We start from the raw sequence: 55637 nt of genomic DNA on the forward strand, positions 1-55637 counted from the left end.
GGGACCGAGGGGAGCAGACCAATGAAGATCGCCACCGATATCGAAATCGCCAGCGGAACAGTTGATTTGAACGTTCTCGGCAGCCGCATACAGGCCCATATCGACGGAGTCCAGCGATTCGCCAGCGAGCGCGAATTCCACGCCGCCATGGACGAATACGCCGCCGTCGATCGCACGCTCCGGATCAGCCGCAGTGGGGTGATTTCGCGATGACCGATCCGCTGGAAAGCCGCGAGTTCTCGGTGATGACCTTGGGTCGAGAGCGGCTGCCGGATTCGCGCCGTGGTCGTGGATCCGGCAGACATGCAGCTCATCCTGTATGGCACCGTCGAGCGTGATGGCGTGCTGGTCGGCAGCTATTAATTACTGCGCCGACGGGATTCGCCAGAGCGACTGGCGCACTGTCACCGATCGCGGAGTCACGCACTTCACCGGCGAGTTCCCCGCCGTCTATTCCCTGACCCACCCCGATGAACAACCGGGGTCCGAGTAGTCGCGACCGTTCTGCTCAGCACCGGGCAGGAGCCAGAAATCAAAAGATCCGATTAGCTCGAAAGGGGCTGATTCCCAATGAATTCCACCATTACTGTTCCCAGCGGCCGATTTGCCACCATCCGTTCGGAACATGGACCGCTGAGTGACGAGCAGATCCGTTCAGTGGTACCGGCGATCTTCGCCACCGAGCGGCATCCGGATCGCACCAGCGATCGCTACACCTACCTGCCCACCTCGGAGATCATTGCGGCCTTGCACGAGGAGGGCTACGCGCCGTTCATGGCTGCGCAGTCTCGGGTCCGGGACGCCGAGCGGCGGGCGTTCACTCGCCACATCGTGGGGTTGCGCCACGCTACGGCCTCGCAGACCGGGCGCGGAGAGTTCAACGAGATCGCGGTCGACAGCAGCCACGACGGATCCCGCGCACTGACATTGCGTGCCGCCCGCTTCCGTCAGGTGTGCGGCAATGGCTTGGTCGTCGGAGGGCTGTGCGATGACATCCGGCTCGCACATAAGGGCGGCATCGTGATCCGGGACGTCATCCGCGCGGCGCATGCCATCACAGACAATTTCTCCCTCGTTGACGCTTCGCGTGATGCGATGGCCGCGCTCGAGCTCACCGAGGCCCAGCGGCTGGCCTTTGCGCAGTCCGCGCTTGAGCTCAAGTGGAAGCCCGGGGTGCAGCACGCGCCAGTCAGGGCTAGCGCGCTGCTGAAGCTGCAGAACTACGAGGAGCGGCCCAGCACGCTGTGGTCGACGTTCAACATCATTCAGCGAAACGTCGTCGGCGGCGGGGTCGAGGGCACCACCCGCAGCGGCCGGCGCACCACCACTCGCCCGATCCGGGCGATCGACTCCAACACCCGGCTCAACCGGGCTCTGTGGGAGCTGGCCGAGCAGACCCGCCAGTCGCTGAGCTGATTCAGCGTCTGGTCCATCGTGGGGGACCAATCATGCGGTCCCCCAATCGGATTGGAGGTGTCACGATGAGCAAAGAGCCTGTGATCGAGTTGGTCGTCTTCCGTGTCCCGGACGGCGGCAGCGAGGTTGACCTGTTCGTCGACGGGGTACTGTGCCAGGCCGTCGAGTATCACATCGACCCCGGCCGGGGTGCGGATTGCGCCAGCTGGCAGGAGCGCCTCGAGGCGAACCTGGCCGAGGCGACGCCCGCAGCCCGTCTCCGGTTGCAGCAGATCTACGACAGCATCGAGCCGATCTATCTGTGGGAGCGCGGATGAGCGCCCTACTCGCACATCGCGCCGAGGAGCTCGCTGCGGCTATCCAGACCTTCCGGAACACGGCAGACGGCCGCCTCACCGGCGACGCCGAGCATGAGGTCGCCGTCGATGTCGCCGATGCTGCCGAGGCGTTTATGGATTCCGTGCCGATCTGGCCACAGTCTGATGACGCGGCCACGGTGTTCGAGCGCGCGTGTGAGCTTCTCGATTTCGCCGAGGAGCGGGTGGCCACGCTGGCGCTGCAATGTATCGCCGCCCTCGTCCACCGGCACAGCCCGGAAATCCGCTATCTCGATCTGGATTGGGGCGAGGGTGGTCTGCACGTGTTCGGCTACCGAGACGAGCACGGAGAGCAGGTCACTGCGGCCGATGACGTGGAAGACAACATCCTGCAATGGACGTCACGAATCGCCGATCCTCAGCGCGCGGGACTGATCGGCAGGGCAGATGGCCCATTCGTGCTCAACCTGCGTTCTCTCGCCGCCGGAGCGGACGGTGAGAAGGCTTCCGCACCGCTGTGACCTGCGATGCCGCCACGTCCCCACGTTCGTCACCTAAATCCAACGCCGCGGGCAACGGCCCGCCGAGCGACCCAGGCTTTGGCTGCACATGGAGAACGACACCGCTTCGCTCACACACGACCCCGTCTGGAGGTGGCCGCCATGACCGAGCTCCCCCGCCCCACGAAAGGATGCCGAATCTACCTGCGCCGCTTCGCATCCGAGAATGTCTACATCTACCGCGATCCCACCAAACCCGGTAATGGCGTCTCCCGCCCTCACCTCGACAGGCTCTTGGACGACGAACTCGTCACCCTCGACGATCGCCAGCCTCCCCATGGGCGCCTCATCAGAGTCACCGAACTCGGCGAGCAGGTCATTCGCGCGCACCCGACGGACTGACCTCGAACTCTCAGTCGATACAACAGCTCCGGGGCGCGAGACATCCTCTGCAACGCGCGTATTCCGCCAGACTCCTTGTGTCACAAGCTTGCAAAAAAGACACGTGGCACGTCAGAAAGGACATGCTGGGTGTCTTTTTTGACGCAAATGGAAGAGCGGCCTTCCCTGTCACTTCACGATTAAGGACAGATCGAGCCAGTCCAGGGACATAACCGCGGATCGTAGTGTTGCCGGTCCAGGTGCTCCCGGATGAACGGCCCGTGGACCTTATCGCCGAGATCGAGCACACGGGACAGATTGAGCACCGATACCTGTTGCGCTCCAGCCTGTTTCAGGGATGCGGCTACCGATTGAGCATGCCCGCCAGAGACCCAGTTGTCATCGACGACCAGGACGTGCGCCCCCACGGTGACGGGTGAGGTGATCACGAAGTTCGCCGGCCGCAGCGCACGCGGCTGGGCGATCGGCGGATTGGCCGCGACAGCGACTTCGGGCACCTGTACCAGCGCGCTGGCGAGGATCTTTCGCAGTGGATGCTGGGAACCGATTTTGTCGGGCTTGAGCGAGGGAACGGTCGCCCACTGTGTGACATGCTGCCCGCCAAGCCTGGAGGCACAGCCGAGATGCTGGACGGCGAGGTGGGCCAGGACCGTGACCAGCGCCGGGTGGGTGGGTCCGGGATTAGACGATTTGTAACCGGACATCAAGTGATAGCTCTGCTGGCCCATCACCGCGTAGATCATCGACCCAACCCGGTCGGCGATCCCCCGCGTCCGGCGATGCCCATTGCAGGGGTAGCAGATGGTGTATGGCGCGAGGACCGGGCAAGCGCACACGTCGCAGGTCAACCCCCTCTGACGCACGGTGTTGCGCAGATAGCCACTGTGCTGGTTGAGGACCTCGTAGACGACCGACAGCGACTGCTCGTCGACCACCCCTGGCTACCGACCCTGCGCGAGCGCGAACAGTGCCTTCTCCATCAACGCCGGTTGCTGTCGGATCGAACCGATGATGTCGGCGACCTCCTGGGTTCCCGACGCGACCCACACCCCGGGACGCTGCGCCAACTCCCGCGCCCACGTCGTCGCCGCGACCACACGATCGGTCAGGATCACCGGGCGGCCATGTTCGACTGCCTTGCGAGCCTGAATCCGCGCTCCGGAGTGCTCTCCAGCCTCACAGACGATAGTCGCCAGCCCATAACCGCTCATCAATGCATTTCTCATGGGGAACGACGCCTTCGACGGACCGGCCGGCGGCCAGAACTGCGACAGCACCAACCCCTCGGTGGCGATCCTGCGCTGCAAGTCCCGATTCTGTGGGGGGTACTCCCGCAGCGAGCCTGTACCGATGAACGCCACTGTCCGCGCGCCAGCTGCCAGCGCCGCAGTGTGGGCGGCGGTGTCGATGCCCGCGGCCAACCCGGAAATCACCGTCAATCCCGCGTTGGCGAGATGGGTGGCGATGCTGGCGGCCATTTGCAGTCCCCGTGACGACGCCTCACGGGACCCTACTACCGACACTCCCTCATCGAGCGGGTCGAGGTGGCCTTGCGCGAACAAGAACGGTGGGGTCTCCACGACGTCGAGCAGTCGGCGTGGAAAGTCGGTGTCGAGCACGCACACGAACCGCAGGCCCGCCTGCCGCCAACTCTGCAGGTCCGCTTCCGCGTCGCGTAGTAGTTGCTCGTCATCGTGGACCGGGATCAACGGCGCGGGGAAATAGTGATCCCACACTCGGCGGGCGCTGCCGACCTCGAGGACCTGCTCGGTCAGCGCACGCCAGGACAGGTTCTCCGGTCGGGCGCGCAGCAGCGCCACCAGCGCGACATGCTCGTCAGTCATCCGGAAATCTCCCTCGCCACCGTGCACCGCACCCTCCTCAGGGCGCATATCCGATTGTGCACCCAGCCTACGACGAACTCCGGTCCACGCGGCCACAAGCCGGGCAACCATGGACCAGGGTGATCGGCGGCCCTGTGTCCGTTGCAACGTCGGCATCGCGGCTCCCGCCGTGGGAACTGAAAGGTTGGTGCTGCGCGCAGCACCAACCCGACCTAGCTAGTCGTCGCCCGGCTCGTTGCGGTCGGCCAGAGGGCCTGGAGCTGGTCGCCGACTACGCCCGCGAGCGCGCGCAGTTCAATTGCAAGATCGGCCGGATCCTCGCCCCTGACTGCGATATCGCAGGCACACCGCGTGTGCGAGTGCGCCCGGGGATCCCGGTCATCATCGGGCATGATGGCAACACCGCGGCCGGTCACACCGGCAGGTGAGAACCACATTTCGCGACCACACAAGGGGGACACGACACGATGACCGGGATCATGATCGGCACCTTGCTTCTCTTCGGAGGATTCGCCGCCTGGAGGGCATGGGAGATCTGGCGGCACGAAGGTAACCTCGCCGATCAGCTCACCGCGACATTCTGGGCCTGGGTTCCGGCGTCGGTCGCGCTGCTGGTCCTGTCCGGCCTGATCGCCGAGCTGGCGAACCGACCCCTGCCCTGGCTCGGCCTGATCGTGATCACGCTCGTGGTCGCGGGATACATCGGGTTCCCGATCGCGGCCACCATCATCGAGTTCCGCAGCCTGCGCCAGGACAACATCCGCCGCCGCGAGATGGGCCTCACGCCCCGACAGGTCCTGCTGACCACCCGAGGCGTGGGCCTGTGCTGGCTCGGCGCTTGCCTCGCTTGGCCGGCCCGTCGTCATCTTCGGTATCGGGCCCCTGCTCGACCGACTCACCCACACCCCCGAACAGGTCGACACCGCCGCCACCGCCCTGGCCGCGGTCACCCTCACCATCGAAGCTGTTCTCATCGTGGCCGGCCTGCTGCACTGGCGCGTCATCCACCCACGTCGCATCCGCGCCGACGAGCAACGCATCCGCGGCGACGACCACGACCAACTCCACCTCGCGCCCGTGCGGCCACGCCCAGCCGGTCCCGCCGAGCAGACCACCACCAGCGCCCGAACCTCCACAGCCACCGCCGGCACCAGCGATCGAACAACCAGCCGCCGCAACGACATCCTCATCGCCATCTCACCGCTAGCGGTCGGCGTGATGGCCTACGTTCTGGCCCCGTGGCTGGTACACACCCAACGCGGCGACACCGCCGAACCCAACCAACTCTGGCGCACCGCCGCACCCCTGCTCGGACTGCTCGCCACCACCCTGCTCTTCACTTACGGCTACCTCGACCACACCGGCCACAACAAGAAAACCACCCTCAACATCGGATTCCTCGCCACCCTCACCGCACTCGCGTCAGCCTTCTGCTACCCCCTGATGCTGCTGCTGTAACTCCATCTTTGGGCGCTGCCACAACTTCGTCGGCTGCGGTGCCGGCCGTTCAGCGTTCCGCTGCGACCTGTGCCCCAAGGCGGCATCCGCGTTACCTGCTCTGGAAGATCTGCGACCTGGACGTCCCACTCGCCTGAGCCGCAACGCTATCCGCTGGAAGAGTTCGTCAACTGTAAATTCGCGCCTGCGAGCGGACGTGCCCGACTCCAGTGACAGATGTGGCCACCGTGCCAAATGGGGCTGGCCAGCAGAAACAATGTCAGGGCTTACCGTCCACGACTAGATCATCGTGCAAAAATAGAACACATGTTCGACAGAGTGGAGCGTGAACACGAGACGGCGACCCGCCATCTCGATCCCACCGCACTCAGCAAACTGCCTCAGTCCCAACAGCTTTCCGAACTCAGAAACCGCATCGCCACCATCACCAGCAAAGTGGGCGGGACCGAATCGGCCGCGGCAACGGTTCCCTCGCACGACATCATCGCCATGCCAGGAGCCCTCGGCGAACTGCTGCCCGGCGGCGGACTCGCCCGCGGCTCGATCATCGCCTGCCCGCGCGGGTCACTCGTCTGCGCCACCCTCGCCGCTGCTACCACAGCGGGTCTGAACGCCGCAGTCGTCGGAGGACTGCGCCCCTCCCGAGTGGGCCTGCTGGCCGCATGGGAGATGGGCGCTCGGCTCTCCGCCATCGCGGCCGTGGACGCCAACGCCTCACAAGCCGCCGACGTCATACCCGTCCTGCTCGACGGGATCCCACTGGTAGTCCTCGACGTCGCGGGGATGCGCCTTCGGCCCACCGAGGAGGAAGCACTGCGCGCACGAGTCCGCAGCAAGAAGGGCATTCTGCTGGTCACCGGTGGGGCCTGGGTACGACAGCCGAACCTGAGCATCTCGGCCAGCCCCGTCGGCAACACCGGTATCGGCCACGGCCGCGGCCGGCTCCGCGAAATCGAACTCGACATGAGAGTCGAGGTCCACGGACAGCTGTTCCGCCGCGGCCGAGTCAAACTCGCCAGCGCAGGAAACGGCCGCACCCACTGGGTGAACCCCATCGCGGCCACACCTCAAATCGGCCTGGTACGCACCGGATGAGCTGCAACACCGATCCCGCCATGATGCGCTGGCGGGCCGTGCCCCAGCCCGTTCTCGTCGCCCCTAACGCCCTGATCGTGCTCCCACGGCACTGGCCACTACCGAACCAGCGCGCACTCGGCGTCACCGCCGGCGGCCTGGACCTACAACTCAGCGAAACCTGGATCCCCGCAACGCTGCACCGATGGCTCAGGCTCCAAATCGGCATCTGGATCGGCGAGGTAGAAGTCCCACTGACCAGCAGAAATGGACACATCCAAGTCCCCCTCCGCCAATGGGTAAGCGAACATGGGATCCGACAACTACCGCCGTCCCCGCCTACAGCGACTCGCTCGACAGCCTCCTGAACTGGGCAAACAGCATGTCCCTCCCCGGCACGGAGGGTTCCCGGCCTGTGCCATCCCTGCCGGTCGCAAGGCCCGAGCCACTGGTGATCCGCTGTGAGACAACAGGAACCGACCATGGGCTCCCCGGCTTGCTATGGTGAGCTCAGTGGCAGCGCGCCTGCCCGACTCCGAGCCGAACCGGGCCCCGCGTGCCCACCGGCGCCGAGGACAAGGTCCGCCCCCGGGAGGATCGCGCGAATTCCACCTTGTACCGAGCACGGCGGGGAACGCGGGACTCTGCCTGAATCGAGACGAGATGACCCGCAACGCGCGCAAGAAGACACGGATCCGCGCCCGCAAAGCCACCGAAGGCATCGCCTACTCCCGTGCCGCCCGCCACATCACCACCCCGCCAACTGTTCTCGTGTGCCCGCCCTGGTGCGTCGAACACCTCGACCCCGATCTGAGCGAACCCGGAGATCAGGGCACCCACCACGGACGCGAGCGATCAATCCCGATCACCACCGACGACACCTACAGCAGTAGCGCCGACGTCCTCGTCCAGCTCGCCGCGGGCGATCACGCCGGTGTGCGGCACAGCATTGATCAGCTTGAGGCTGCCCGCCCGCGGCAACGCCGAGCTGACCACCGAGCAAGCATGTGAGACCGCGCGACTGCTCAACACTGGAGCAGATCTGCGTGCGGCCGATGTCCCTCCTGCCGGAGTCTGTCCACCGTGGTGTGTAGAGCATGCCGAGGCTGACCCCGACGAGCCCGGCGACATGGGTACGCACTACAGCACCGAGATCACCACCCGGGCCAGCGGACCGCGACTCAAATCCTCCACCGTCAGCATCCAGATGATTGCCCACGACTTCGACAACACCCGCACTGTCCAACTGCTCCTGCGAGTACCCGACGACGACACCATCATCACCGACGTCGAAGCACACCAGATCGCCGCCGCACTCCTCGACGCCGCCCACGAACTCGACCCTTCGAACGCAGCACAGAACGCCGCCTTCGAAGTGATCGGCAAGCAGATCAATCTCGGTGATACCCGCCAGATGCAGGTAGTGCTCTACGACGAGCTCGGCTTCGACTCCCCCGACGGAACCTATCGCACCGACACCCACACCCTGACCGACCTCTACGCGCGCACCGCGCACCCGTTCCTCGCTCACGTAATCGCATACCGGAACGCACGGGCCACCAGGACGTGACCGACGCAATGAGCACTGCCCACGTAATCGCCACGGCCCCAGGCGAATCCGCGCGATATACGTTATTCGTGGCGGACTCCAACTACCGTGAAATGCCGAGTGGACGGCGCGCACTGCGGGCTTAGGGAGGCTGATCCGATGGACCGGCGAGTGTTCCTGTCCCTGCTGGGGATTACGACAAGCGCACCCGCCCTCCATTGGCCCACGCCCGAACCGATCCCCTACCCCACCCGCTTCGGGAAGTCCCCTCGAATCCGCCTCAGCACCGTCGACGAGCTCGACCGCATGAACGCGGACCTGCGCAGGCTCGACGACGGTGGCGGTGGTGACGCACTGCTGTTCACGGTCCGTACGCAGTTGCGCTTGGTCGTGCAACTGCTCGACCACAGCCGCTACACCGACGCCACCAGCCAACGTTTGCACAGCACCGCCGGCGAATTGATGCGGCTGGCCGGGTGGCTGGCGTTCGACAGTGGAAAGCACGCCCACGCCGAACGATATTGGCAGGCCGCGCTGCGGACCGCGCACACCGCCGGTGACCGCGCCCTGGCCGCCAACACCCTCGGCTTTATGTCCTGCCAGGCCAAAGACCTCGGGAACCCGCACCAGGCGGTCACCCTCGCCGAATCCGCTCACGCCGAATACCCGGGCGCCAGCCCCCGCGTGTCAGCGATCCTCGCGCTTCGTGCGGCAGAAGCCCACGCCACCAACGGATCCGCACTCGAATGCCGACGAGCCATCGAGGAAGCCTTCACAAAACTCGATTCCTCGATCACCACTGCACCGGACTGGAGCTACTGGCTCACCCCCGGGCACGCCCACGGCCAGGCCGGATTCTGTTACCTGCAGCTCGGTGACCATTCCAACGCCCGCCGACACTTCCGCCATGCATTACTGCTGCAAGACCCGGCCGCCGCTCGCGAAGGAACCCTGCGCCACACCCTGCTCGCCACAACCTACGTGCGCCAACAAGAGCCCGACCTCGACCAGGCCCTCGCCCTCGCCGCTCTCGCCGCCACCACCCTCATCGACGACGTCACCTCGACCCGATGCCTCGGACACCTGAACACCCTTGTGCGCGAACTCTCTCCCCACCACCGGCGGCCCGCCGTCCGCCAGTTTGCCGACCAAGTCCACACGGCAACCCAGCGACATCGCGCATTCTCTGCGGCAACGAGCGCCACACGTTCCTGAACTGGGCCGGCGGCACGTCCCCCACTCGTCGGAGGCAGCTGTCTCCTTTCGAGGTCGGTCGGTCATGGTCACCGGCGCATCGCCAGGCACCACCTCGCGAAACCCACACCATGGTGTCTCTAGACTCTCCGGTCATGGCCTCGGCAATCCTGGGATTCGATGAATTCGTTGCGCGGTACCAGTACCCCGGTCGTGGGATCGTGCTCGGGCGCGATTCCGCCGGAGAGGGTTTCGCGGCGTACTGGCTGACCGGGCGTAGTGAGGCGAGCCGAGCGCGGCGCATCGAGGTGGGCCCGGACGAACTCGAGATCGTCGATACGACATCGGGACCGACGGATCCGTTGCGGCACTATGTCGCGATCATGCGGACGGATGGCGGCCGGATCGTTGTCGGCAACGGCACTCAGGTGGCGGAGGTGGTGGCCGATCTGTCCGCCGGGGCGTCGGCGTTCGAGGCGCTGACCGCGTTGGAGTGCGAGCCGGACCCGCCGATCCTGACTCCGCGCATCACCGCGACCGCGGTGGTGGACGGTTCCGAGGTGCGGGAGGTGATCGTGTCCGGCGCGGTGGCGCACCCGCGCTGGCCGGAGGCGCCGTCCTCGCTGCACCACCTGGTGCATGTCCCGGCGCTGGCGATCGGCGAAGCGTACGCGACGACCACGTATGCGGGAGAGACCACCGCGGTGCTGACCAGCGGACAGCCGGTCGCTGTGGAGGTCGACGCGAAGTGGCCGGACCTGCTTGAGCGGATCTGGGATGGCCTGGACCCGGAGCTGCGAGTCGCGGTCGCGGTGGCCCCACTGATCGGGGACCTTCGCGATGGTCGATACATCGGCCGTCACGAACCGCTGATCCTTCAGGCCGGCACAGGCCGCAGCACCACGTGAGTGCCGAACCCCGCCCGGCTGATCAACGCGCCGGGCAGCGCCGGGCGGACCGTGTGCAGCAGCGCGGTCGCGCGGCCACTCCACGGGACTGCCAAGCTGTCAGGCCGAACAGCGTCGATATGGAAACCGGCCCACTCGATTTCGCGTAGCACCGCGGCCGGGAAGTACCAGCGGTGCACAGTGTCGGTGCCGTACTCGTCGACATGTTCGGCGACCGCGACGCGGCCCTGGAGCCGGGCGGTAACCGTGCGAGCCAGGCCACGGGCAAGAGCGGGCAGCGAGTCGCGGTCGAAGGTGTAAGGGTCACCTCCACCCATCCGCACCCAGGTGGCCGGACTGCCCGCCGACGGGAAAGCGAGCACGCAGCGGCGGCGAGTGTGCTCACGCAGCACCTCCAGCAGCGCCCGCGGGTGCGGTGCGTGCTCGAGGATGTGCAGCGCAGTAACGACATCGGCGCTCCCGACGTCGAGATCCTCGATCTTCGCGCAATGCACGAACTCGATGCGAGCGCAGTCCGCGCCGATTCTGTCGGCGAAACGGCGCAGTGCGGCAAGGTGATTGCTGGCAGGACTGACGATGGTCACCCGCGCGCCGCGCGACGCGGCGAGCACTCCGAGAATGCCGTCGACGCTCGCACCGCGGGTGATGTCCAGAACGCGGGGGTAGCCCTCGACCAGCGGGAGGATGTCGTCGATCTTGCGTCGGTGGGCCTGGCGGTGCACCGGCCGCGGTGACCACCAGCGCGATTCCAGCCGCTGCCAGGCCAAGACGGGGTCCTCCTGGTCGACAGCAGTACCGAAGGCAGCGAAATCGTGGGTCATGCAGCATGTCCCGGTGCATCGAGAAGCCAGCCGATCGCCTCGTCGAGCGCGGGGCCCTCGTTGTCTCCGATCGTGAATACCTCCGGCCGGTCGGCCAGCTCGGCGAAGGCCTGGTGCAGGGCGGCCAGGAATTCGGGCTGGTCCTCACGATGGAACACCTTGTCGCGGTCGCCTCGGACGTGCTGGGCGATCCGGCCGGTCAATCGCTGCTGGTTGAGGTTCAAGTCCGGCAGCAGCAGCAGGGTCGTCGGCCGGATGGGCAGGTTGTCGATGATCTGCCGCAACCGCTTGTACTGCTGGCCGGAGATCCAGCCCAGCCGGGCGTACGCCTCGATGTAGGCCTCGGAGTCCGCAATGCCACGGCTGACCAGCACGCAGCGACCCGACACCGGCTCGACGAGCTGAGACATGATGATCCGGTGGTACAGCCTGAGCAGGCTGCGCTCCCAGTCCTCGAGCACGCGGAAGCTGGCGAACTCACTCAAGAAGTCGATATCGACCGACGGCGAGACGAACCGATCGTCGGCCAACAAATAGTCGATCATGTAAGTCTTCCCGCCGCCATGCGGGCCGGACACGCAGACACTCGACTTCATCGCAAAACCTCCTGGAAGAATTCGTATTTCGTCTCGGTGGTGGGCTCGAGCGGCACGACGGAATTCTGCAGAAGCTGCCGCGCGGTGCGGCGCACCTGCTCGGCGACCTCGGCGAGTACCCCAGGGTCACGGGTGGCGTCGGAAGCCTCGTACTCGATCTCCAACTGTCGCTGGACGCGGTCGCCCTCGACGCACACCGTGACCGCGACCGTGTAACAGAACCCATCACCGTCGAAGCCGAGCACTTTCGACCTGCGCTTTTCCAATGGGGCCGACAGCCCGGCGGAGAACTCGGCGAACCACTCGGCCGCGTCCCCGCGGTAGCGGAAATGCTCGGTAGACACCATCACCGGCGCTCCCGCGGTGTCCACGGTGTGCTGTTTGATCTTGAGCAAGGGCGCGCCCTGCCAGAGGAAATAGGAGTACTCCACCTGAGTGCCGGAGTCATCGTGACCGATCAGATAGCGGGGGTACACGATGGCCTCCCCGCGGACGCGGTCGATGAGCAGTGGCGGCAACTCGCCCAGAATGCGCCACAGCAGATCGGTGGGATCGGTGCCGGAATCAGTGATGGCAAGTTTCGCCTCGACCTCCCAGTCCGGATGCCAGTCCCGGTAGCGGCCGGACTCCTTCAGGGTGGTGGTCAGTGTTCCGGCGGCAGCGTGCGCGACCAGGGCCGGGTCCAGTGCGGGGTTCAATGCAGGTTTCATTTGCTTGTCCTCGAATCGATTTCGGGCATGGGATGGAATCGGGCGTCCCCCGTGCGCAAGACCGCCAGGGCGTGCCGCAACTGACGGTCGGGGCTGTAGGTGTCGTAGAACTCGCCGGTGTCCTCGTCGTAGATCCGTGCGGCGGGTATCAGCGAGGGGCCGCGGACGAACAACGTCAGGCACGGCTCGTCAAAGCTCGGGTTGTGCACCTGATGCGGAATACCTATCGGCAGCGAGCTGGATTGGCCGGCGGTGCGGGTCTCCCGACTGGACTCGGCGAGCACCACCCGGCGAGGGTCGTCGCCGGAGGCCACGGTGAAGCGACGCTCGACGTAGCTACCAGCGACGAGGACGGTGGACATGTGCCATTTGTGGGAATGGACCTTTTCGATCGCGGAACCTGCGATACAGCCGGGCCAGAACCGGTGCAGCCGCAGCCTGAAGGAATCTTTGGGATCCCGGTACAAGGTGAACTTGTCCATCAAGGTGCGCGGGTACTCGGTGTACGGCCGCAGTTCGGCGAACAATTGTGCGTCGGAAAGGATTTCCTCGATCCGCGGACGGATCGACGATGTGAATCCGCTGCTGGCTTGTCGCAGGAGCTGCTCCACCGACGGCGCTTGGGAGGCCATGAATGTTTCGCAGTGCCAGTCGATCTCGTTGAGCTCGCCGATGAGTTCCTGCCAGGTCATTTCGCCGCCCTCTCGTTGAATTGTTTTATGCGCCGTGGAATTCGGGCATCTGGCCGGTCGAATAGCGGGCGTAGGTGTGCTCGTCGGCCACGGTGATCACATCGGCCACCTGCACCAGGTCGGCCGGGACTTCGCCGCCGTCGAAGTGCTCGATGCTCGGGGTGAAGACCGCTTCGGCCTCGATCCGGGCCACGGCGACATGCACCCGGTGAATCGGGCAATCGACTTCCGGGCCGAACGCCAGGATCTTTGTCAGGTCGTAGCCGAACCGCTCTGCAAGGCGGCGCATCCGGGCCTTGTCCCATTCCCCACGAGTGCCTGAAATGTCTTGTCGCAGATAGCCGATCGCGCGGGATATCGTCATCGAGTGCCCCTAGCCTCGTGGTTGGACGGCCCGCTGCTGGGGAGCCAATGGGGGGCAATAGCTCGACCCGGCAGCGTGCCAATTCGAGCCTGCCGTGCCCGGCATCGGTCAGGAAGCGCAGAAATCCCCGCAGAAATCCCCGCAGCCTCGGCTGTCAACCCCGCAGTTTCGAGTGAAACCCCGCTGATGCGAGACCGTTCGGATTACCCTCAGCGGCAACCAGTCCACGGCTGCATGGGGGCTACCGATGGGTTCACAGCGGTACCGCAATACCCGGCTCAAGTCGCTGATCGATGCCCGCGGGTGGTCTCAGCAATTCACCGCCGAAGCGGTCAATGTGGCTGTTGGTGTCGCTACCGGCCGTCCGGGGCTCTATACCGACGAGTCGATTCGGCGGCTGCTGGCCGGCCGTGTCACGTGGCCTCCTAGCCACTATCGGAAAGCTCTGCAAACTGTTTTCAAGGCTCCTGACCCCGGCCTGTTGGGGCTCTACAACCAGCGGGCGTCCACCCCGCAACTTCCCGTCGCGCCGATCAGAACACTGTCAGCACACCTACAGTGGGAGGCACCCGCGCCCCTACTCCCAGGAGACGACGTGCATCGTCGCGATGTGCTGCGCCTGGGCGCCACCGTGCCGGCGGCGCTCGCTTTCGACCACTTCGCCACAAGTGGCGGACACACCCCGGCACTCATCGAAGATACCGCTGCGTGGGAACCCCCGCCCACGCTCACCGACCACATCCTCGACAGAGTCGAAGCGGTCCTCGCCGCCACCTTGCTCCTCGACGACGCGGTAGGCCCACACCGCGCACTCGATATCGCCTCGGCCGAATACCGCACCGCCGACGCCCTCGTGTCCGGATGCAGCGACACCGATCCACTGCGCCACCGCCTGCTGGGCCTGCGATCGAACCTTTCGCGCTTCGGCGGCTGGCTACTGTTCAACCTCTGCCGCTACCCGCAAGCCGCAGCAGCCTACGAGCAAGCACTCGATGACGCCCACCAAGCCGAGGACTCGACGCTGGCAGCGATCACCCTGTGCCAAGCCTCGCACCTGGCGACCTGGCGCGGGAACGGCCGCCGCGGCGTCGATCACGGCGTCGCCGCGCAACAATGGGCAGCCCAAACCGGCGACCCACGACTGCGCGCCTACGCCGCCGACGTCACCGCCCGCGCACTCGCCTCGACCGGGCAGCGACGCGAATGCCTCGATCTGCTCGACAGCCTCACCCGCAACCACGGCGCGACCGTCACCCCGACCGAATCGCCGGCCTACTTCTACGACGACGGACTGGCCGTCTCCACCCTCGGCCAATGCCTGCTTACACTCGGCGACACCACGGCCGCCGTGGACGCCCTCACCGACGGAAATAGCGGCATCGCAGAGGAATTCACACGCAACCTCGCGTTCAACGCCGTCGATCTCGCTGCGGCACACCTCGGCTCCGGCGACATCGACGCCGCAGCGACCGCCGCCCGCACCGCCGCCAAGCTCACCGCGACCAACCGCTCACCCCGACTGATCGCCACCCTCACCGACATCCGATCCAAGATGCAGCAGTGGACCAACGCCTCACCGGTGCAGGAACTCGACACCGACCTGCGACGCTACCGGCTCCCAGTCCCGGTCCCCAGCTCCCGCACATAGACATCGAAAACCGGCGACGTCCAGCCTGCGTCCGGGGGACTGTCCTGCCTGCCGACAAAATCCCAACCGGTAGCGGCGTAGAACCTGGCCGAATCCTCCAGCGCCGGAATCACTCCCAGGCTGGCACGCTGCTCGCCACGCCCAGCCAGTAGGGCCTCCATCAGCTGAATACCGACACGGTGCCGTCGCCACCGCGCGCTGACCCCGATGTCGATCACCACGAAGGTGCGCCCCTCCCACTCGGTGGTGAATCCCTCCGGCACCGGATCGCGCAGTCCGTCCCACCACCGGCCGGACTTCAACCCGTACCCATAGGCGAACCCCACCAGCTCGCCAGCGCAGTCCGCCAGCGCGCACCCGAAACTCGGATCCGCCAGCATGCTCAACATCGACGCGCGATGCTGAGCAGGAGACTCGGCGACATTCGGCGGCACACCGAATACCTGCTGATACAGGGCACCAATCTCGACCAACCGCTTCGCGGCATCACCCGCAGACACCGCCAGCACCGAAACCTCACTCACACCGGCGAGGATAGGGGTTGTGACGCAACCACCTAGATCCCGGCAGGTCAGGATGTCGTGGTGGCGGTGAACTGGCTGGAATGCACGATCGACAGGTGGGCCTCGGCGTCTTCGAAGCGGCCCGTCCGGTAGATGCGCAAGATCAGCTCCGTCGCAGCCTCATCGTGCTCATCGAGGTAGTCGCTCGCGGTCAGAGCTTCGATCAGGGTGCGTGAGTTGATGATGGGTTCGCCCTCGTTCACGGTCACCCAGCCTGTTCCGGCGTAGAGGTTGGACAGTGCGTCCTGTAGTTGCAGCACGCACAAGGCGGCCGGTGGGAGAATATCTTCTTGAGTGCGCATCGTCGCCAGTGCTGCCAGCGTCATCTGCAGAGCTTCCGGGTCGATCGAGGTGATTTCCAGGTCGGTCAACCACCGTGCGAACCTGTCATCACCGTAGGCCAACCACTCGGCCGAGGCGGCGATGGTGGTGCCGATTCCGGGATCGACTTCCAGGGCATCCCACACCGATATGTGGCCTGTCAGATCGCCAGGGGTGATGAGTTTCAGTGTCGTGGTGCCGAAACTCGCGTATTCCAGGCACACCCAAGTGTTGGCCCATCTGATCTCGACCAGGAGGCGCTGGCGGGTCAGTGTTTCGCAGGGCACGGTCGAGATGTCGAAGGCCGCCAGGGCCTTAATAGCGGGCGGGGTGATGTCGGCCAGGTCGGTCAGCTGGGCGGTGATAGTCACTTCGACTCCATATCTGCTGGTAAGAAATCAATGGGGTAAGCCGCTGAGCGACGGCCATCCGGCTAAAGGGTTGCCGCGGAACGCTTATCAATCTGATGGACGACAATCCGCGCGCAGCGACGCCGGTAGTCGATCGAGACCTCATAGCCGTGCTCGGTCACCAGGAAGATGATCAGACCTTCGAGGTCACGGGTGGTGACGAGCGCCAGACGTTTGTCGGCTGCGTATCGCACGGCAGCGCGATATCCAGTTACTGTGGTGAATCGGTGCAGATCGGCCGCGAGTTCCGCACGGCACCTGTTCATGTCGTGTCCGTGGGGAGTTGCACCACCCACCAGGGCGACACCAGCCGCGCGATGACCTCGGCTGTAGGGGTATTGGCCGCGCGCATGGTCCGCACTTTGTCCACCACCACGCTGATCGCGCCAGGTTCCACGACCTCGGTACCCGAGCACAAAAGCGATCGGCAGGCGACTTCATAACCGACGGCTACGCGGGGGATGACGACGAAGCGTTTGAGGAGCGCATGCGCCAGCTTCGAGCATTCCTCTCGCACGTTCGCTTGAGTGAGGTAGTCACGGCAGTCAGATCCGGGGCGGATCAAGCGGACCAGTTCAGCGATCATCGACTCCCGGATCTCCGACATCACGGTCGTCAAATCCTCTGGCTCATAGAGCTTCTCGCCGCAGGATGGATCGCGGCATTCGTATCGGACGAAGCCGTCGATGATCTCGCGGCAGTCCCAGTCATGATGGTGGCCGGTCATCGCTGGGCTCCGTGCGGCCCGGCGCGCCAACGAGCGACCGGGGCGATGTAGTCGGTCTGGAACAGGCCGGTGATGTGGCGCGTGATCGTGGAGGGCAGGCTCGTGGCCAGCTCCAGGTCGACCGCGAGGTGGATCCCGGCGAGTCCGCCGTGGCAGGCCAGCACCGTGAGCCGGTGCAGGACCGGGGTGATCCGCGGCAGTGCGCCGAGCACCAGCAGGACCGGCCGGTCGACGGTGAGGGGTTGGCCGAGCATGAGGGCACGGTCGTAGCGGTCGGTGAGCACAGCGTGGAAGTGGATGAGCAAGTCGTCGACATCGCAGCGGCCGTTGTCCAGGTGCGGATCGAGGATCTGGGTGTCCCACCGGGCGTCATGCGCGCGGGATTCGAGTGCGGTGATGACCTCGGGCGTCCACGGGGCGACCCAGGTGTGGGTGGCGCGCGTCTGTGGCACCGGTTCGGGTGGAAGCCATTCGGAGAGTTCGATATTCAGCATCGCGCGGAGTCCTTTCGGCGGGATCCCTTCTCGGGCGTGAGCGCTAGGGCAGGGCTGCGTTGTCGGCGGGATGGGCCACCGCGCGCAGCCGGAGCTCGGTGTTGTCGTCGAACTGGCAGGCCAAGCAGCTGGGATCGTGATCGCGAGCACGGTCGAGTTGATCGGACAGCGCCATGTTGTCCTGGTCGAGGCGGTCGAGCTCACCGGTGAGCACGGCGAGCCGGGATGCGGTGGTGTCGTGGTCGGTGCGCAGATCCTCGACGGATCGGTCGAGGCCACGGACCTGAGTGAGGAGTCGTTCGAGCCCGCCCAGTGCGGCCAAGTCGTGGTCGAGTGCGCGGCGCACGGTGATCCACTGCCGATACAGTCCTTCGGCGCTCTGGTCGGCGGCCGGATCAGTGAACACGGTGGCGGGGTCTTCCAGTTTGCTCAGGGCAACGCGCTGGTCGGCCTCCGACAGCGGTCCATCGGCGAGCATCGCGGTCAGCAGGATGCGCACGTCGTTGTCGTATTCGATGCGGTGACGGTCCCCATCGGTGAGGATGGCGTCGCGTCGCAGGTGGTCCAGGGTGCTGCTGATCGTGGCCAGCTGCTGGTAGCGGTCGACGGCGGTGGCCAGGCTGGCGCGGTCGGGGGCCGTGGTGAACATCCGGACCAGGGTGGTGTTGTCGGTGCGCAGCTGCGCGATCTCGACGTTGGCTGCGTCCAATTCCGCGTGTAGGAAGTCGATTTCGCCGCGGTCGGTCAGCAGATATGCGCCGCGATGGACAACGAGCGTGTCGAGGACCGCGGTGAGGGGCCCGACTTCGTGATGCAGGATCTCAGTCCGGCCGTGGTCGGTGTCGCTCATCTCGAGGGTGATCTCGACGTCGGACTCGGCGGCCAGGGTTGTGAGTTCGGCCAGGCCCCGGTCATAGACGGCCAGCGCGGTGGCCGCGTCGACACAGGCGCGGCCCACGCCGGGGCCCTCGTAGGTGATCAGGTAGCGGCGATGGTCGGAGACGCCGGCGGCGAGGGTAATCGGGGCGGGCGGATCACCATGTAGTCTGCGCATCATTGGGGTACTCCTTCCGTGCTGCGAGGCCCTCGTCCTGAAGCCAGTCGAGGACTTCGTCGATGACCTGTCCGAGCGGACCGCTGGCGTGGCGATCTGGGGTGAGGTCGGCGGTGTAGAGGGTGAATTCGACATGGGCGGTGTCGATTTGAGTGAGCCGTTGCAGGGTCCACATATAGGCGGCGTAGACATCCGCGAACGGATGCTGGTCGGTGACCGTCGCCGAGATCGGGGTGGCGTAAATGAGCCGAACCCGCCACGGCAGCACGATGCTGACGGTCTCCGGCGAAGGGATGCTGTCGCTAGAGATGAGTGGCGTGGTGGTGACCTGGTTGCGGCGGGTCCGGCGGCGTTCGCGCGCGGCGGCCGGGGGAATGATGGGGTGACGGGTCCACGGGTTCATCACGCTGCCTCCTTTGCCGAAACCGGCGGCTCCTGCTTGAATTTCTTGGCCAAGCGCACGCGCTCACCGCGTGAGAGCCCTCCCCAGACGCCGAATTGTTCGTCGCGCGTCATTGCCTCCACCAGGCACTGCGCGCGGACCGAACGGGGGCACCGTTCGCAGATCCGTTTGGCGGCTCGCTGATTCGGGCTGTTTCCGGTGGGGAAGAAGACTTCCTTGTCCTCGGTTTTCGCGCATGCCGCGCGGGTGTGCCAGGCCGGTACCGAGATGTGCAGCTGCAGCGTCATTCCGCACCCCCGGAATGAGTGGGGATTGTCCACGCGGTCACGGCGTCGTGAATGACGCTGCGGCGCTGGTCTTCTCCGGTGACGGTGCCGATGAGGGCGGTGAATGCTTCCACCACGGCGACCCGTCCGGCGGGGACGTTACGCCAGCTTGCTTCATCGGCGATGACGTGGGCGGCGGTGAGGGCGTGGAACAGTGCCCATCGCAGGCCACCTTGAGCCCGGACCGGGGCGGCTTCGGCGGCTTCGCAGGCTTGGTGCCAGTAGGTTGCGCTGGGCATATTGCCGTGGCCAGCGCTGCTGCACAGCTTGGCGGTGAAGCCGAGAACCTTCAGCAGTTCGGCTTCGTCGAGGTCGTCGAGTCGGTGGACGTGGCCGGTCAGGCCCCAGGGTGAGTCGAGCAGCCCGGACAGCCAGCGCCATGCGCGCTGCATGCCGTCTCGGTCGAGGACCGGGCCGCCGACGCCGAGTTGATCAAGTGCGGTGTGGACGGCGGGCATCTGTGTGAGGTGGGTGTCGAAACTATCCAGGTCAAGCCATGTCCATTGCTGGCGTGAAAGTGGGATCACCCCCGCCGCCGAGTTGGCTGGTGCATTCATCGCATGCCTCCGTGGATCGTGGTGGATTCCCGTGAAAAGGGGATCTACTGATACGGAGATCAGGAATTCTGCGACGCTGTGACGCATCATGTCGTCCGAATTCGGCTGATCTTCAGCACGCCAGACTTTACCCCCAATAAGGGACTAAGTACAAGGAATGGATTCCTTCCCTGCCAAGAGCAGGGAGATGTCCGGGACGCATAGCTGATTCGGCGCGTCACAGCCGACTTCACTGCCCTTGGACCTGCGGCGATGTCACGTCCCCGTGCAGCCGGCGGTTCTTGACCCCGGCGCCAGGTCGAGCCAGAGGTTCCTCAAGCCGAAGGGCCCCTCGGCTAGGTCGGGCGGTCAACGGTCACCGCTGACCACGCTGTGCTGGACCTTCTGCTGGTGACGTGCGATGACGTGAACGGTGAGTCCGACCAACATCACCAGTGCGAGGATTCCGACCCCGATCAGGCGGCGATGGTCGAGTGCGGCGATATCGCCGGGCAGAGTCCACACCGCATCCGCCGCGGTCGCGGCGATGAGCACGTGATGGTCTACCAGCCAGTGCGCGCTGGCATCACGCGCGCCGGGCAGGAACGACAGCAACAGCGTCGGTCCGAAGAACACCACGATGAGGAGGATGACGATGATGTCCGAGTCGGTGAACGCGCCGTTGAGCCACGTCCCGTTGCCCCCGGACGGAGAGTTGTTGTGCTGCATTCGAATGCTCCAATTCGTCAGAGAAGAGATGGGTGAAGTTCAGGCGGGGTAGTCGGTGGGGCGGCGGACCAGGACCGCGGAGGTCTCAGGCACCGACATCAGGCCTTCGCCACCGAGAGTGCGGTAGGAGACGCTGATCATTCGTTCGCCGAGATCGGCGAATTCGTCGTCGTCGTGGGCGAGTTCGTCCTCGTCGCGAGTGAATTCGTCCTCGTCGGGTTCGCAATCCACCGTCGCCCACTCGTCGGTGTCGTCGAGGTAGACCAGGTCGCCGACCGCGATTTCCATCGGTCCGACCGATTCGGCTGCGCCGAAGCCTTCCCAGTCGTCGTCGCCGTCAGGCTCGTCGATCGGGGAATCGTCGAGATCCTCACCGCTCTCCTCGGCCAGGCCGCGGACCAGTGTCAGCAGTGGACGAGGCAACGGCGGCCGATGAGGTTCGGTGCGCTGCGGGTCACCAGGTGGTGGGGTCGGAGCGATGCCGGCCGCGGTGAGCAGCGAGGCGAGATTGCGATGTGCCCGATCGGGGTCGGGAGTGATCGGTGCATCGGGAGCGGCGGGAGTCAGGTTGTCGGGGATCCGGCCCGGTTTGAGGAAGTCCGCCAGGCCGACCAGGGCTTCGATCGTGTCGTAGCCTCGCTCGTCGCGCAGCAGCACCGGGTCCTGGTCGGGATGATCTTTCGCCCATCCCCAGGGGGCGGTCATCCACCAGTTGAATTCGGAGAACGGTGTCTTCTCGTCGGCCATGGCTTCTTCGAATTCCTCGCGATCGGGTTCGAGGACCAGTAGCCGTTCGTGGGTGATTTTGGGAGGTCGCAGGACCTCCAGTAGCGCGTAATCCTCGTGTCCCGGTGGGGTTTTACGAGGGTCGGGAGTGTAGAAGCATTGCGTTTCGACGGGGTTGTTCTTCTCGTCGATCGTTGTCGCCCGCCCACGCAGACCTCGCGGGATGGTGGTGCCGACGGCTGCGGATTCCCACAGCATTTGCGCACCCACCGGGCTGAGGGGGCCCATGGACACGCGCATACGGAAGTTGTCGCGCATATCGCCCATGCCTTTGCCGCCGAAAAAGTCCATGTCGGGGCGCTGGGTGGCGAAAACCAGGTGAATGCGAGCGGTGCGGCCCTTGCGGGCGAGGCTGGCGACGTCCTGCAGCACCCGCGGCTGCGACGGGTCGCCGGCCTTGGTGTTCTTGATCAGGGAGTACCAGTTGAACAAGTTGCCCTTGAAATCGGCGAACTCGTCCAAGATCAGCATGATCGGCTGGAAGTCCGATTCCGAAGCGCCGGCCTCGATCAGCCGATAGCGCTTCTCCATCTCCTCTTTGGCGCGGTAGATGATGGCGATCTGCTGCTCGAGTCGGGAGCCGACAACTTGAACGTTCGGCCAATCCCGGAACCCCAAGAACTCGACGCCCTTGCCGTCGACCACCCAGGTCATCCACTGCAATGCGGTGGCGTAGGCAAGCAGGTCGTGCACGGTGGAGGTCTTGCCGCTGCCGGTGCCGCCGATGAGCAGCATGTGGGGGTCGACGACCGGCCGCCAGAACATGACATTGCCGTCTTCGTCGACGGCATAGGGGATCTCGATGTCGTCGTAGGCGATCTCGGCGGTGTGGTCCGGGAGCCAGTGCTTGTACGCCTCGTCGGTCAGGGTGACCTTTTTGCCGAGATCGTGGCGCAGCTTGAACTCGACCCAGTCCTTCTTCAAGTTCCATTCCGCACGCCAGCGCCCGCCCGGCAGCACCGCCGACACCACCTTTTCCAGGCGTGCCCGGTATCCGGTCGGCGCGAGTTTGTGGGAGATCTCGTGGGTGGCCTTGAGTCGGGTCAGTTCACCGTTGTCGTCGCATTCGATTTCGGTGATCAGCGCGGTCGGGCCGAGTGCGGCCAGCACGTACCGTTTGGCGCGGGCGATCTCCTCGACCTGCTTCGCGGTCTCGGACGAGTCGTCCCCGATGCAGGTGAAGATCGCGCGGTTGTTGCGCCGGTCCAGTTTCGTCAATTCGTAGGCACCCCAGGCCTGCCCGGACAGCATCGCGGTGACCTGTTCGATGCGTTCGGGTGCGGTCATTACCCCGGCCGAGGGCAGGCGCACGACCAGTCGTGTCGGTCGCCCGGGCCATCCCCAGGTGGTCCAGCGGGTTGCTCGAAGCAGTCTCCGGCTCGGTGGCACTCCGAGGAAGGGGGCCAGCTGCTCGATGGCGCGGTCCAGATCTTTTCCGCGGGTGTGGCGGCGGAACTCGACGAGCCCGATCAGCCCGGACACCGTCGCCAGCGCCGTGGTCCCGACCGCGGCTTTGGGTGACGCGATACCGAGTGGCTCGGCGGCCAAGGCGAAAGTCGAGGTCGCGCCCGCGCACAGGGCGAACTCGATCGCCCACGTGTGACGGCGTGGTGGCAGGGCTGCGGGGCGGGCGAACGCTGGTGGCGGCATCCGCCGCGGGGTCGTTGGTGCGGTCATGGTCACCGAACTCCGCTGGCGGCGGACCGCGTCGTGTCTTGGTTCCGGGGAACCAGATCGTGCAGCGGTACAGGGATGAAGACGAAGCTGCACCATTGGCATCGGCAATCCGGGACATGGGTGCGGGCGACGGCGCCTTGTTCGGCGCAGCTCTCGTAGGGCAGGAACCAGAACGGGTGGTCATCTCCTGCGGCAGGGTGCCGGCGGTGGTGTGGCCGGGCTGCCCGCACCCGAGTTGCACCCGAGCGGGGTGTGGACGTGGCCAGCTCGGGCCGCAGTCGGTCGGTATCGGTGGCACTCACGATCGGCACCTCCCCATCCATGGGTTCGGGGGCTGGCCGTGTGCGAGCCCCTCATACAGACAGAGATGCGAAATCCGACCGGCCTTGTGACACGCACGCCGTGCGGGATCGGACTGATCGCGCGCGGTTGTTCGCGCGCGGAGTCCCGATCGCGCGCGGCGCGCGGATGCCGATCGCGGGATCGCGCGCGGCGATCGGCGTGAGGTCGGAGGGCCTACGGGTTGTGCGACCAGCCGATGTGGTCGATGACATCGGTGGCGATGTCGGTGACCGAGCGTGCGTCGGTGTCGATGCGCCGCACCCAGCTGGGTGCGTCTCGATCGAGGCGTTCGGCCATGGCCCGGCTGCGGTCGAGGTGGTGTTCGAGTTCGCTGCCGATTTCGCGGCGGCCCAATCGGTGGCGCGCGCTCTCGTCGCTGCAGCGCAGCAGGATGGCCGACGCGCGCGGCCGCTCGCCCATGGCGGCGGTCAACGACGCGATCACCGGATCCAGGACGCTGACGGTGTTGGTGTAGATCAGGCGGTGATAGTCCAGCGCCCGGTAGTTGGCCCACATCGCGGCAAGGTTCTGCTCGGCCAGGCCGTGCTCCCACGGCGGCGGGAACGCCATGTCGAGGAAGTCGCCCTCGATCAGGCAGTGCCGAATCCCGGTGGCGCTGAGCCTGGCATGGACCTCGTAGCCGACGCTGCTCTTGCCGACGCCGGAGCGGCCCCCGAGCAGCAGCACCTCCGATCGCACGCTCACCGCTTCAGTCCTGTGCGCGGGGGGCCGGTGACTCCCGCATGGCCGATGCCGTGCGATACGGCATGAGATATCTCGCGCGCTGACACACGAAGTACCGAACCCGACACGCTTCGCGCGCTGGGCCCCCTCCGTACACCTTGACAGCAGGGGTACGCTCGGGACTGAATCCGAAGGACTCCGAGGACCGAGCGACCCCCACCGTCAAGCGGAGGCTCATATACCCGCCGACGTGCCTGCCGGGACTTCACGCTCATGACAACTCCCCTCCCCTTTTTCCTTTCAGTACGCGGTGCGCATCGGCACCACGGTGCTCACTTTCCAGCGCCCGTCCGAGTGTTCGACTCGGATTGCGAGCGCCGACCCGTCGGTGTAGGTGGCAATGGTGTCGACCACCGTGGGGCCCTGGTTTTCCGCGCGCATGTCAATCAGCGTGGCTTGATCCACGCGGGACCAATCGGTGAGGTTGTACTGATCGGCCAGATAGGTCGTGGTCCAGCGGGTGACCCGTGACCACCAGTCCTGATGCCCGCTGCCGGGGGTGGCGAAATCGGTGGCGAACCCGCGCGCGACAGCGAGCACCTGATCACGCTGATCGAGCGGGGTGCCGCGATCGGCGTCGGTGCCGGGCGAGGCCCACGTCGGAGCGATCGTCGGGGTGGTGACATCGGCGCTGGGATCCGGCGTCCGCGCATCACCCTGGTAGTGGTGCAGCACAGCCATGATCAGCAGGGCGATCGCCAGTGCGGCCAGCAGCAGCAGTTTGTAATGCGCGCGCGCCCACGCTCTAATGCGCGCGGCGCGCGATGGCGGCTCGTCGTCGTAGTCGGCGAGCTCAGGAAAAGGGTGCTGATCTGCGGGCATGCCATGTCCCCCCGAGGATTGGGTGGTGGAGTCAGGTTTTCGGTTCGTCGGCCAGGGCGCGGGCCGCGGTGCGGATCTCTTCGGTGGCGATCAGGTCCAGATCCGACATACGCGCGAGCGAATGGGCGATCGCGTCGGGGTCCATGCCGGTGTCGAGAAGGCGGCGGATCTCCGCGAGCTGTTCGTCGGTGAGGGCCATCGCGACTCCTTTCTCGTGATCGGAACGCAGGTGCCCGCAAGGGCGTGAATGTCCTGATCATGCCGCTGTCACCGGAGTTTTCTGCGCGACCACACCGCCGTCGGCTTCGGCGCAGAGATCTTCGCCGACCAAATACACCGTCGGATACCCCTTCACGCCGCTGGTGCTCACTCCCACACAGCGCAGGTCGACACCGGGCGGGACGATCACCTCGTTCTCCCCCGAGTGCGCCGAGATCGACTTCACCGGGATCCCGTGGCGGGTGCGGATGACGAAGATGATCGGCGGGTGCCCAGCGAACGCTTTGGCGGTGGACATCTCGGTGCTGAAACTGGTGACCTTGCCGACCTGGATCTTGGCCCCCGGAGTGAATACCTGATCGAGGTATTGCTCGGTGGTGCCCGTCCAGGCACTGGGCACCTTCGTGCCGCGCACCAGGGTCATGGGTTCGATATTGGGGGTGGAGGCGGAGAATTTCTCGAATGCCGATTCCAGCTGCGCGACCTGACCTTTGGTCCAGGTGCTGGGCTGTTCGTCGCGGCCGGTGAATGCCGCGTTGATCGCCTGATATCCCGACCCGGTGTAGGTGGTCAGCGCGGACTTCTCGGTGGCGTTGAGCTGCTTCATGAACGGCTTGTTCGCTGCGGTCAGCGCGTGAATGTCGGAGGTGTCGACATAGGACGGCGGGGACGCGGTGTCGGCGAAGCCCCACGCAACGCGGTCGCCGCCGCGCTGGGCGATCACCGCGTAGTCGGTGGCGGTCTCCTTGCCGTAGGCGCGGATGCCGCTGCGCCAGGAGGCCTTGTATCCGTCGTCGCCGATACTGGCCGGAGCCTGTGTGACGTCGTGGTCGAAGTGCGGGATGACCCCGCCGCCGACCGTGGGTGTGCCCATGGCGCGGCGGTATGCCTCGTCATAGGCGGCCGCGGCCGCGGCGGTGCTGGCGCCCCCGGTGAGGGCGGTGGTGCGAGCGGCGGCACCGGCCTCGTCGGCGGCTTGCAGGCGCAGGAGATGGCGGTGGCGGCGGGTGCCTTCGAAGATGTCGGTGCGCACGACCGCGCCGCCGAAGGTGTTGCTCAAGTCCTCGACCGCGCCGGACATGCCCGCGGTGATGATCTGCTGCTGGGCATCGAGGGTGGTGGCGGTGCCGTCGCCGGCTTGGCGGGCGACCTTGAGGGCGAGCTCGGTCTTGAGCTTCCATGCGGCGGTCGCCATCTCGTTCGCGTCCGCCGCCGGCGGTTCCAGTCCGCCCAGTACAGGGATCCGGTTGGCCTTGGACAGGGCGTCGGCCTTGCTGCCGGCGTGCCCGACCGGGTGGTAGGCCTCGCCGATTTTTTGCAGGACGACGAAGTCGCCGGCCTCGCGGCGGTGGATCGCGGTGCCGCCGTCGAGGAGTCGGCCCTCGACGTCGGTCGTGCCTTTGCCGGTGTCCAGGGTCAGCGTGGCGGGGGTGTAGATGCTGGTGTCGCGCTCGCCGAGCGTGATCGGGGTGACCCCCGCCATCGCGTCGGCCGCGTCGGCCGCGTCGACGGCTTGGGCGTGGGTGAAGGACTTAGCGATCGCGTCGACCTGCTCGTCGCTCAGTGTCGCGTAGTAGGCGTCGCGCTCGCTCTCGGGCAGATCCTGATTCGCCATGAAGCGCGCGGTCTCATATTCCGCAGCGGCGTCGCGCCTGCGCGCCACTGCCTGCTCGAAGGCGATCGCGGCGTCCGTGACCGCTTTCTCGGCGTCGAGGAAGTCCTGCTCGGGGACGTCGCCTTCGCGGTAGGCCTTGCGGACCTTGCGCAGCGTGGAGCGCGCCGAGGTCAACCCCTTGCGCGCTGCGTCAGCGTCGGCGGTGGCCTCGGCCAGGTGCGTCTCGGCCTGGGTGAGCAGGGCCTGCGCGCTGTCGGGAGCCTCGGTCCCGGACAGGGCTGCGCGTTCGGACTGAGCGAGGGCGACCAGGTCCTGGGCCGAGGGCGGATGGGCGTGTGTGCTCGGCATCGGGGTGTCGCCCAGCACCGAGACGTCGACGCCGGTGCGTTCCATGAATTCCGCCAGCACCGACGGCGGCGCTGCCTGCAGTGCCGCGGCGGTCTCGACCAGGCCCTGCTCCTGCAGGTGTCGCACGACCTTCGCGCGTGCCTCGCGGCTCAGGCGACGGTTGGCATTGGCCTTGGCCGAGGCGGCGTAGCTACCGCAGCCCGGGCATCGGCGGCCGGAGCCGTGATCCTTCGATCGGCACATCATGCCCTCCTACCTGGGAAACGACACGTCCCCCGACGTTTGGGTCGATGAGTTGCTACTGCTCCTGCTTGGGCGTGAGTCCCATCTCGGCCAGATAGGGAAGGGGGTCGATCGCGCGGCCGTCGCGGCGGACCTCGTAATGCAGGTGATTTCCGGTGGAATCTCCGGTGGTGCCAACCGCGCCGATCAGGGCCCCAGCGGTGACGGTGTCACCGGCCTGGACTTTGATGCCGCCATCGACCTGGTGGGCGTAGAGGGTTTCGGTGTTGCCGTCCTTGATCAGGACGCAGTTTCCGTAGCCGGTGCCGCACCCGTTGAATCCGGCGGCGGTGACGGTGCCGCCGGTGACCGCGTAGATCGGGACGCCCTCCGCTGCGGCGAAGTCAACGCCGGCGTGGAATGTCCCCCAGCGGGGCCCGAAGGTGGAGCTGAGCACGTACTTGCCTTCGTCGATCGGCAGGCGGACCCCGTCCCCGCCGTGCGCGGCTCCCCCGCCCGCGGTGCCGGCGGCGTTGCCGTAGACCGAGACGTGAACATGGTCGCGGTGCTGGGCGGTGTCGCCGGTGTCGCCGGTGGCGTTGGTGTAGGGATCCCAATGTCCTGGGGTGCCTTCGCCGTTGCGGGTCCAGATCTGGTCGTGCCAGATCACGTACTTCACGCCCAACGCGTCCGCGTTCTCGATGACCCAGGCGGCGATCTTGTCGCCGAGGGCGCGGCCGGACGTGCTGGTGTAGTCATCGATCATGGCGTCGACGGCGCGGCCTTCTTGGTGATCTCGATCGACGACCGAGGGCCGGTCACCGATGGTGGACCAGCGTTTGATCGGGAAATGCTGTGCCAGGCAACGGAACACCCGCATTCCATCGGAGGTCAGACCCTGCTCGGCGGGGTTGTTGGTGGCGGGGCAGTTCATCGCGGACCCGCCCCCGCACAGCACGTCCGAGGAGTCCTCGGAGGTGGTGGTCGATGCTGCCCGGCCTGCTGTGTCGGCGGCGCGCGGTAGCGGTTTGGCGTTGGCTCCGGCACCCTTGTTCTCGGTGTAGAGACGCCGGGCCAGGGGTTCGTCGTCGGTGTAGGCGTCGGGATATTTGGACACCTGCACTGTTTGTGCCGCGACCGATACCGTCATCGACTCCCAGCCGGGCACTTTCAGCAGCGCCTCGAAAAACTTCATGCTGGCCTGCTGGGGATCCATCAGCTCGGCCAGCGAACCCCAATAGGGGAACTGCTGCTGAAACACCCCGACACTGCCGTGATCGTTGCCGACGCCCTCGTGGGCCATTTGCAGCGACTGCGACACCCCTTGTTGCTCGGGGCGCAGTTTGCCGGTGCCGTCGTTGGCCAGATTCCGCAGCGCCGATTCCTGGCTGGCGACCGCCAGCGCGACGACGATCCCGAACTCCGACACCGTCATCTGCTCACCGGTCGCGACGATCGTGCGCGCGTTGCGGGTCTGCGCGGCGGCCAACTCCGCAGGGTCGATCGGGGCGGTCGCCGCGCCGCCCGGTGCCTCGCTCAGTGCGGCGCAACCGGACGTCAGGCCCCCGGCTCCCAGGATCAACACCGGCAGCATCGCCAGCGCCGAGCAACTGGACACGCACGCCGCGACCGCGACGCCGATCCAGCGGATGGCCTTCTTCTTGTCTTCCATTACGGCGCAGCCGATCCGGGCTCCGCCGCGATCGAGCTCGGCGCTGCGGTCGAGCCGCTGTCGGCACCGGCGCTGCTCGCAGCGGTGGCCTTGGACATCTCGACATGTACTGCGCCGGGGCTGGCGGCAGCGTCCGGTTCGCTGGCGGTAGCCGGGGTTTTCGGCGGGCGGGACGGGCGCGGAGTGGGCAGCACCAGCGACTTGCCGCCGTTGACCTGATATTCGTGGTACGTGCCGCTGATACCGGACGGGGTCGCGACCGGGTCGCGGGACTTGGAGATCATCGCCATCGGCGCGGCGGTGGCGACCGGCTGTTGGATTCCGGCCGACGTCTTCTTCTGCCCACCTCCCGCGCCCAGGGCGCTGGGATGCACTTTGGTCTTTTCCGGCGGCGGCGCACTGCTTCCACCGCCGCCGCTGCCGTTGCGGCCGACGAGGGTGTGCTTGGCCGCCTTGGCCGCGGACCACGCGCCCTTGCCGACCACGACTGCGGCGGCCAGTCCACCGGTGCCGACCACGGCGGCACCTGCGGCTCCCGCACCGCCGAGCACGGTGGCCGCGTGCCCGACGGTTTTGGCCGCACGCCCACCCTTCATCGCCAGGTCGATGCCCTTGCCAGCGAAGTGTGTTGCGTAGTACGCGGATTGGATCGGGTTCATCGCCGCGCCGGACGGTCGGGCGATCGAGGAGGCGGCCGGGCCGGGGCGGGTGCCGAACCGGGCGGCCAGGCCATCGGCCATGGCGTGCAGGCCTTTGACACCGCGCCGGAACTGGAACACGCCCACGAGCAGAATGGCGTCGACGAACAGGAACTTCTTGAACAAGTTGTCGCCCTGGCTGTTGAAGAACGCTTGCAGCACGAGCATGTAGGCGACGGTGAACACGATGCCGAACACCATGATCACCAGCGAGATGGCCAGGTTCGCGCCGGTCTTCCACAGCGCGTTGCGGGCCCCTCCCGACAGCACGCCCAGCACCAGCACGACAACGGCTTTGAGTGATTGGATCAGCGCCGAACAGGCGGCCATCACCATCGCCGCAGCCAGGGCGATGCCGAAAATGCACAGCACCCCTCCGCCGAGGATCAGCACCAGCCCGGCGAACATCTGGATCACCCCGGGGTTGTCGGCGAAGTCCTTGAGGTTTCCGCCGTTGCTATCCCAGAAGTTGTCACCGCCGCCCTGGCAGTTTCTGATGTTGTCTTTGAGGGTGTCCTTCGTGTTTCCCTCGAAGTCGTCGTGGCCCTTGTCCCAGGCTTGGATGCATTTCTGCCCATCGGCACCGGGCATGGTGTCGATCACTTGACCGAAGTTCAGCAGCTGAGTGGGCTGGCGCACCAGGGTGTCGGCGAGCTGAGATTTGATCTTCTCCACCAGCTGATCCGAACTGCCGGTGGCGTTGCCGTTGTTGGCGATTCCCGCAGCCAGCTCCAGCCCGGCGTCGCGGGCCTGCATGATCAGCCCGGAATCCCCGGCGACGCGTTCGACCGGGTTGGACAGCACCCCGACCGCGGCGGCGGCGATGGCCGCGGCCATGACGATCTCGTACACGCCGGTGGCCCACCGCCCGCGCAGGATCCACCACCCGCCGATGCCGGCGGCCGCGGTCAACAGCGTGCCCGTCAGCGGCATCTGCGACATGAGCGCGGTGATCGACTCCCCCACCGTGCGGACCGGCCCAATGATCGTCTGGAGCCAGTCGAAGCTCAACGCGTAGCCGATCACCCAGATCGCGAATCCCGCCAGCGCCCGATAAATCTCGTACTCGATCTTGATCAGGGGCGAGAAGAACATCGCGCTCTTGTTCTTTGCGCTGCCCTCGTCGATCGACATGAAGTAGCGCCAGATCGAGATCCCGTGGGAGTCCTTGACTTCCATCCAGCTGAAGACCGGGTTCTCCTTGACTCCCTTGGAGTAGTCCGCCCGGGCCGGCGCGGTCGCCATCCAGGCCAGCGCGCCGGCGCTGTGCCAGATGAAGATCGCGCGCACTACGATCCGACGCCAGCGCGCCGCCCACACCCACGCCCCGATCGGGCGCAGCCATTCACCGCCGCGGTCACGCACCCGGTCGGGGATCCATGACCACAGCAGCACCTCGGCCACCAGTGACAGCAGCGCGCGGTACAGGAATCGCACGCGGGCGGTGAAGGGGGCGGCGGCGAGCGCGTTCACATCGTCACCAGTTCCTTGTCCGAGCGGCGCTCGTCCGGAGTGGTCAGCACTGCGGCTTGGCGGTGGGCTTCGGCCGGGAGCAGGACCTTGATGCGGCCGATGTTGCCGTAGGCGTCCTGCATGTAGCCCTCTCCGCGACGGTGCGGGGGCACGTACTCCTTGCCGGTCTTGGGATCCAGGCCGCTGATCGGGCTGGTCTCCTCCATCAGCGCTTTGAGCAGAGCCGGATCCTCGGGATCCAAACCGACGAAGCGCAGCGCCTTGCGGGCGAGGGTTTCATCGCGCTGACGCATGGTCATCTTGGTGGGGATCAAGCCGCGCATGGTCTCGTTGCCCAGGCCCTCGTCGGGGTCCTGGGTGCCCAGCACCAATACCGCGCCGTGCTTACGGGATTCGCGCAGGAACTCGATGACGATGTCGGCGCCCTCGTCGCTTTGCGTCAGGCGGTGGCACTCGTCCAACACGAGCATCGCCTGCTCCGACGGGTCGGCGAAACAGATCTCGCGCCCGATCAGCGCGATCAGCGCATACAACGCGCGCCCGAATCGCTTCTCCAGGTTCATGCCCTTGTACAGGTGCTCGGTGGCGACCTCGTGCTCGGACGGCAGGCGCACGGTGTGGGTGCGGAACAGGATGACCGGGGCGGTCGTCTCGAGGGCGGGCAGGTCCGGCGCGAACAGCGACCGCGCGTAGGACTTGGTCAGGTAGACGCCCATCTTGCGGGCCAGACTCACCGCCGCCGGATCGGTTGTGCCCGCCTGTAGATGGCCGACCAGCTCGTACAGCCCGCCGCCGAGCAGGTCGTGCTCGAGGCGATACTTCGGGGACAGCACCTCTGTCAGCAGGACGCCGTCCGCCTCGTCGGGCTGAATTTGCAACAGCGGCAACAGGATCGACGCCGCGATCTCCGCGCCCCGCTCGGGCCCGAACATGCGTAGTGGGTCGATGCTGTGGCGTGGTCGGGAGGGATCGACGATGACGGCGGTAGCGATCGTTTGCGCCCAGGCCGCGTACTCGCCGACGCTGGTGTGGTCCACGCAGATGACCCGGCCGCCGCGATCGGCGAAGTCACCGGCGATCTTCTTGATCGCCACCGACTTTCCGCTGCCAAGGTTGCCGGTGATGGCGATGCAGCCGGAGATGTCCGCGCCGGTCTTGGTCGCGGGGTCGTAGTGCACAACACCGATGCGGGGGCTGGTGATGTTCAGCGCGAACAGCGGGCCGGTGCGGTCGCCGAGGTCGTTGCGGATGCAGGGCACGAACGCACTGGCGTGATGGCTGGTGGTGATCTGGGCGAACTCGTTGACGAGGCGCGGGCGTGGGACGCCGGGCATCATCGCCAGGAACAATTCGGTCTGAAATCCGAGCGGGGCCACCAGTCGGTAGTCCGATTGCTCGAACAGCTTCATCAGGTGACGCCGATATTGGACCGCGAGTTCCTTGGTCGGGGCACCGACGGCGAAGATCGTGGTGGCGGCGATCTCGACTTCACTTTTGTCGGATTCGATCTCATTGGCGTAGGACGCCAAATCCTCTGCGGCCGTGGCGAGCACCGATTGGGCGTGGGACAGTTCGCCCTCGCGCTGGAAGAACTGGTCGTTCAGATTGACCAGGGCGCGCTTATTACGTTTGGCGACTTCCTCGCGGCTGCGTTGGTGCAACAGCAGCGCCCAGTCCACATCCACACCGGGCAGGTGATCGGCGAGAGTCAGATACTCCGCACCGGGGAAGGTCATGCCCCCGGCCGGGGCATCGGACAAGACCATAAACGATTGATAGGACGCCGGCGACTCCTCATCGGCCCAGGGCTGGTCCACCTTCAAGACGCGTTCCATGCTCGGGCGCCGACGTACCCGCTGGCCGCGAGCTGCCGCGTCGATGACGTCGTTCTGTGCGCCTTCATCCAGCCGCGCCGCAGTGAATGCCGCGCCGCTCTTGCGGGCGGTGGCCTCGATGTCAGTTGTGGTGGGAAGGTCCGGATCCAGGCTCAGTCCGCGTTGCAGGGCGTGCTGGTGCAGCCACACCATCTGCGCGGCCGTCGCGGGCACCGGACGGAAGTAGCCAGGCAGGTCGGAGACGATCATTTGGGCCTGGGCGGCGCGTTCGGCGATTTCTTCATCGCTGATGCGGGGCCGGGGCAGGCCCAGGGTGTCGGTCAGCGACACCGTCGCCGCCGATCCCGCCGCCCGCAGCCAGCCCTTCCAGCCGGTGTTGGCCAGCGGGATCGACAGCCAGTAGATGCGTGCGCCGGGCCGGAATTCGTGCAGCGAGGCCAACGTCGCCTCGCATTCGGCGGTCCACGCCGGCGACAGCGACAGGTTGACCCCCGCGCGCATGCGCTCGACCACCGCCTCCGGTGACAGCGACGCGCAGAGCCCCAGCAGCATGCTCTCTCCGGGCAGCGCACGAAGCAGCATCTTGTGCATGGTGCGGGCGATCGTCTTGTCCTCGACCGGCCGGAATCCGTACTCGACGCCGGTGAGGACGTAGTCGGCGTACACCGTGCCCGAGCGGGTCCAGCGCAGGTTGCCTGCGACGGCGAGAGTGGGCTGCTGCGACATGGACGGCCTACCTTCTAGACACGGCGGCAAGGGCCGAGAGTCGGACCGCTGCCGCAGAAACAGGAACAGGAACGGGAACCGGGCGGATCACCGCGCGCACAACGGGTTTCGGTGTCTGGGACCGATCCACCGGGGTGGGGGTGTCGAGGATGACCACCCGTCCGGTCAGGGCCTGTGGTCGGCGGATGCGGATCGGGCGGCCGTCCACGCGGGGTGTGGTGGCGGGGGCGGCCACGGCTTTGCCGAAGCCGACCAGCATCGAGAGCGGGTTGCGGCCACCGGCGGGGACCTTGCCGAGTCCGTAGAGCACGGCGGCCACCGTTGCGACGAACATCGCGGCGTTCTGCACCAGGGGGCCACGTGCCCACAGGACCGTGGTCTGCCACATGATCGCGCCGACCACTCCAGCGCCGATGAACTGCGTCAGCGTGTAAGGGCCGCCGAAGAGCTTCTTCCCGTCCGGGGTGCGCCCGATCAGACGGGGAAACGAGATCGCCCTGGTGTAGAGCCGCACGCGTTCCATCACGGAATCCGATCCACCAACTGCACGACGGCGGGCCGTGCTCCTGGGCTCAGGGCATCGTCGAATTCGTCACCGACCTTGTCCTTGATGGCCGTGATCTTGAAAACGGCGGCCAGGACGAGACCCGCAACGAGGATGGCACCGGCACACTTCGACAATGCGAACCGCGAGGCGATCGCGGTGAATCCGATCCCGCCCAGGCAGGCGGCGGTCACCACGCTTCTGATGGCGGTCTGGGTTTCGGTGCTCTTGTTGTTGACCCAGTCGATGATCCCGCCGCCGGCCAAGACGGTCGTATTGGGATCCAGGGCCGTGAGCAGCATGGACATGGCTGTTCTCCTTCTATTTCTATTGCGAGGCTCCGGGCGTGGCCGGAGGGTTCGGGGCCGGAGCGGTGGTCGGCACGGCAGCGGAGGGGCCGGGTGATTTCGGGGCCGAGCTCGAGGTGGTCGGGGCCGGAGCGGCAGGACCGGTGGTCGGGGCCGTCAGCGACTGGGGCAGCAGCGGAGCCGGATCCAGGTTCGACACCTCCCAGCGACCCCCGCGCGCGGTCAGGGTCAGCGCGTATTGGGTGGTGACGGTGCGGATGTCGTCGATGCCCAGTTCCGCGGTGGCCAGCACTCGCACGGTGGTGCCGTCGACCGGTGCCCGCGTCGACGTGGCGAGGTCGAGGTCGGTCGACAAGTCCGCCAGCTTCGCCGACCGATACGGCGGCGGGGTGATCGCGCGCAGGTTGGTGCCGGGCGTGATGTAGCGGGTGATGTCACCTTCGCCGGTGGCCAGGGCCGCCAGGAACTGCTGCACCGACACCGCGAGTGAATGGCTGGTTGCGAGTTTGTACCGGTAGGCCAGCGCGATGTCGGTGGCGACAGGGGGCGCGGCGACCTCGGCGGGCAGCGCGGCGGCGCGCGCGGCATCGCCGAGGAACACCACCGCGACCGCGAAATAGCGGCGTGTGGCCGAGGCGGGATTGTCCTGAACTCCGCGCACGGTCACCGCGACGGTCACCGCATATGTCTTCGGGCCTGCCGTCTTCGGTTTGGCCGTGGCCGTAGTGGCGGCGCGCGCGGTGGCCGTCGTCGAGGACGACACCGGCGCGGCGGACGCGGTGGCTTCGATGCGGGCGACGGAGGTGTCCGAGGCGAGGTAGGGCTGGGTTGCGGGCAGCCGCAGGGAGTCGGTGCGCACGAACCGGGCCAGGTTCTTTTCTTCCCCGCGTTTGGCCTGCAGCCAGGTCAGCACGAACTGTTGCGCGAATTCCCCGGCGGTGGCCTGCTGCGCGGTGTCGATCGTCGGGGCCGGTCGCTGTTTGCCCGGAGCCGGGCCGCCGACCCCGATGCCGGTCGCGATCAGCAGCATCGCCAACAGCCCGCAGCCAAGGCATGCCCATGCACCCCAGCGCACCGACCGAGTCACCAGCTCTTGGGTTTTGGCCCAACGCGCCTGCTCGCTCAGCGGCGCAGACACTGCGGTCGACTTCACCGGGCGGCGACCCGGGCGCGGCAATCTCGTCTTGGTCTTCTCGGTGGTCTTCTGCTTGAACTTCATGCGGACTCACCCCTGCGGTACTTCTCGGAGGCAGGCAATGCCTTCGGCGTGAACGCCTCGATGTCCGCGATACGCGGGAAACGGTCCAGATCGCGCATGCACTCGCCTGCCTCGTCGATGAACACCAGCAGCGGGAGCCCGGTCTCGACAGAGTCCGTGTCGTTGTCGGCGCTCGCGCCGAGCCGGGCCAGCGCCTGCCGGGCCGCCTCGATGCTCGAACCCGTCAGCAGCAGTCGCATCCGCGCACCGACGGCGGCGTCGAGCGGGTTGTGTCGGAGCTGTTCGGCGAGGGTCTGAATCTGCTGGTGAACCGCGAGCACGACACCGGCGTCATGCAGCTGCTCGTCGAAGCTCTTGCCGGGCTGAGATCTCATCGGGTACGTCCTCCGGTGCGGCGGGGCGGATAAGGGAAAAAGGGCCTCTGCAAACACAGAGATGCGGAATCCGAGGCCCGTGTGACGGTGGTGTCGGAACTTTTTTCTGGCGTTTTTGGCGTTCGATCGCCGCCCCTCATACGCGGATTCGCATTCGCGCAGGTCAGCGCCTCCCTCGCGGTGTCACCGCATTCGTCATGCGCGCAGTGCCCGCATCGGTTACGCGCATGACGCCCACCCCTGCGCGTACTACAAAACCCCAGCTCAACGCGTATTAGGGGGTGATTTCCTCGCCGTACGACGACCCACTCGGGGCCGCGACGAGGACAAGGAGGACGGCCATGGCCACCACCTCTATCTACGACCAGATCGCCCACCACGTCGGCCCACTGACTCACACCTCGGCCGCACGACAGGAAATGGCGCAGTGGCGAGAAACCGTGCCCGCGCTGGCAGAGGTCACCGACGACCTCGAGGACCTCAAACAACTGGTCACCGCCGACACCGACGCCGTCCTGGGTGCGCTGCTGGATCTGCACCAGGCCGGATCACAACTCGCCGGGATGCTGCTGCTGCACCTGATGCTGCCCAAGCTGCGCAAGCTCACCAGCTACGCGCGCGTGCATCACAGCCACTGCCGGCATTTCGCCGATGACGATCGGCGCGCAGCCACGATCGCCTCGTTCCTCACCGTGATCGGCAGCTACCGCGCGCGCACCAAGTTGGCCGGCGCGCTCGGGCTGCAAACCCTCAGTGTCAGCACCGGGCTGCGCTCGCTCAAAAGCGGCTACACCGTCACCCCGAGCGCGCCAGCCGCCGATGAGCTGCCGACCAGCGATCTCGTGCTGAACGGGCTGATCGACGCACGCGCGATCGGTGACCAGGACGACTCGATCACCGGAACCCAGGTTCTGGACTGGGCGCTCACACGCGAAGTGATCACCCCGGCCGAGCGCGAACTGCTCGCGCGCGCCTATCTCGTCGACGACGCGGTCCTGGCCGACCTGGCGGCCGAACTCGGCATGTCCTACGCCGGGCTGCGCCAACGGCTGCACCGCCTGGTCACGCGCATCCGTTCCGCCGTGCTCACCCACGCCTCCCCCGCTCCCCAGCGCGCCGCGCGGCCTGCGTCGCGCGCGCTGTGCCGTGTGGCCTGACCTACTCCTTTCCCCTGGAAGGACCCCGAGATGACCCTCCGACCTGACCTTCGCGATCGGCGCCCCCGCGCGCACGGTCGATCGCTCGCGCTCGGCGTCGGCGCGCTCGCGCGCGCACCGATCGCCGATCACCGCGCGCCGATCACCCCGCTCGGCCCGATCGCCGGGCGCGCGCGGCGCGCACCGGCCGCCGCGCTGATGGTGTGCATGGTGGTGATCGGATTGGTCGTCACGCTCACCGGGTCGAGCGTCGCGCAGCCCGGGGGCGGATCCCAAGCCCAGTCACCGGGCTGCCCGCTGTTCGAGATGGTGCTGATCCCGGGCACCGGGGAAACCCACGCCAACGCCGACCCCAACAGTTGGGACAACACGATGCTCGCCCCGCTCGCCAGCGGGTTGAAGCAGAAGTTCTCGCAACTGTCGGTGTACAACACCCCCTACAAGGCATCGGCGTTCACCAACGACGCCAGCTACGCCGCGTCCAAAAGGACCGGAGTCACCGCAGCCAAAGCCGAACTCAAACGGCTTGCGACCGACTGCCCCTCCACCAAGGTCGGCATCGCCGGATACAGCCAAGGCGCCGACGTCGGTGGTGATGTGGCCTGCGAGATCGGCAACGGCACCGGGCCCATCCCCGCGACCAGCGTCGTGGGTGTCGCCTTGATCGCCGATCCGCACCAGGGCACCAAGGGAGCCACCGCGATCGGGGCCACCAACAATGCCGCGGGCATCCTCGGGGCGCGCGATTGCACCTACGGGTCGCTCTCGGATCGGGTGACCACGTTCTGCCAGTCCTCCGGGGACAACCCCGATCTGTACTGCGCCGCGGACAAGAACAGCGACCCGATTCTCGCGGGAATCGCCTCGGTCGTCAGCTCCACCGCCAGCGGCGACGACAGCAGTGGTGACGGCAGCGGAGGGGGCGGTGCGAGCCCGTCCTCGGACAAGGCCACCACGACCAGCAAGTCCGAGCAGTTGACGCAGCAGCTGACCTCGGACTTTTCCAACGCCGATGTCGCCGGATTGGCCACCACCGTCTCGACTCTGGCCCAGCAGGCAGCCTCCGGCGACACCACCGGCGCGGCCCGCACCGCCGGAACCCTGCTCGACACCCTCACTCCATTGGCCGACATCGTCGACACCGCTACCGGCAACCAGGGCATCGCCCAGACCCTCAAATCCGCGGCCGAGGGCAGCAACGACAACATCGCCGGCCAAGTCCTCGACACCTTGTCCAAGGTCGATCTGGACAAGGCGATCACCACGGTGCAGAAGATCGCCAATACCGCGCTGGGCACCTCCGGCGATGGTGCCCGCGACCCGTCGACCACTAAGGGCGACACCACCTCTCTGGCTGATGCCGCGACCTCTTTGACCAGCCAACTGGCTCCGGTCACCAATACCGCCTCCTCTCAGCTGGCCACGGCCGCGGATGTGCTTTCGGTGGTCAAACCGCGCGTGATCCTCGATCAGATCGTCAACGTCGCCACCGGCACCCTGTCTACCGCTGTCAATCTGCCCAAGATCCTGGACGCGTTCGGTCGCATCATCGGCGTCCTGACCGACGGCAACTTGGACTTGTGGGGCAAAGCCGATGCGCTGCACACCATTTGCGACGAGCTCAACGTGCTGTTCCAGCCGATCGTCAAGATGGCCGCCGGGGTGGACCTCACAACCGCCTCCACATTGATCGGGATGATTCCCGACACCACCGGCACCGCCGAGGTCGCCTCGCTCATCGTCAGCCTGCTCGCCAAGGTCGACATCATCCGCGTCGCGAACCGCGTCGGTGACCTGCAGACCACGGCCTGGAAGTTCCTCGACAGCTGCAAAACCGGCTGCAACCTCCTCATCGCCACCGACTTGATCCCGATCGCCCTGGACTTCGCCACGATCGCCGTCAACGCCCTCACCGGTACGTCGAAGACCTCCTCCGATCAGCTCGGAAAAGCCGACGACGTCACCAAGCAACTGGCCACCTCCACCTACAGCGTCGAATCGGTGGCCAAGAACCTCGTCTCCTCCGCCGGCGGCTCGGGGGCAAGTTCCCTGTCGACGCTGATCAGCGAGGGCCTCAAGGCCGCCTCGTTCTACACCAGCGGAGCCCATCAGAGCTACGCCAACCTGGTCGTCGACAAATCCGGTCGCACGACCTTCGAGTACCTCATCGACTGGTTCAGCGGCCAGTTCCAGAAGACCCTCACCTGACGGGCGGACCCGCAATGACCAGCCAGAACTTCGAATTCCTGCAGGCGGGCGACACCCGTGAACTCGGCGAGATCGGCCCCACCCCACCCGAGGTGTACGCCCAAGCCCAACGCGTCGTGTGCTCGCAGGCCACCGACTCCGACGACGCCCACCAGCTGCTGAAGATGCTCGGCCTGATGCCGTCGCGACCGCGCCGACGGACCCACGCCGCCGCCACCGACCAGGATCCACCCGCCCTCGGGTCCACCCCCTGATGAAGGAGTCGAATTCCCATGCTCGCCAACCCCTTTCCCCTTCCCCACGTACACACCGTCTCGGCGGCGATACTCCCGCCGACCCGCTCGGCCAAACCGTTGCCCCTGTTGCTGGCGCTGCTGCGGCTGATCATTGCCCTCACCGCGGCGTTGGCGTTCACCAGCGTTGTCCTGGTCACCGCCCAGCACGCGTCGGCGGCCGCACCGTGCTCACCAGTGGAGCTGGTCGCCGCGCGCGGCACCGAGGAGCCCGGGGATCTCGGAGACGAGGTCGGTGACCCGCTCTATGGGGCCCTGCAGGACGCGTTGCCGGTTTCGGTGAGCGCCTACCGCGTCGACTATCCCGCCACCCTCGAGGTGCACTCGCCCGGGCTCGGGAGCGCGGATCTGGTCCAGCACCTGGTCGACCAGGCCGCCGCCTGCCCGGACCAGCGGTTCATCGTGGCCGGCTACTCCCAGGGCGCGCTGGTCGTGCACACCGCCCTGGGCACCTCGCTGGCCGATATGGTGCCCGGCGCAGCGCACCTGCCGCCCGAACTCAACGATCGCATCGCCGCGGTCCTGCTGTTCGGTGACCCTCTGCGACTGTTCGGCGCGCAGGTTCCGGGCCCCTACCAGGCCCACACCGGCAGCTGGTGCAACAACGGCGATCCGATCTGCCAGCTCGGAGGCCTGCACCCGCTCGCCCACATCGCCTACGGCGACAGCATCACCAACGCTGCCCTCTTCAGCGCCCGACAGCTGTGAACCTCCCACAACACTGGGCTTCACCTGCGCAGACGACACGTCCCCCGGCAGCAGTCGGAACCGCGGGACAGGCGCCGGCGGTCAGTCGGGGCCCTCACCGGCATCGCTGTCCCCACTACAGCGACCCAGCCATTCCTCCACCATCTCGGAGTCGAACTGCGGCGGGACGGGGACCGATCCCGGAACCCCGCTCGGCGGGTCGATGCCCTGCTCGACGAGCTGGCGACGCACCGCCAACATCACCCCCGCGAGCGAGCACTCCCCGCCAACACCTTCGGACAAGGCCTCGCACAACCGTGTTAGCGCAGCCCAGCCTGCGTCCCCGCCGCTTTCGACCAGCAGCACCTCACCGATCCCCACGTCCGCGGTAGCGGCCAACTCGTCGACATCGAGACCTTGGTCGAGCCGTATCCGTTGCATATGCCGACCGAGAGTCTCGTGAAATGCCCGGCTCCAGCTCTGCTCCTCGCCGCTCACCCTTCGATCTTGCCTTCCGGCCACCGTCTCCGACCCCTGATCGGCAGCTTCGCGCCACCAACCAGCGAATCCGGTTCCCCCAAAGATCCGATATGCGAGTTGACCGAACGCGCCACGCTCGAGTCGCAGGTATCCCGATGGTGCGATCACTGATCCCGGCCACCCACAATGTCAGGGTGATCAGCGCCAGCGGCCCACAACGACGGGGCACCCACGATCGTGCCCGCGCTGAGCACGCCGACCTCGACGCCGAGCGGGTTCCTCCAGACGATCTCACCGAACTGCTGCAACTTCTCCTGCGCGAGGAACACGCCAGCAACAAACTCACCCAGAAGGCCCGCGCCAAACTCAGCGCGGCCGAAGTTAAACAGCATCAACGTCTACGCATTCTCAGCGCCACCGCCCACGTCATCGCCGAGCAAGGCTTCTGGCCCGCGACGGTCGCCCATATCTGCCGCGCCGCGGGAGTGTCGAAAAAAGGCTTCTACCAACACTTCTCCGGTAAGGAAGATGCGTTCCTGTCGCTGTACGACCTCATTGACCTCGGTATCGAATCATTGCCCGCGAACCTCGACACCACCGATTTCGCGACCCTGGTCGACACTCTGGCCTCCAGCTATCTGAACCTGCTCGATCGCATTCCCGCGCTCACCCGGTTGCTGCTGCTGCAGCCGCTCAACGCCTCCACCGCTATCCAGCAACGTCGCGCCGACAGCATCGCGCGCTGCACCACGGTTCTGCACAACGTGCTTGACGCCGAACGCGAGGCCGGACTGCCCATTGCGATGCTGTCCGACGCGGAGATCATCGCCCTGATCGGCGGCGTCAACGAGATGTGTATCCAGCATATTCACCACCACGGTGTCGCCGGAATGACCCAGTTGCAGCCGGCCGCACGACGATTCCTCACCCGCCTGCTACATGAAGACGACCCACAACCACGCTGACAGGCGGCACGGAAACCTAGAGATGCGGCGGTACTCGACCGCCGGAATCCCGAATCTTGAAAGCCCTTGCGCCCGATGATGATCTGGTCGCGGTACTGCTTCCCGACGCAGACAGTCCCCGCCGGTGTGGTGGCAGGTTGATCAGCAGAGCAAATGACCAAAGGTGGCAATTCGGGCCTCCACAGCACGGTCGCCGTGGCAGCATCGCGATCGTGAGCACTACTGGCAACCCGCCAGACATCGACACGCGACTACGGATCTTCCAGATCGCAGGCCACCCGGATGTCGAATACACGGTGACCCTGGTCAAACCCGAGGGCCGCGGCGCGGACGCGTGGATGCTCGCCGAAGTCACCCTGCGCAGCACCGGCGTCGGCCCAATCACCGAGGACGACCTCGTCTCGGTGGAGCACCTACGCGAGGCTGCGCTTCAGGGGCTCCAGGAGCTGGAAGGCCCTGGATCGCAGACACCCAGCGTCGCGATGCGGGAACTCGCGTGGCTACCACCGCGCTGCCAGCGGGCATTGCACCACAGGGGCATCACCACCAATGCGGACCTGTTCGCACTGTCGCAGGCTCAGCTGCGCGAGATGCGCGGGATCGGGGACCAAGCCATCAAGGTGATCGAGGCCGGTCGTGCCCGCTTCTCCTCTCACCGCCGCACTCTGGAAGCCTCCTGAGCAGCTGTGTTGCCTCCAGTGCTCGGGTGCCGAACATCGGTCGGGGCGGTAGCTCGCCGGTGTCGTGCACCGGAGCGACACCCGAAGGAAACGCCCGGAACCTGTGCCGTTGCAGGAGATCTCGTGTCGGTGGCGTGTGCTGCACTGGCTCATGAACACTGCTGCATTGATCTTGATTGGCGTCGGGGTGGTCGCGTTCCTCGTGTGGTCGCGGTGGCCGATGACCGAGGGCCTGTCGCGGACCACCAAAACCCCGGAAGAACTACCGACAGCGGCCGCGGACTCGATGGCGCTGCTGATCGACGACATCGCGAATCCACGTGAGTGGCGCAGGGCGAAGCCGGAGCAGATAGCGCAATGGCCCGAGGGAGAGTTGCTGCGTTACCGGGTATGGCATTCGGTGACCGAGAACCGGATGGAGCTGGGCCACAGCATCATCGTGCTGAACACCATCGGACGCTCGGCGGTATTTCCGGAGCGAGCACTGGAATGGATTGCGCCGGGCATCAGTTGGGAGCTCGGACATCACTGCGGACGTCATGCCGCGTGGTTCTTCGTGCACAGCGGCACAGGGACCACCAATAAGCCGATCGTGATGAACGTCGAGTTCCGCCCCGGCCCCCGGTCCCCGATACGCCCTTGGCAGGTCGAGGACCACACCCGCGTCCGCGACCTGGCGGAACTGGACCGCATAACCGGTGGACAGGTCGAGTTGCTCACCGACTGATCAGACCCTGAGCTGCACATTCGACACGTCCCCTGGGGTCCGCGGACCGCGTAAACGGGCCCTGTCCTATTCCTCGCCACTCTCGTCGCGTGATTGAGCCGTCGATTCCGGACCGAACAGCTGGCCGGCCACCTCGGTGATGTCACGATCAGTCAGATCCACTGTCACGACAGCATCGAAATTGTCGACGCGTGGCAATTTCTCGAACGAAGTGGCGATCAGTTCGCTGGCGGCGTCGAAGCGATGCAACGCCTCCACCGGTCCAATCTGGCTGATGCGCCGGATTCTGTCCTGCTCGCGAGCCAGGTCACGGTCCAGCGCCGACAGGCCCGCCGCGAAGGCCTCCGCTATTTCCACTTGGCGGCGCAGGTGCCCGATGCTGGAGGCGAGGACCTGCTGCTCCTGCTCGTCCTCGCAGACCGCGGAGTGCTCGCTGTCGAGTGACACATGCGCGCAATGAATCTGGTGGGCGTGGCTGATCATCTGTTTCAGCTGGTCGGCGACGTCGAACATGGTCCGATGTTCGGCCAGTTGGGTCGAATGCTGGTAGGTCGGGCTGGAGGCAATGCGGTCGCAAGCGATCCACGCACGCAAAGCCAGCCGTCGCTCGAGAGTCCCGAATCCAGCTGGCACGGTGATCGGTTCGAAGTTCGCCGCGATCGCCGCCAGATCGGCCTCGACCAAACGCAGCGGATCCCGGCCCGCCCAGGCCCGAACGGCCGATGCCGCCGCCAACGCAGCCACGAACACCACCAACGCGATCGCCCCACCCAGCATGCCCCCGGCGAATACGGCGGCACCACAGACGACAGCACCGCTCAGGACCGGTGCCGGCATAGCCCGAAAGTCGCGGGTGATCACCTTGCGCTGCAGGTCCAACGGGACGACCAGCGATCGCGCGAAACTCCGCGGATATCGGTCGAATTCGGTGCCGCACAGCTTCGTTCGCCAGCGCCGATACTCGCGCTGGAGCACCTTCAGATCGCCGCCCGCAAGTGCCTGCCTGATCTGCGCTGGACCGATTCCGAGCTGCACCGCGGCTTGCGCATAATTCACATCGAGCTCGTCCAGGCGGCCCTGCACGAGGGTCCGCTCCTCCGGCAGCAATAAGGGCGGATTACCGTAGCCGCGCAACCGGCGTGCGCGCAGCTTCGTAGCCAGGTGCGCGTCGAGCCGAGCCGGATCCCAACGCCAGTACAACGGATAGCCGTCCTCGGTCCGGCACCCATCGAACATCAGCGACTCCTCCGCCGCAGCGTCGATTCCGGGCAGCGACGTGTTCTGTCGACGGTTCATTTCATCGCCCCCGCACCGCACCGGAATCCGGTCGTGCAGACAAGTGCTCCACCAGAGACGACTGCTGGTCCGTACATCTCATGCCTCCGCGACATCGGGAATGGGAACCGATCCCACGCACAAGCACTGAAGGGGATCTACTGATACGGAGATGTCGAATTTTGAGGCTCTGTGACGCCCTGAGGGCTACCAATTTCGTTCTCGTGGGTCCTTTGCTAGGACACCGCCTTCTTCCGTCGTTTGATGCTTGTGGGCAAGCCGATCCGGTAGGGATATTCACCGGTGGGATCTCGATGTTGGGCGAGATTGGCCAGGAGCTCGTCTGTCTCTTCCTCCAGCTCGTCGACGCCGAGCTGTTCGAAGTAGGCGAGCATGTCGGTGATGGTGCTGCGGGTGCCCTCGGTGTCGCTGGCGGCCGTGGACAGGATCACCAACCGCCATGCGCCCTCGCGGGAAGGATCCACGACCAGGGCCTTGCGGGCGACTTCCTCGGCATGCACCAGGTCACCGGCGTGGATGTAGCGGGCTGCCAGTTCCTCGAGGGCGTCGGCGACCGCGGAGATCATCCGCTGCTGCAGCTCTTCGGCCCATTTGAAGCGGCGGGCCGGGACGTTGCTGAAGGGCTGGCCTTCGACCAGGGAAGCGGCGACTTCCAGATGCGCAGTCGACGCGGCGACGGGACCCTGGGGCAGGAGCTGCTGCCACACGGCCCAGTCGCTGATCACGCTCTCGTGCAGCCCATAGCCGGTGTTGCCAGTGCGATCGAAGTGCTTCGGGAACGCGAGCTCATCGGATGCGGTCTGGCCCAGCCAGATGCGCAGTCGCCGGATCACGTCCTGACGGCGCAGTGTCGATTGCTTCGGTGACTTGTCCCCGCCATGGGGCCACATCAGCTGATCGAGCATGTGGTTCGGAATTCCGGGGTGAGTAATCAGGATGATGGCTAGCTCGGCGCAGACGCCGGCACGGCCCTTCAGTGCCGGGAGTTCCTCGGCAGACACACCGCTCAGGGGCGTGACTCGCGGCGTGCCGAGCAGGTGGATCCAGATGTGCGGGATCTCCGGAACGGGATCCTCGCGAACCGGTTTCGAGGCTCCCTCGATCCGGTCGGATATCGGATCACCGAGCGTCGCGGCGGCGGCCGGCTCCTCGAGGTCGTTGTCCTCGTCTGCGTCCTCCGGGACCGGAGGGACCACCGTGAAGGCGGGGATCGAGGGGATGAGGTCGGCGGGTGTGTCGGCGTCGATGATCCGCACGTCGATATCGGAGGCGGCCCAGGCCGCGGCCGCTGGCGCGGTCCGGGTGGGAACGGAGGGCTTGTGGGTGGTGGCCAGCACCTCGATCAGGTCTTGATAGTCGTTGGGGGCCACGACATTCGGGGTGAGCTCGATGGTCAAGTTGGTGTCACTGTTGCGCAGGGCCGCGGTCGAGGTGTCGGTGAGGGCGAAGGCCCACTCAGCGCTCGGTTCTGCGGTCGCGCACACCGCGGCAATCGCGACTTTGGGCCTGCGCGACAAGATTTCGGTGAGCCGCTGCTGTTGCTGGCTGTTCAGCGGAGTGCCGAATACGACGATCTCGAGCGACGCGATCTCGGCGTCGATGCTGGTCAGGCGCGCTTGGGTGGCCGAGCCGACCTTCGCGTCGGTGAGGGCATCGCAATCGGCCCGGGTCTGGCGATCCAGGCGCGCGATCACCTCGTCGACATCGGTGCTCCAGCTGATGCGGGTGTCGTCGATCGCCTCGGCGATCTCACGGCCGACGCCCACGAGGCTCAAGGTGGTGTACGCAGCCAATGGCGACACCGCCAACGCCAGAGCCAACGATCGAGTCACGGCCAAGGTATCGGCGACCGATGACGCCGTGATCGCCAGGTACCCAAGCTCTTCCAGGTTCACCAGCATCGGGATATCGCCCTCGGTGCTGCCCAATTGCACCAGCGCCGGATATGGGCTCAGCACCGTGTCGGGGGGGTCCAGTCGCGCCGAGATCGGCAACGACCACGCCGCTCCGTCCACGCACATCCACGGCGCGGGCAGGCCCAACGCCTCGGCATCGGGAATCGACAGTGCCAACGCGTCGGGCTGCACCGACACACCCAGCAGTGGCGGCAAATCGCGGTCGGTATTGCGGCAATGATCGGCCACCGCACGCAACGCGACGTCCAGCTTCTTCAGAACCTCGTCATCGGAGGCTGCGATCGACACGGCCGAATCCGCCGATGCGGCAGAGCCTTCCGGCCACGCGATGTCGTCGCCCCGGCGACGACGGTGCTGCTGGCGTCGGCGACCCAGGGCGACAAGCCCGGCCAGGCCGGTCGCGACGAGCGTGGAAACGCCGATGGTGCGCATCAGACTCCCCTGATCGGTGCTGGTCTCGGCAGTCGGCACGGTGTCCGTCTCGGGGGCGGGTTCGGCGATTGTCGTCGGATCCGGTGTCGCCGGAGCGGCGGTAGTTGTCGGCGCGGCCGGGGTGGTTTGCGGCGCGCTGGGGGCGGCAGGAGCGGTCGTTTCCGGTGCGGCTTCGAACCCCTGCGGCAGCGGCGGCAGGTTGGCAGCGCCAGGCACCGGCACGGCCGGAGGTGCGGGTTCGGCTGCTCCTGGCTGTGGTGCGGGATCGGCGGCGGGCGGGGCCGGGTCAGCCGGTGCCGGGGCGGCGGGGACGACCGCAGCCGGGGCGGGGGGCGCGGCCGACAGCGGGATCCGCAGTTGCTGACCGGGATTGATCGTGTCGGAGGTCAGCGCTTCGCCGCTGCTCGTGGTGATCTCGTGGAAGCGGGAGCCGTCGCCGAGCAGGACTTGCGCGATGTCCCACAGATTGTCGCCGGGCTGCACCATGTAAACGTCTTCCGCGCCAAGGAGATTCGTTGGCATCGAGAGTGTGATCCCTACCGGCAGCTGTTCAGGTGATGCGGTCAATCCTGGGTTGGCCTGGACGATTTCATGCCACCGCTCCCCGTTGCCAAGGAACACCTCTGCCAGCTGCCACAGCGAATTGCCGTCCTGGACGGTGTAGTTGATCGTCGCGATCCGTTCGGCCTGTGGCGGGGTCTGCGGGGCGGTCACTGCGATTGGGGCCGAGGGCGGGGCCGCGATCGCGGTCGCGGGGGCAAGCAGCATCGCTCCACCCAGTAGGCCGGCGGCCCACCGGCGCGGGAGCCGCAGGCCACGCACCGAAGGCACCGTGACGCCGCGGATCATTCCGATCGCCTCTACGAGCACGCCCAGGGCGAACCACAACCAAGTCAGCCAGCCCACGACCGTGACCACGGCCAGGAACAAGGTGGCATTGGTGTCGGGCTCCAGCAAGGTGGTGCGGATCTGCCCGAGCGTGGGCAGGCTCGTGGGCAGCGGGTTTCCGCGCAGCGACCACAGGGCCACGGGCACACCGACCAGCATCGCCATCAACACCATCAACGACACCGCGCCTGTCCATTTCTGGTTGCGCCTGCGGCTGATCATCTGAGTGCCCATCACCTGCTCTCCTTCCTTGTGCTGCCGCCTAGTACAGGCTGTCGCAGCTGGTGTCCTGGAACGGGACGTACTGCCGGGCGATCTTCCACGTCTTCGGATCCGGCCATGCGGTGTTGATCAGTTGGAATCGGCGCAGCCGCGTCTGCGGCCCCACCGCCTGCGCGGGGGCACCGGTGACCTTCAGTTGGGTGCGGTCCTCGCACACGCGCAGCTCGACCTGGGCTTCACCGGGAATCGGGTTCTTGTCCGAATCCTGGGGAGCGACGACCCGCGACGGATCCGGGCTCCCGGCCACCGACACCTTTCCGGTGATCGTCACTCCCGGCGCACGAAGGGCCCCCAGTTCGCGCTTGAGCGGATCCAGGTAGTCCGGACCCACGACGGTCTCGAACTCGGCCTCATCACCGCCGGTGAGGACCCGCGACAGCACCACGTAGTACCGGGTGACCGCTTCCATTGCCCCGCCGGTGGCTTGCTGCTCGGGCGATTGAGCCACTCCCTTCGGTCCCGACAGCTGCGTTCCACCCAAACTGGGCAAATCGGTGTTGTTGCTGGCGCAGCCGACCACGAACACCGATGCGAGCACTAGCACCGCACCAGCGGCGACTCGACGGACCATCACCACCACGTCCACCTCCCTCACACCGTCGCCAACGCGATCACCGCGGACACCAACAGCCACGGGCCCAGCGGTGCCGACGCCTTCCAGCTGCGGGCCCGCACGATGGCGATCAGGGCGGCAGGCAGCGCGACGACCGGCACGAATACCGCTGCCCGCCCCAAGAACTCCCACCCCTGATAACCGAGCAGAATCGCCAGCGGCGTCACCAGCAGCACATCCCCGAACGCGTACACCTGCGTGAGCGCCCCAACGAGCGAAAGAACCAGGAATGCCGCGACACCCGCGAGAAGCCCTCGCACCGAGGAGCCGGGATCCACAACTCCCGCGATCACAGTCCCGACGACCGCACCGGTGATCGCGATCGCGGCCAGTGGCAACGGCAACGTCTTCGTTCGCAGATCGGTCCAAGCGGCCACGGTCACCGGTATCGCCACCACCATGCAGACCACGGTGAACAGCGACGTCCCGAACTTCGCCGCCGCACCAGCGCATACGGCCACCGCAGCGATCGCCGGCACCGACCACGGCCGCGGCACCATCGGCCCGACCTGCGGCGATGCCACGTCCCCTACGCTGTCTGTCGGCGTAACCACTACCTCGACCTCCTCCGGACGTGCGGCTCCCCTACCGATACAGAGATGCACTTCTGCCACCCCGCTGTGACAGCGATCGGCATCGACTTCGCTCACATTCGGCATCAATTCGCCCCCAACACCTGCATCTCGCCGACCCTGACCTGCGTGGTCGCGGTCGGAAGCAGCGGGAACGAACCACCAACGGTGCCGGTCGCCGATGTCGCGGTCCACGTCACCACCCACAAACTCGTCGCCGAGACGGTGAACTGCCCGCCCGGTTCGTCGATGGAGGTCTTCCTCCAGCCCGGCGCGAAACGACCGCAACCGGTGATCGGCGGCAGATCAAGGAAGACATCCAAATACGGGGTGTTGTTGACTGCGGGCAGCGGGCAAACAACCGGCAGACCGCCGTCGCCGAGATTCCAGACCACGGCGGTATTCACCGCGGTCGCGCTGACCGTCAATGTTCCGACCGTCGCGAACCTCGTGATCGGGCCGCGCGTGTGCTCACTGTCGGGCGGTAAAGTGGTGTCCCACAACCACACTGGCATGCCAATCAACCCGACCCTCGACCCGGGCGGGTCATCGGGCTCCGGAACGATACCGATCGCGATCCTTCTGATCTGCATACCCGTGACCAACTCTTGCGCCACCGTCAACGGGTCCACGACGGCGCGAGGAGTGCTCGGAACACCAAGTGGCAACATGCAGGTCTGTGGGTTACAGACGTAGGGCGTGCCAGCGCTACTCCACTCCGTCCACTCGTTCGTGCCCGTCGTAGAAGGCTGCCCGCCACCAACGGTCGTGTCGGTATATGCCGGCGGTCCGGCCTGGCTACCTGGATCGGACGCATAGACGCCGACACCGTAGTCACCGCCGGGAAGTGGGTCGACCACCACGCCGCCTGGCTGAGCGACGGCTTGCATCGTGTTGGCGCTGGCCAGGACTAGAGCAACCGCGAATGCGAGGAGCGGTCCCCGGAAGCTATGCCTTCTCACATGCCTCACCTCCTCGTTTTCCTGTATCTGCTACTACTCGCCATCCGCGGGAGTCCGGCCACGAGGGGTTCTCGACGGTGAGTTGTGACGACACTCGAGGGTTGCGATTCGCTGCGTTCGCACTCGATCCATCGGGGAACTTGGCATCTCTCGTCGAAATATCAAGGCACGCATGGACTTGCACTGATGCTGGCTTGGCATCGAGACGCACCTCGGCGGCCTTGGCGTCGACGACTTTGATCTCGCCTGTGATGACGATTCCTTGGGAGCGGCGCGTGGTCACGTCAGCCTTGGCTGTCGTGAGGGCCTGCCCTGCCGCAACGTCATCGACAGCATTGATCGTCACTGTGGGATCGGCGTCAAGCCGTGAGATCGTCTGAAAGTACCGATTTACCAACGCAATAGCTTGTTCAGAGGCGGCTTGTTGCGGGTTTGCGTTGTTGCTGGACGTCTTCGCTGAGCTGCTTGATTCGCCACCGATGACCGCTGTGTTGTTCGTGGTTTCACTGCCACATCCGGTGATCATCACCGTCGCTGCGAGGGCGATGGCGAGTTTGAGGGGTGTGCGCATTAGCGGCCTCCTGTCGATCGTCACGGCAGCCCGACGGCCCCGTTGTTGGTCCTGTTCAAGGTGATCACTGCTCGTCCGGTGACAGTCTGCGGCCCAGCCCCGTACAAGCTGAGGATCTTGGGCTGGTAGACGACGGTGACCACGACCGTGAGGGTGGTAAGACCGGTGGGGATGACAACGCCGTGGACGTCGGGGTGCAGGGCCAAGTACGCCTGGGCCGCGATTTGCGCGGTGACCGGATCCGATACCGCAGCAATACCACGCATTCCGAGTGGCCGAATGACTTGTTGGCCAGCGGTTCTCGCTGCTTCTTCGGCGACATGGTTGGCGTACTGCCTGGCGCTCAGTTTTCCGCCTCCGTCGACGACCAGGCCCATGCCGAGCATCAACGCGAAAGCCAGGATGACCCAGAAGACCAGGTAGCTACCGCGGGCAGCGGTCCGGCGTGTCCAAGCGAAACCGGCGCAGGCCGCTGAATACAGCTGGGCGTAGGTACCGGTGTGCGAGGTGGAATTGAGTCGGCTGCTCATCGGACACGCTCCCGGTAGGTATCCGCCGGGCTGATGGCGGAGGCGGTGATGGTGCGGTGCCCGCCGATCAGCGGGATCCCGAGCACGCTCAGTTCGATGTCGCAGCGGACAGTGACTCTCACGAAGGCGGGAATCCCGGGGTCGAAACCGAGGGACGTGGTGTCGATGGAGACGTCTGTGCTGGTGCAGACGAGTCCTTTGGCGATCATGTCGCGTTCGACGGCGGTTCGCGCGGCCGGCTGGGAGGCGTATATGGCGGGGCGGGCGATGGAGGCGGCACGGGCGCCCTCCATCGCGGCATGCTGGACTTTCTGGTGGGCCAGGGCGACGGTTCCGCCCACGATGATCACGCCGAGCAGTAGAAGTATCGCTGGGGTGAGGATGACGGTCTGCAGGACCGCGTCACCGCGGTCGGCAGTGCGACGCATCCATCGGGCAGCGCGTGAAAACTGCCGCTGAGCGGCGGAGATGACACCTCCCTGTCGGTATTTGATGGTGCTCATGATGTCGGCACCCCCGGGATCGTGATCCGTTCGACGGGTCGTTCGAGGTGAATGTGGACGATCGGGTGCCAGATCCATACCAGCGACGGCGGTTTGCCGGTCACATCGACGGTGGCGTTGGTGGCACCGCGGCTGACGACGACGACGGGAGCCTGGAAAGCGCCAGCGTTGGTGGCACCGATGAACGCATAGGCGGCGGCGGTACCGGTTCCGACGTTGCCGTATTGGCTGGCGGCCTGTTTAAGGGCTTCTTCACCGGCGTCGATGGCGATCGAGCGGGCGTGGAAGTACAGGATGGCCTGCAGCAGGCCCATGAACATCATGACCGTGACGACGCCCAGGATGGCGGTGGTCACGACATTGCCCCGGGTGGCGGTGTGGTGAAACCACTGAATTGTTCGGTTGTGAATGGGTCTCGCTGTCGCGGGGCTCATGATGGTTCACCTCATTCCAGGTGGGGCACAAGCGCTGCCAGCCCGATGAACACTGGCAATGCGAGGCTGCAGATTCGCAGGACGTCTGCGGCGGTCTCCGGTACCCGTCCCAGCCACAGCAGTGCTTGAGCGCCCAGCGCGGTGGCGACCAGGACTGCGGTCTCGGTGGTGGACATTCGATGCTCCTTCGGGTTCGTTGCATGGCGGCATCGGCTCCGCAGCCGTGGCCTGCGTGGTGGCTGAACAACTGCCCGATGCCGGTGGCGTCGGGCTACTGGATTCGGTTGAGGTGCTCCCAGACCTTGCCTGCGATGAAGCCACCGGCGGCGACGGCCAGGACGGCCAGTCCGGCGATGAGGATCACCTGGCTGACGATTTCGCCGCGACCGCGCGTGGTGCGCGCCCACTTGGCGACCTTCTCCGGTGCTGTGTACGCGGTGAGGAACACGACCGTGGCGGCGAGCCCAATGGCGGCGGTAACTCGTTGTGTCGCTGTGCTTTCCATTGTTCTTTCCTTTCTAGAAGGCGGCCTGTAGGCCAGGGAGGACGAGCATGACGATGAAGACGATCACCATCGCCCCGAGGGGGATGGCGATCTTCTGGGTGGCATCACGCGCGCCACCCTGGTCGGTTGTCAGCATTTCGTTGCGCATGCTGGCGGCCAGTGAACGCAGGGTGTCGTACACGCTCGAACCATGGGTTCCGGAGAGCTCCATCGTGTGAGCGACGTCGACCAGCTGCACGACACCGAGTTCTTTGCCGACGGTCTCGAGTGCTGACCACGAGGTCCGCCCGGCGTAGGCGGCTTCACCGAGCGCGTCGGCGATGCGGCGGAACACCCAGGTGGGCGCGACGTTGGCGGCGGCCTCGAGGCTCTGGGTGACACCGATGCCCGCGTTGCGGGCGTACGCGGCCAGCTCCACATACGCGCCCAGGGCGCGGCGGAAAGTCTGGCGTGCTGCGTCGGCGCGTTCGTGGACTTCCAGGTCAGGGGCGAACCACAGGACCACGGCCAGGACCAGGCCCAGCGCCATGGGAATCTGCCAGGCCATGGTCACGCCGGACAGGGCCAGTGCCATGTTCACCATGCTGGGGGCGATGAGACCGACTGTGGCGCTGAGGATCTTGTCGCCGAGCCAGGAGACCGGGCTGCGGCGCAGGATCGCCAGATCCTGCGTGGGGACGCGCAGCAACCACGGAACGCGGGTCAGCCACGGGTAGGCGGCACGGCCTGCGCGTTGGGTCAGTTGCTGAATCAGGCCGTTCGCGGCCGCGGCGTCCTCGTCGAACAGGTCGGTCGGCGCGTCTGCTTTGCCGTTCAGTCGGTCCAGCGCATCGCGCAGCGCGGGCTGGCCGGGCAGCAGATAGGCGACGATCAGCGTGAGTCCGGCACCACCGAGGATGGCGAACAGGATGGCTTTGGCCAACAGGCTCATGCGCGTGCACCTCCTCGATGGGAGGTAGCGCCGTTGCTGCGAGCGGGGGCCGTAACCGCTTGTGCGGCTGGGGTTTCTCCTGGCTTCCACCATTTGTGCGCCGGTTCGGCTTCGGCCAGGAATCGCGGGGGTTTGATCGGGCGGGTCAGGTGCGCGATATAGGCCAGCAGTCCCGCGAACAGCGCCAGCAGCAAGATCAGGATGACCTGTTGATCGGGTCGCCGATACGGATCCATGTAGTCGGTCAGCGTGAACATGTAGACCAGGATGGAGACGAAGATGATCGACACGGTGCGTGCCTGCATGCGCGGGCTGCGCCGCTCCACTTCGACCTGGCGGCGGTCGCGCACGTCGGCCGCGACGGTGTCGGCGAAGTCCTTGAGCGCCTTGGGCAGGCCCGACGAGCGCATGTCCGCGCCCATGATGACCGCCGAGCAGACCAGGTCCCCGGTGGCGTCGTCGAGGGAATCGGCCAGCTCGAGCAACGCAGCCCGGGTGGGAGAATTGCTGCCCAATCGGCTGATCAGTCGTCGGATCTCGGGTTCGAGTTCGTGCGGGATGGTCTTGTGGGTGGCCAGGATCGCCTGCTCGAGGCCGAGGCCGGCGTTGAGCAGACTCGACAGACGGCGCAGCCACTCTTCGAGGCCGTCCAGGCGGGCGATCACGCGATCGGCGCCCCGGCGAGCGGTCATCCTGGGCAGGACAATCGCGAAGCCGATGGCGGCGGGCAGCAGCAGGAACCAGCCCGTGGTCACCCAGGCGATCACGCCCACGAGGGTTCCCGCGATCAGACGCAGCTTGGTCCACCGGGGCGTGGACCGGCGGCGGCGCGTACTGGTGGGCCGCAACGGATCCCGGCGATCACGCCACCCGGACCAGATCATCCACGTGCCGCCGAAGAAGGCGAGGACGACACCGATGGCTCCCAGGGTGTACATCAGACCACCTCCGTCCGCAGGCTGTGTGACGGCCAGTCGGCGATCCGGAATCCGAAGGGAATCAGCCTCTCTCGCAAGATCTCGGGCATGGTTCCGTACTGCGGGACAGCCAGCGGTGAGGGTCTGCGGTACAAGGTGCTGATCGCGGGATAACCGTTCTCGCCTGGCTCCACCCACACCACCTCGCTGACGTGCCGGTGGCTGCGCATTGTTCCGTCGGCGTCGGCGGTGCGTTGTGTCCGCATCTGGACGATCAGCTGCACGTGAGAGGCGATCTGGCGGATCGCGTACTCCCAGCTCACGCCGGGCTCCTCGCAGGCCAGGGTCGCCAGACGCTCGATGGCCGCGCGGGCGTTGATCGCGTGCACGGTGGTGAAGCTGCCGTGT

The 55637-nt window shown here is 66.3% G+C and carries 64 protein-coding genes (1 of these 64 running past the window's edge); 19 read left to right on the forward strand and 45 right to left on the reverse strand.

Annotation, left to right across the window (positions count from 1 at the left end):
* The 5 genes from AB0N05_RS37425 to AB0N05_RS37445 all read left to right on the forward strand — a co-directional run.
* A partial coding sequence (locus AB0N05_RS37425) for a hypothetical protein (protein ID WP_364703534.1) occupies window positions 1-213 on the forward strand: 213 nt, incomplete at its 5' end.
* A 357-nt stretch (window positions 214-570) separates the two neighbouring features.
* Window positions 571-1416, forward strand: a complete 846-nt coding sequence (locus AB0N05_RS37430) for a DUF932 domain-containing protein (RefSeq protein ID WP_364703536.1) — start codon at window positions 571-573, stop codon at window positions 1414-1416.
* Window positions 1417-1481: 65 nt separating this feature from the next.
* A complete protein-coding gene (locus AB0N05_RS37435; protein WP_364703538.1) occupies window positions 1482-1733 on the forward strand; it encodes a hypothetical protein in 252 nt (83 codons plus the stop codon).
* Window positions 1730-2254 (forward strand): hypothetical protein, encoded by a 525-nt coding sequence (locus AB0N05_RS37440; RefSeq protein WP_364703541.1) that lies wholly within the window; start codon window positions 1730-1732, stop codon window positions 2252-2254. Before AB0N05_RS37435 ends, AB0N05_RS37440 begins: the two co-directional genes overlap by 4 nt.
* Window positions 2255-2395: 141 nt before the next feature.
* The gene (locus tag AB0N05_RS37445; RefSeq protein WP_364703544.1) at window positions 2396-2635 is read left to right on the forward strand and encodes a hypothetical protein; all 240 of its coding nucleotides are present in this window, start codon (window positions 2396-2398) and stop codon (window positions 2633-2635) included.
* Window positions 2636-2814: 179 nt separating this feature from the next.
* Here the strand turns inward: AB0N05_RS37445 and AB0N05_RS37450 are convergent, their stop codons facing one another.
* The 3 genes from AB0N05_RS37450 to AB0N05_RS37460 form a co-directional block, all read right to left on the reverse strand.
* Window positions 2815-3570 carry a hypothetical protein gene (locus AB0N05_RS37450; protein WP_364703547.1) on the reverse strand — a complete coding sequence of 252 codons (756 nt, stop codon included), beginning with the start codon at window positions 3568-3570 and terminating at the stop codon, window positions 2815-2817.
* 6 nt (window positions 3571-3576) lie between these two features.
* A complete protein-coding gene (locus AB0N05_RS37455; RefSeq protein WP_364703549.1) occupies window positions 3577-4479 on the reverse strand; it encodes a DNA-processing protein DprA in 903 nt (300 codons plus the stop codon).
* Between the two features lie 212 nt (window positions 4480-4691).
* Complete coding sequence (locus tag AB0N05_RS37460) at window positions 4692-5345, reverse strand: hypothetical protein (RefSeq protein ID WP_364703552.1); 654 nt, start codon at window positions 5343-5345, stop codon at window positions 4692-4694.
* A gap of 109 nt (window positions 5346-5454) precedes the next feature.
* Between AB0N05_RS37460 and AB0N05_RS37465 the strand changes: the two genes are divergently transcribed.
* The 6 genes from AB0N05_RS37465 (at window position 5455) to AB0N05_RS37490 (ending at window position 10662) form a co-directional block, all read left to right on the forward strand.
* Complete coding sequence (locus tag AB0N05_RS37465) at window positions 5455-5937, forward strand: hypothetical protein (RefSeq protein ID WP_364703554.1); 483 nt, start codon at window positions 5455-5457, stop codon at window positions 5935-5937.
* 306 nt (window positions 5938-6243) lie between these two features.
* Window positions 6244-7032, forward strand: a complete 789-nt coding sequence (locus AB0N05_RS37470; RefSeq protein ID WP_364703557.1) for a hypothetical protein — start codon at window positions 6244-6246, stop codon at window positions 7030-7032.
* 642 nt (window positions 7033-7674) lie between these two features.
* Window positions 7675-8022 carry a hypothetical protein gene (locus tag AB0N05_RS37475; RefSeq protein ID WP_364703560.1) on the forward strand — a complete coding sequence of 116 codons (348 nt, stop codon included), beginning with the start codon at window positions 7675-7677 and terminating at the stop codon, window positions 8020-8022.
* A gap of 118 nt (window positions 8023-8140) precedes the next feature.
* Window positions 8141-8581, forward strand: a complete 441-nt coding sequence (locus AB0N05_RS37480) for a hypothetical protein (RefSeq protein ID WP_364703562.1) — start codon at window positions 8141-8143, stop codon at window positions 8579-8581.
* Window positions 8582-8719: 138 nt separating this feature from the next.
* Window positions 8720-9775 (forward strand): hypothetical protein, encoded by a 1056-nt coding sequence (locus tag AB0N05_RS37485; RefSeq protein ID WP_364703564.1) that lies wholly within the window; start codon window positions 8720-8722, stop codon window positions 9773-9775.
* Window positions 9776-9909: 134 nt separating this feature from the next.
* Window positions 9910-10662 carry an IMP cyclohydrolase gene (locus AB0N05_RS37490; RefSeq protein WP_364703567.1) on the forward strand — a complete coding sequence of 251 codons (753 nt, stop codon included), beginning with the start codon at window positions 9910-9912 and terminating at the stop codon, window positions 10660-10662.
* Here the strand turns inward: AB0N05_RS37490 and AB0N05_RS37495 are convergent.
* From AB0N05_RS37495 to AB0N05_RS37515, 5 genes are read right to left on the reverse strand one after another with little or no spacing between them, the layout of a single operon-like run.
* Window positions 10632-11483 (reverse strand): methyltransferase, encoded by an 852-nt coding sequence (locus tag AB0N05_RS37495; protein ID WP_364703569.1) that lies wholly within the window; start codon window positions 11481-11483, stop codon window positions 10632-10634. The genes AB0N05_RS37490 and AB0N05_RS37495 overlap by 31 nt on opposite strands.
* The gene (locus AB0N05_RS37500) at window positions 11480-12079 is read right to left on the reverse strand and encodes a hypothetical protein (RefSeq protein WP_364703572.1); all 600 of its coding nucleotides are present in this window, start codon (window positions 12077-12079) and stop codon (window positions 11480-11482) included. Before AB0N05_RS37500 ends, AB0N05_RS37495 begins: the two co-directional genes overlap by 4 nt.
* Window positions 12076-12789, reverse strand: coding sequence for a hypothetical protein (locus AB0N05_RS37505; protein WP_364703575.1), 714 nt, complete (start codon window positions 12787-12789; stop codon window positions 12076-12078). Before AB0N05_RS37505 ends, AB0N05_RS37500 begins: the two co-directional genes overlap by 4 nt.
* A complete protein-coding gene (locus tag AB0N05_RS37510) occupies window positions 12786-13481 on the reverse strand; it encodes a hypothetical protein (protein ID WP_364703577.1) in 696 nt (231 codons plus the stop codon). Before AB0N05_RS37510 ends, AB0N05_RS37505 begins: the two co-directional genes overlap by 4 nt.
* 25 nt (window positions 13482-13506) lie before the next feature.
* Window positions 13507-13845, reverse strand: coding sequence for a hypothetical protein (locus AB0N05_RS37515; RefSeq protein ID WP_364703580.1), 339 nt, complete (start codon window positions 13843-13845; stop codon window positions 13507-13509).
* Between the two features lie 247 nt (window positions 13846-14092).
* Between AB0N05_RS37515 and AB0N05_RS37520 the strand changes: the two genes are divergently transcribed.
* A complete protein-coding gene (locus AB0N05_RS37520) occupies window positions 14093-15493 on the forward strand; it encodes a hypothetical protein (RefSeq protein WP_364703583.1) in 1401 nt (466 codons plus the stop codon).
* Here the strand turns inward: AB0N05_RS37520 and AB0N05_RS37525 are convergent.
* The 22 genes from AB0N05_RS37525 to AB0N05_RS37630 form a co-directional block, all read right to left on the reverse strand.
* The gene (locus tag AB0N05_RS37525) at window positions 15454-16017 is read right to left on the reverse strand and encodes a GNAT family N-acetyltransferase (RefSeq protein ID WP_364703586.1); all 564 of its coding nucleotides are present in this window, start codon (window positions 16015-16017) and stop codon (window positions 15454-15456) included. The genes AB0N05_RS37520 and AB0N05_RS37525 overlap by 40 nt on opposite strands.
* 47 nt (window positions 16018-16064) lie before the next feature.
* Window positions 16065-16748, reverse strand: a complete 684-nt coding sequence (locus tag AB0N05_RS37530) for a hypothetical protein (protein ID WP_364703589.1) — start codon at window positions 16746-16748, stop codon at window positions 16065-16067.
* Window positions 16749-16810: 62 nt separating this feature from the next.
* On the reverse strand, window positions 16811-16981 hold the full coding sequence (locus tag AB0N05_RS37535; protein ID WP_364703592.1) for a hypothetical protein: 171 nt from the start codon (window positions 16979-16981) through the stop codon (window positions 16811-16813).
* Between the two features lie 68 nt (window positions 16982-17049).
* Window positions 17050-17514, reverse strand: a complete 465-nt coding sequence (locus AB0N05_RS37540) for a hypothetical protein (RefSeq protein WP_364703595.1) — start codon at window positions 17512-17514, stop codon at window positions 17050-17052.
* Window positions 17511-18008 carry a hypothetical protein gene (locus tag AB0N05_RS37545; RefSeq protein ID WP_364703597.1) on the reverse strand — a complete coding sequence of 166 codons (498 nt, stop codon included), beginning with the start codon at window positions 18006-18008 and terminating at the stop codon, window positions 17511-17513. Before AB0N05_RS37545 ends, AB0N05_RS37540 begins: the two co-directional genes overlap by 4 nt.
* A 43-nt stretch (window positions 18009-18051) precedes the next feature.
* Window positions 18052-19065: a hypothetical protein gene (locus AB0N05_RS37550; RefSeq protein WP_364703599.1), complete on the reverse strand. Its 1014-nt coding sequence runs from the start codon at window positions 19063-19065 to the stop codon at window positions 18052-18054.
* The gene (locus AB0N05_RS37555) at window positions 19043-19465 is read right to left on the reverse strand and encodes a hypothetical protein (RefSeq protein ID WP_364703602.1); all 423 of its coding nucleotides are present in this window, start codon (window positions 19463-19465) and stop codon (window positions 19043-19045) included. The genes AB0N05_RS37550 and AB0N05_RS37555 overlap by 23 nt, the downstream gene beginning before the upstream one ends.
* The gene (locus AB0N05_RS37560) at window positions 19465-19752 is read right to left on the reverse strand and encodes a WhiB family transcriptional regulator (RefSeq protein ID WP_364703604.1); all 288 of its coding nucleotides are present in this window, start codon (window positions 19750-19752) and stop codon (window positions 19465-19467) included. The genes AB0N05_RS37555 and AB0N05_RS37560 overlap by 1 nt, the downstream gene beginning before the upstream one ends.
* Window positions 19749-20348 (reverse strand): hypothetical protein, encoded by a 600-nt coding sequence (locus AB0N05_RS37565; RefSeq protein ID WP_364703607.1) that lies wholly within the window; start codon window positions 20346-20348, stop codon window positions 19749-19751. Before AB0N05_RS37565 ends, AB0N05_RS37560 begins: the two co-directional genes overlap by 4 nt.
* Before the next feature lie 348 nt (window positions 20349-20696).
* Window positions 20697-21056, reverse strand: coding sequence for a hypothetical protein (locus AB0N05_RS37570; protein WP_364703610.1), 360 nt, complete (start codon window positions 21054-21056; stop codon window positions 20697-20699).
* Between the two features lie 39 nt (window positions 21057-21095).
* Entirely contained in the window at window positions 21096-23519 is a 2424-nt protein-coding gene (locus AB0N05_RS37575; protein ID WP_364703613.1) for an FtsK/SpoIIIE domain-containing protein, read from the reverse strand.
* Between the two features lie 516 nt (window positions 23520-24035).
* Complete coding sequence (locus AB0N05_RS37580; protein ID WP_364703616.1) at window positions 24036-24566, reverse strand: ATPase; 531 nt, start codon at window positions 24564-24566, stop codon at window positions 24036-24038.
* A 279-nt stretch (window positions 24567-24845) separates the two neighbouring features.
* Window positions 24846-25427, reverse strand: a complete 582-nt coding sequence (locus AB0N05_RS37585) for a hypothetical protein (protein WP_364703618.1) — start codon at window positions 25425-25427, stop codon at window positions 24846-24848.
* A 31-nt stretch (window positions 25428-25458) separates the two neighbouring features.
* Window positions 25459-25626: a hypothetical protein gene (locus tag AB0N05_RS37590; protein WP_364703620.1), complete on the reverse strand. Its 168-nt coding sequence runs from the start codon at window positions 25624-25626 to the stop codon at window positions 25459-25461.
* 57 nt (window positions 25627-25683) lie between these two features.
* Window positions 25684-27852, reverse strand: coding sequence for an ADP-ribosyltransferase (locus tag AB0N05_RS37595; RefSeq protein WP_364703623.1), 2169 nt, complete (start codon window positions 27850-27852; stop codon window positions 25684-25686).
* 55 nt (window positions 27853-27907) lie between these two features.
* Window positions 27908-29503: a M23 family metallopeptidase gene (locus AB0N05_RS37600; protein WP_364703626.1), complete on the reverse strand. Its 1596-nt coding sequence runs from the start codon at window positions 29501-29503 to the stop codon at window positions 27908-27910.
* Window positions 29503-31674, reverse strand: coding sequence for a hypothetical protein (locus AB0N05_RS37605; protein ID WP_364703629.1), 2172 nt, complete (start codon window positions 31672-31674; stop codon window positions 29503-29505). The genes AB0N05_RS37600 and AB0N05_RS37605 overlap by 1 nt, the downstream gene beginning before the upstream one ends.
* On the reverse strand, window positions 31671-34235 hold the full coding sequence (locus AB0N05_RS37610; RefSeq protein ID WP_364703632.1) for an ATP-binding protein: 2565 nt from the start codon (window positions 34233-34235) through the stop codon (window positions 31671-31673). The genes AB0N05_RS37605 and AB0N05_RS37610 overlap by 4 nt, the downstream gene beginning before the upstream one ends.
* 7 nt (window positions 34236-34242) lie before the next feature.
* Window positions 34243-34758 (reverse strand): hypothetical protein, encoded by a 516-nt coding sequence (locus AB0N05_RS37615; RefSeq protein ID WP_364703635.1) that lies wholly within the window; start codon window positions 34756-34758, stop codon window positions 34243-34245.
* On the reverse strand, window positions 34758-35087 hold the full coding sequence (locus AB0N05_RS37620; RefSeq protein ID WP_364703637.1) for a hypothetical protein: 330 nt from the start codon (window positions 35085-35087) through the stop codon (window positions 34758-34760). Before AB0N05_RS37620 ends, AB0N05_RS37615 begins: the two co-directional genes overlap by 1 nt.
* A 19-nt stretch (window positions 35088-35106) precedes the next feature.
* Window positions 35107-36306, reverse strand: coding sequence for a conjugal transfer protein (locus AB0N05_RS37625; RefSeq protein WP_364703640.1), 1200 nt, complete (start codon window positions 36304-36306; stop codon window positions 35107-35109).
* On the reverse strand, window positions 36303-36680 hold the full coding sequence (locus AB0N05_RS37630; RefSeq protein ID WP_364703643.1) for a hypothetical protein: 378 nt from the start codon (window positions 36678-36680) through the stop codon (window positions 36303-36305). The genes AB0N05_RS37625 and AB0N05_RS37630 overlap by 4 nt, the downstream gene beginning before the upstream one ends.
* A 341-nt stretch (window positions 36681-37021) precedes the next feature.
* Here AB0N05_RS37630 and AB0N05_RS37635 point away from each other — a divergent pair, with 341 nt between their 5' ends.
* From AB0N05_RS37635 to AB0N05_RS37650, 4 genes are read left to right on the forward strand one after another with little or no spacing between them, the layout of a single operon-like run.
* On the forward strand, window positions 37022-37837 hold the full coding sequence (locus AB0N05_RS37635) for a sigma-70 family RNA polymerase sigma factor (protein WP_364703646.1): 816 nt from the start codon (window positions 37022-37024) through the stop codon (window positions 37835-37837).
* A gap of 30 nt (window positions 37838-37867) precedes the next feature.
* Window positions 37868-40045, forward strand: coding sequence for a cutinase family protein (locus AB0N05_RS37640; protein ID WP_364703649.1), 2178 nt, complete (start codon window positions 37868-37870; stop codon window positions 40043-40045).
* A 14-nt stretch (window positions 40046-40059) separates the two neighbouring features.
* Window positions 40060-40299 (forward strand): hypothetical protein, encoded by a 240-nt coding sequence (locus tag AB0N05_RS37645; protein WP_364703652.1) that lies wholly within the window; start codon window positions 40060-40062, stop codon window positions 40297-40299.
* Window positions 40300-40317: 18 nt separating this feature from the next.
* On the forward strand, window positions 40318-41046 hold the full coding sequence (locus AB0N05_RS37650) for a cutinase family protein (RefSeq protein ID WP_364703655.1): 729 nt from the start codon (window positions 40318-40320) through the stop codon (window positions 41044-41046).
* Between the two features lie 81 nt (window positions 41047-41127).
* Here AB0N05_RS37650 and AB0N05_RS37655 read toward each other — a convergent pair whose 3' ends face one another.
* Window positions 41128-41523 carry a hypothetical protein gene (locus tag AB0N05_RS37655; RefSeq protein ID WP_364703657.1) on the reverse strand — a complete coding sequence of 132 codons (396 nt, stop codon included), beginning with the start codon at window positions 41521-41523 and terminating at the stop codon, window positions 41128-41130.
* Between the two features lie 176 nt (window positions 41524-41699).
* Between AB0N05_RS37655 and AB0N05_RS37660 the strand changes: the two genes are divergently transcribed.
* From AB0N05_RS37660 to AB0N05_RS37670, 3 genes are all read left to right on the forward strand, one after another.
* Window positions 41700-42470, forward strand: coding sequence for a helix-turn-helix domain-containing protein (locus AB0N05_RS37660; protein WP_364703660.1), 771 nt, complete (start codon window positions 41700-41702; stop codon window positions 42468-42470).
* Window positions 42471-42682: 212 nt separating this feature from the next.
* On the forward strand, window positions 42683-43150 hold the full coding sequence (locus AB0N05_RS37665; protein ID WP_364703663.1) for a hypothetical protein: 468 nt from the start codon (window positions 42683-42685) through the stop codon (window positions 43148-43150).
* 166 nt (window positions 43151-43316) lie between these two features.
* The gene (locus AB0N05_RS37670; protein ID WP_364703666.1) at window positions 43317-43877 is read left to right on the forward strand and encodes a hypothetical protein; all 561 of its coding nucleotides are present in this window, start codon (window positions 43317-43319) and stop codon (window positions 43875-43877) included.
* A gap of 66 nt (window positions 43878-43943) precedes the next feature.
* On the opposite strand, the gene AB0N05_RS37675 is transcribed toward AB0N05_RS37670, so the two are convergent.
* The 14 genes from AB0N05_RS37675 to AB0N05_RS37740 form a co-directional block, all read right to left on the reverse strand.
* The gene (locus AB0N05_RS37675) at window positions 43944-45173 is read right to left on the reverse strand and encodes a hypothetical protein (RefSeq protein ID WP_364703668.1); all 1230 of its coding nucleotides are present in this window, start codon (window positions 45171-45173) and stop codon (window positions 43944-43946) included.
* Window positions 45174-45388: 215 nt separating this feature from the next.
* Complete coding sequence (locus AB0N05_RS37680) at window positions 45389-48643, reverse strand: LysM peptidoglycan-binding domain-containing protein (protein WP_364703671.1); 3255 nt, start codon at window positions 48641-48643, stop codon at window positions 45389-45391.
* Between the two features lie 28 nt (window positions 48644-48671).
* A complete protein-coding gene (locus AB0N05_RS37685) occupies window positions 48672-49271 on the reverse strand; it encodes a hypothetical protein (RefSeq protein ID WP_364703674.1) in 600 nt (199 codons plus the stop codon).
* A gap of 11 nt (window positions 49272-49282) precedes the next feature.
* On the reverse strand, window positions 49283-49828 hold the full coding sequence (locus AB0N05_RS37690) for a hypothetical protein (RefSeq protein ID WP_364703677.1): 546 nt from the start codon (window positions 49826-49828) through the stop codon (window positions 49283-49285).
* Between the two features lie 134 nt (window positions 49829-49962).
* Complete coding sequence (locus AB0N05_RS37695; protein ID WP_364703679.1) at window positions 49963-50739, reverse strand: hypothetical protein; 777 nt, start codon at window positions 50737-50739, stop codon at window positions 49963-49965.
* An 85-nt stretch (window positions 50740-50824) separates the two neighbouring features.
* A complete protein-coding gene (locus AB0N05_RS37700) occupies window positions 50825-51409 on the reverse strand; it encodes a hypothetical protein (RefSeq protein ID WP_364703682.1) in 585 nt (194 codons plus the stop codon).
* Between the two features lie 20 nt (window positions 51410-51429).
* Window positions 51430-51939: a pilus assembly protein TadG-related protein gene (locus AB0N05_RS37705; protein WP_364703685.1), complete on the reverse strand. Its 510-nt coding sequence runs from the start codon at window positions 51937-51939 to the stop codon at window positions 51430-51432.
* Window positions 51936-52442, reverse strand: coding sequence for a TadE/TadG family type IV pilus assembly protein (locus AB0N05_RS37710; protein WP_364703687.1), 507 nt, complete (start codon window positions 52440-52442; stop codon window positions 51936-51938). The genes AB0N05_RS37705 and AB0N05_RS37710 overlap by 4 nt, the downstream gene beginning before the upstream one ends.
* Window positions 52439-52798, reverse strand: coding sequence for a hypothetical protein (locus AB0N05_RS37715; protein WP_364703690.1), 360 nt, complete (start codon window positions 52796-52798; stop codon window positions 52439-52441). Before AB0N05_RS37715 ends, AB0N05_RS37710 begins: the two co-directional genes overlap by 4 nt.
* A gap of 89 nt (window positions 52799-52887) precedes the next feature.
* A complete protein-coding gene (locus AB0N05_RS37720; RefSeq protein WP_364703693.1) occupies window positions 52888-53052 on the reverse strand; it encodes a hypothetical protein in 165 nt (54 codons plus the stop codon).
* Window positions 53053-53147: 95 nt separating this feature from the next.
* Complete coding sequence (locus AB0N05_RS37725; RefSeq protein ID WP_364703695.1) at window positions 53148-53381, reverse strand: hypothetical protein; 234 nt, start codon at window positions 53379-53381, stop codon at window positions 53148-53150.
* Window positions 53382-53394: 13 nt separating this feature from the next.
* Entirely contained in the window at window positions 53395-54312 is a 918-nt protein-coding gene (locus AB0N05_RS37730) for a type II secretion system F family protein (RefSeq protein ID WP_364703698.1), read from the reverse strand.
* Window positions 54309-55250, reverse strand: a complete 942-nt coding sequence (locus AB0N05_RS37735) for a type II secretion system F family protein (protein ID WP_364703701.1) — start codon at window positions 55248-55250, stop codon at window positions 54309-54311. The genes AB0N05_RS37730 and AB0N05_RS37735 overlap by 4 nt, the downstream gene beginning before the upstream one ends.
* On the reverse strand, window positions 55250-55637 hold the 3' end of the coding sequence (locus tag AB0N05_RS37740) for an ATPase, T2SS/T4P/T4SS family (RefSeq protein WP_364703704.1). 1316 nt of this gene lie beyond the right edge of the window; 388 of the gene's 1704 nt are visible here — the last part of the coding sequence; its start codon lies beyond the right edge, outside the window; its stop codon occupies window positions 55250-55252. Before AB0N05_RS37740 ends, AB0N05_RS37735 begins: the two co-directional genes overlap by 1 nt.

Source organism: Nocardia sp. NPDC051030 (genome assembly GCF_040683015.1).
Lineage (GTDB): Bacteria > Actinomycetota > Actinomycetes > Mycobacteriales > Mycobacteriaceae > Nocardia.

Excerpts from the sequence above, each read along its gene's own strand:
- AB0N05_RS37430 (WP_364703536.1), top strand. The coding sequence starts at position 571 with ATGAATTCCACCATTACTGTTCCCAGCGGCCGATTTGCCACCATCCGT.
- AB0N05_RS37435 (WP_364703538.1), top strand. The coding sequence starts at position 1,482 with ATGAGCAAAGAGCCTGTGATCGAGTTGGTCGTCTTCCGTGTCCCGGAC.
- AB0N05_RS37440 (WP_364703541.1), top strand. The coding sequence starts at position 1,730 with ATGAGCGCCCTACTCGCACATCGCGCCGAGGAGCTCGCTGCGGCTATC.
- AB0N05_RS37445 (WP_364703544.1), top strand. The coding sequence starts at position 2,396 with ATGACCGAGCTCCCCCGCCCCACGAAAGGATGCCGAATCTACCTGCGC.
- AB0N05_RS37455 (WP_364703549.1), bottom strand. The coding sequence starts at position 4,479 with ATGACTGACGAGCATGTCGCGCTGGTGGCGCTGCTGCGCGCCCGACCG.
- AB0N05_RS37460 (WP_364703552.1), bottom strand. The coding sequence starts at position 5,345 with ATGACGACGGGCCGGCCAAGCGAGGCAAGCGCCGAGCCAGCACAGGCC.
- AB0N05_RS37470 (WP_364703557.1), top strand. The coding sequence starts at position 6,244 with ATGTTCGACAGAGTGGAGCGTGAACACGAGACGGCGACCCGCCATCTC.
- AB0N05_RS37475 (WP_364703560.1), top strand. The coding sequence starts at position 7,675 with ATGACCCGCAACGCGCGCAAGAAGACACGGATCCGCGCCCGCAAAGCC.
- AB0N05_RS37480 (WP_364703562.1), top strand. The coding sequence starts at position 8,141 with ATGGGTACGCACTACAGCACCGAGATCACCACCCGGGCCAGCGGACCG.
- AB0N05_RS37485 (WP_364703564.1), top strand. The coding sequence starts at position 8,720 with ATGGACCGGCGAGTGTTCCTGTCCCTGCTGGGGATTACGACAAGCGCA.
- AB0N05_RS37490 (WP_364703567.1), top strand. The coding sequence starts at position 9,910 with ATGGCCTCGGCAATCCTGGGATTCGATGAATTCGTTGCGCGGTACCAG.
- AB0N05_RS37495 (WP_364703569.1), bottom strand. The coding sequence starts at position 11,483 with ATGACCCACGATTTCGCTGCCTTCGGTACTGCTGTCGACCAGGAGGAC.
- AB0N05_RS37500 (WP_364703572.1), bottom strand. The coding sequence starts at position 12,079 with ATGAAGTCGAGTGTCTGCGTGTCCGGCCCGCATGGCGGCGGGAAGACT.
- AB0N05_RS37505 (WP_364703575.1), bottom strand. The coding sequence starts at position 12,789 with ATGAAACCTGCATTGAACCCCGCACTGGACCCGGCCCTGGTCGCGCAC.
- AB0N05_RS37510 (WP_364703577.1), bottom strand. The coding sequence starts at position 13,481 with ATGACCTGGCAGGAACTCATCGGCGAGCTCAACGAGATCGACTGGCAC.
- AB0N05_RS37515 (WP_364703580.1), bottom strand. The coding sequence starts at position 13,845 with ATGACGATATCCCGCGCGATCGGCTATCTGCGACAAGACATTTCAGGC.
- AB0N05_RS37520 (WP_364703583.1), top strand. The coding sequence starts at position 14,093 with ATGGGTTCACAGCGGTACCGCAATACCCGGCTCAAGTCGCTGATCGAT.
- AB0N05_RS37540 (WP_364703595.1), bottom strand. The coding sequence starts at position 17,514 with ATGACCGGCCACCATCATGACTGGGACTGCCGCGAGATCATCGACGGC.
- AB0N05_RS37545 (WP_364703597.1), bottom strand. The coding sequence starts at position 18,008 with ATGCTGAATATCGAACTCTCCGAATGGCTTCCACCCGAACCGGTGCCA.
- AB0N05_RS37550 (WP_364703599.1), bottom strand. The coding sequence starts at position 19,065 with ATGATGCGCAGACTACATGGTGATCCGCCCGCCCCGATTACCCTCGCC.
- AB0N05_RS37555 (WP_364703602.1), bottom strand. The coding sequence starts at position 19,465 with ATGAACCCGTGGACCCGTCACCCCATCATTCCCCCGGCCGCCGCGCGC.
- AB0N05_RS37560 (WP_364703604.1), bottom strand. The coding sequence starts at position 19,752 with ATGACGCTGCAGCTGCACATCTCGGTACCGGCCTGGCACACCCGCGCG.
- AB0N05_RS37565 (WP_364703607.1), bottom strand. The coding sequence starts at position 20,348 with ATGAATGCACCAGCCAACTCGGCGGCGGGGGTGATCCCACTTTCACGC.
- AB0N05_RS37570 (WP_364703610.1), bottom strand. The coding sequence starts at position 21,056 with ATGCAGCACAACAACTCTCCGTCCGGGGGCAACGGGACGTGGCTCAAC.
- AB0N05_RS37575 (WP_364703613.1), bottom strand. The coding sequence starts at position 23,519 with ATGACCGCACCAACGACCCCGCGGCGGATGCCGCCACCAGCGTTCGCC.
- AB0N05_RS37585 (WP_364703618.1), bottom strand. The coding sequence starts at position 25,427 with ATGCCCGCAGATCAGCACCCTTTTCCTGAGCTCGCCGACTACGACGAC.
- AB0N05_RS37590 (WP_364703620.1), bottom strand. The coding sequence starts at position 25,626 with ATGGCCCTCACCGACGAACAGCTCGCGGAGATCCGCCGCCTTCTCGAC.
- AB0N05_RS37595 (WP_364703623.1), bottom strand. The coding sequence starts at position 27,852 with ATGTGCCGATCGAAGGATCACGGCTCCGGCCGCCGATGCCCGGGCTGC.
- AB0N05_RS37600 (WP_364703626.1), bottom strand. The coding sequence starts at position 29,503 with ATGGAAGACAAGAAGAAGGCCATCCGCTGGATCGGCGTCGCGGTCGCG.
- AB0N05_RS37610 (WP_364703632.1), bottom strand. The coding sequence starts at position 34,235 with ATGTCGCAGCAGCCCACTCTCGCCGTCGCAGGCAACCTGCGCTGGACC.
- AB0N05_RS37615 (WP_364703635.1), bottom strand. The coding sequence starts at position 34,758 with ATGGAACGCGTGCGGCTCTACACCAGGGCGATCTCGTTTCCCCGTCTG.
- AB0N05_RS37620 (WP_364703637.1), bottom strand. The coding sequence starts at position 35,087 with ATGTCCATGCTGCTCACGGCCCTGGATCCCAATACGACCGTCTTGGCC.
- AB0N05_RS37625 (WP_364703640.1), bottom strand. The coding sequence starts at position 36,306 with ATGAAGTTCAAGCAGAAGACCACCGAGAAGACCAAGACGAGATTGCCG.
- AB0N05_RS37630 (WP_364703643.1), bottom strand. The coding sequence starts at position 36,680 with ATGAGATCTCAGCCCGGCAAGAGCTTCGACGAGCAGCTGCATGACGCC.
- AB0N05_RS37635 (WP_364703646.1), top strand. The coding sequence starts at position 37,022 with ATGGCCACCACCTCTATCTACGACCAGATCGCCCACCACGTCGGCCCA.
- AB0N05_RS37640 (WP_364703649.1), top strand. The coding sequence starts at position 37,868 with ATGACCCTCCGACCTGACCTTCGCGATCGGCGCCCCCGCGCGCACGGT.
- AB0N05_RS37645 (WP_364703652.1), top strand. The coding sequence starts at position 40,060 with ATGACCAGCCAGAACTTCGAATTCCTGCAGGCGGGCGACACCCGTGAA.
- AB0N05_RS37650 (WP_364703655.1), top strand. The coding sequence starts at position 40,318 with ATGCTCGCCAACCCCTTTCCCCTTCCCCACGTACACACCGTCTCGGCG.
- AB0N05_RS37675 (WP_364703668.1), bottom strand. The coding sequence starts at position 45,173 with ATGAACCGTCGACAGAACACGTCGCTGCCCGGAATCGACGCTGCGGCG.
- AB0N05_RS37680 (WP_364703671.1), bottom strand. The coding sequence starts at position 48,643 with ATGGGCACTCAGATGATCAGCCGCAGGCGCAACCAGAAATGGACAGGC.
- AB0N05_RS37700 (WP_364703682.1), bottom strand. The coding sequence starts at position 51,409 with ATGCGCACACCCCTCAAACTCGCCATCGCCCTCGCAGCGACGGTGATG.
- AB0N05_RS37705 (WP_364703685.1), bottom strand. The coding sequence starts at position 51,939 with ATGAGCAGCCGACTCAATTCCACCTCGCACACCGGTACCTACGCCCAG.
- AB0N05_RS37710 (WP_364703687.1), bottom strand. The coding sequence starts at position 52,442 with ATGAGCACCATCAAATACCGACAGGGAGGTGTCATCTCCGCCGCTCAG.
- AB0N05_RS37720 (WP_364703693.1), bottom strand. The coding sequence starts at position 53,052 with ATGTCCACCACCGAGACCGCAGTCCTGGTCGCCACCGCGCTGGGCGCT.
- AB0N05_RS37725 (WP_364703695.1), bottom strand. The coding sequence starts at position 53,381 with ATGGAAAGCACAGCGACACAACGAGTTACCGCCGCCATTGGGCTCGCC.
- AB0N05_RS37730 (WP_364703698.1), bottom strand. The coding sequence starts at position 54,312 with ATGAGCCTGTTGGCCAAAGCCATCCTGTTCGCCATCCTCGGTGGTGCC.
- AB0N05_RS37735 (WP_364703701.1), bottom strand. The coding sequence starts at position 55,250 with ATGTACACCCTGGGAGCCATCGGTGTCGTCCTCGCCTTCTTCGGCGGC.